This is a genomic window from Saccharomonospora sp. CUA-673 (assembly GCF_001942305.1).
Classification (GTDB): Bacteria; Actinomycetota; Actinomycetes; order Mycobacteriales; family Pseudonocardiaceae; genus Prauserella.
Window position 1 is genome coordinate 1 of sequence record NZ_MKKE01000011.1, and the last position, 55,636, is coordinate 55,636.

The 55,636-nt window shown below is 69.2% G+C and carries 56 protein-coding genes, 1 tRNA gene and 10 pseudogenes (1 of these 67 cut by a window edge); 38 read left to right on the top strand and 29 right to left on the bottom strand.

Annotated features, from left to right (window positions below):
- The first annotated feature begins 270 nt into the window (after positions 1–270).
- Positions 271–1,455 (top strand): HNH endonuclease signature motif containing protein, encoded by a 1,185-nt coding sequence (locus BJF85_RS06070; RefSeq protein ID WP_255375432.1) that lies wholly within the window; start codon positions 271–273, stop codon positions 1,453–1,455.
- A 7-nt stretch (positions 1,456–1,462) separates the two neighbouring features.
- Here the strand turns inward: BJF85_RS06070 and soxR are convergent, their stop codons facing one another.
- The 4 genes and pseudogenes from soxR to BJF85_RS06090 all read right to left on the bottom strand — a co-directional run bounded on the left by soxR (position 1,463) and on the right by BJF85_RS06090 (position 5,188).
- Positions 1,463–1,930 (bottom strand): redox-sensitive transcriptional activator SoxR, encoded by a 468-nt coding sequence (soxR, locus tag BJF85_RS06075; RefSeq protein ID WP_075846123.1) that lies wholly within the window; start codon positions 1,928–1,930, stop codon positions 1,463–1,465.
- Positions 1,931–2,010: 80 nt separating this feature from the next.
- Positions 2,011–2,825 (bottom strand): annotated as a pseudogene (locus tag BJF85_RS06080) (sugar phosphate isomerase/epimerase family protein).
- A pseudogene (locus BJF85_RS06085) lies at positions 2,822–3,981 on the bottom strand (DUF993 family protein). Before BJF85_RS06085 ends, BJF85_RS06080 begins: the two co-directional pseudogenes overlap by 4 nt.
- A 163-nt stretch (positions 3,982–4,144) precedes the next feature.
- Entirely contained in the window at positions 4,145–5,188 is a 1,044-nt protein-coding gene (locus BJF85_RS06090) for a LacI family DNA-binding transcriptional regulator (protein ID WP_075846124.1), read from the bottom strand.
- A gap of 193 nt (positions 5,189–5,381) precedes the next feature.
- Here BJF85_RS06090 and BJF85_RS06095 point away from each other — a divergent pair, with 193 nt between their 5' ends.
- The 5 genes and pseudogenes from BJF85_RS06095 to BJF85_RS06115 all read left to right on the top strand — a co-directional run bounded on the left by BJF85_RS06095 (position 5,382) and on the right by BJF85_RS06115 (position 10,492).
- Positions 5,382–6,263: an ABC transporter permease gene (locus BJF85_RS06095; RefSeq protein ID WP_075846125.1), complete on the top strand. Its 882-nt coding sequence runs from the start codon at positions 5,382–5,384 to the stop codon at positions 6,261–6,263.
- A gap of 60 nt (positions 6,264–6,323) precedes the next feature.
- On the top strand, positions 6,324–7,355 hold the full coding sequence (locus tag BJF85_RS06100; protein WP_075846126.1) for an ABC transporter substrate-binding protein: 1,032 nt from the start codon (positions 6,324–6,326) through the stop codon (positions 7,353–7,355).
- A 134-nt stretch (positions 7,356–7,489) separates the two neighbouring features.
- Positions 7,490–7,834: pseudogene (locus BJF85_RS29720) on the top strand (ATP-binding cassette domain-containing protein); the annotation flags it as partial.
- A gap of 438 nt (positions 7,835–8,272) precedes the next feature.
- Positions 8,273–9,425: pseudogene (locus BJF85_RS06110) on the top strand (Gfo/Idh/MocA family protein).
- A gap of 23 nt (positions 9,426–9,448) precedes the next feature.
- Positions 9,449–10,492: a threonine/serine dehydratase gene (locus BJF85_RS06115; protein ID WP_075846127.1), complete on the top strand. Its 1,044-nt coding sequence runs from the start codon at positions 9,449–9,451 to the stop codon at positions 10,490–10,492.
- On the opposite strand, the gene BJF85_RS06120 is transcribed toward BJF85_RS06115, so the two are convergent.
- Positions 10,489–11,313, bottom strand: coding sequence for an SAM-dependent methyltransferase (locus BJF85_RS06120; RefSeq protein WP_075846300.1), 825 nt, complete (start codon positions 11,311–11,313; stop codon positions 10,489–10,491). The two genes, BJF85_RS06115 and BJF85_RS06120, sit on opposite strands and share 4 nt — an antisense overlap.
- A 244-nt stretch (positions 11,314–11,557) precedes the next feature.
- On the opposite strand from BJF85_RS06120, the gene BJF85_RS28385 reads away from it, so the two are divergent.
- Both BJF85_RS28385 and lpdA read left to right on the top strand, forming a co-directional pair.
- Positions 11,558–11,962: a nitroreductase family deazaflavin-dependent oxidoreductase gene (locus tag BJF85_RS28385; protein ID WP_075846128.1), complete on the top strand. Its 405-nt coding sequence runs from the start codon at positions 11,558–11,560 to the stop codon at positions 11,960–11,962.
- 109 nt (positions 11,963–12,071) lie between these two features.
- Positions 12,072–13,472: a dihydrolipoyl dehydrogenase gene (gene lpdA / locus BJF85_RS06130; RefSeq protein WP_075846129.1), complete on the top strand. Its 1,401-nt coding sequence runs from the start codon at positions 12,072–12,074 to the stop codon at positions 13,470–13,472.
- A 109-nt stretch (positions 13,473–13,581) separates the two neighbouring features.
- Here the strand turns inward: lpdA and BJF85_RS06135 are convergent, their stop codons facing one another.
- Positions 13,582–14,031, bottom strand: a complete 450-nt coding sequence (locus tag BJF85_RS06135; RefSeq protein ID WP_075846130.1) for a pyridoxamine 5'-phosphate oxidase family protein — start codon at positions 14,029–14,031, stop codon at positions 13,582–13,584.
- A gap of 82 nt (positions 14,032–14,113) precedes the next feature.
- Here BJF85_RS06135 and BJF85_RS06140 point away from each other — a divergent pair, with 82 nt between their 5' ends.
- The 4 genes from BJF85_RS06140 (at position 14,114) to BJF85_RS06155 (ending at position 17,911) form a co-directional block, all read left to right on the top strand.
- The gene (locus BJF85_RS06140) at positions 14,114–15,052 is read left to right on the top strand and encodes an AraC family transcriptional regulator (RefSeq protein ID WP_075846131.1); all 939 of its coding nucleotides are present in this window, start codon (positions 14,114–14,116) and stop codon (positions 15,050–15,052) included.
- A 97-nt stretch (positions 15,053–15,149) separates the two neighbouring features.
- Positions 15,150–16,049, top strand: a complete 900-nt coding sequence (locus BJF85_RS06145) for an RNA polymerase sigma-70 factor (RefSeq protein ID WP_075846301.1) — start codon at positions 15,150–15,152, stop codon at positions 16,047–16,049.
- Between the two features lie 86 nt (positions 16,050–16,135).
- The gene (locus BJF85_RS06150) at positions 16,136–17,284 is read left to right on the top strand and encodes an NAD(P)/FAD-dependent oxidoreductase (protein WP_075846132.1); all 1,149 of its coding nucleotides are present in this window, start codon (positions 16,136–16,138) and stop codon (positions 17,282–17,284) included.
- Positions 17,285–17,500: 216 nt separating this feature from the next.
- Positions 17,501–17,911, top strand: a complete 411-nt coding sequence (locus BJF85_RS06155) for a hypothetical protein (protein WP_075846133.1) — start codon at positions 17,501–17,503, stop codon at positions 17,909–17,911.
- On the opposite strand, the gene BJF85_RS06160 is transcribed toward BJF85_RS06155, so the two are convergent.
- On the bottom strand, positions 17,898–18,062 hold the full coding sequence (locus BJF85_RS06160; RefSeq protein ID WP_139320487.1) for a Rho termination factor: 165 nt from the start codon (positions 18,060–18,062) through the stop codon (positions 17,898–17,900). The genes BJF85_RS06155 and BJF85_RS06160 overlap by 14 nt on opposite strands.
- A 222-nt stretch (positions 18,063–18,284) precedes the next feature.
- On the bottom strand, positions 18,285–18,734 hold the full coding sequence (locus BJF85_RS06165; RefSeq protein WP_075846135.1) for an Hsp20/alpha crystallin family protein: 450 nt from the start codon (positions 18,732–18,734) through the stop codon (positions 18,285–18,287).
- 194 nt (positions 18,735–18,928) lie between these two features.
- On the opposite strand from BJF85_RS06165, the gene BJF85_RS06170 reads away from it, so the two are divergent.
- Positions 18,929–19,135 (top strand): heavy-metal-associated domain-containing protein, encoded by a 207-nt coding sequence (locus BJF85_RS06170; RefSeq protein ID WP_075846302.1) that lies wholly within the window; start codon positions 18,929–18,931, stop codon positions 19,133–19,135.
- Between the two features lie 33 nt (positions 19,136–19,168).
- Here BJF85_RS06170 and BJF85_RS06175 read toward each other — a convergent pair whose 3' ends face one another.
- Positions 19,169–19,786: a TetR family transcriptional regulator gene (locus BJF85_RS06175; RefSeq protein WP_075846136.1), complete on the bottom strand. Its 618-nt coding sequence runs from the start codon at positions 19,784–19,786 to the stop codon at positions 19,169–19,171.
- 378 nt (positions 19,787–20,164) lie between these two features.
- Between BJF85_RS06175 and BJF85_RS06180 the strand changes: the two genes are divergently transcribed.
- The 6 genes and pseudogenes from BJF85_RS06180 (at position 20,165) to BJF85_RS06205 (ending at position 25,720) form a co-directional block, all read left to right on the top strand.
- A complete protein-coding gene (locus tag BJF85_RS06180; protein WP_255375435.1) occupies positions 20,165–20,986 on the top strand; it encodes a flavin reductase family protein in 822 nt (273 codons plus the stop codon).
- A gap of 8 nt (positions 20,987–20,994) precedes the next feature.
- Positions 20,995–22,113 (top strand): acyl-CoA desaturase, encoded by a 1,119-nt coding sequence (locus tag BJF85_RS06185; RefSeq protein ID WP_075846137.1) that lies wholly within the window; start codon positions 20,995–20,997, stop codon positions 22,111–22,113.
- A 38-nt stretch (positions 22,114–22,151) separates the two neighbouring features.
- Positions 22,152–22,334 (top strand): annotated as a pseudogene (locus BJF85_RS31165) (hypothetical protein); the annotation flags it as partial.
- Positions 22,335–22,511: 177 nt separating this feature from the next.
- The gene (gene rraA, locus BJF85_RS06195; protein WP_255375436.1) at positions 22,512–22,991 is read left to right on the top strand and encodes a ribonuclease E activity regulator RraA; all 480 of its coding nucleotides are present in this window, start codon (positions 22,512–22,514) and stop codon (positions 22,989–22,991) included.
- A gap of 7 nt (positions 22,992–22,998) precedes the next feature.
- Positions 22,999–24,042, top strand: a complete 1,044-nt coding sequence (locus BJF85_RS06200; RefSeq protein WP_075846139.1) for a zinc-dependent alcohol dehydrogenase family protein — start codon at positions 22,999–23,001, stop codon at positions 24,040–24,042.
- Between the two features lie 334 nt (positions 24,043–24,376).
- A complete protein-coding gene (locus tag BJF85_RS06205; RefSeq protein ID WP_083666003.1) occupies positions 24,377–25,720 on the top strand; it encodes an HNH endonuclease signature motif containing protein in 1,344 nt (447 codons plus the stop codon).
- Here BJF85_RS06205 and BJF85_RS06210 read toward each other — a convergent pair.
- The gene (locus BJF85_RS06210; RefSeq protein WP_075846141.1) at positions 25,717–27,390 is read right to left on the bottom strand and encodes a hypothetical protein; all 1,674 of its coding nucleotides are present in this window, start codon (positions 27,388–27,390) and stop codon (positions 25,717–25,719) included. The two genes, BJF85_RS06205 and BJF85_RS06210, sit on opposite strands and share 4 nt — an antisense overlap.
- 252 nt (positions 27,391–27,642) lie before the next feature.
- Between BJF85_RS06210 and BJF85_RS06215 the strand changes: the two genes are divergently transcribed.
- Together BJF85_RS06215 and BJF85_RS06220 are read left to right on the top strand one after the other, a co-directional pair.
- The gene (locus BJF85_RS06215) at positions 27,643–28,134 is read left to right on the top strand and encodes a DUF3145 domain-containing protein (RefSeq protein ID WP_075846142.1); all 492 of its coding nucleotides are present in this window, start codon (positions 27,643–27,645) and stop codon (positions 28,132–28,134) included.
- 46 nt (positions 28,135–28,180) lie between these two features.
- Complete coding sequence (locus BJF85_RS06220; protein ID WP_075846143.1) at positions 28,181–28,774, top strand: hypothetical protein; 594 nt, start codon at positions 28,181–28,183, stop codon at positions 28,772–28,774.
- A gap of 38 nt (positions 28,775–28,812) precedes the next feature.
- Here BJF85_RS06220 and BJF85_RS06225 read toward each other — a convergent pair.
- The 7 genes and pseudogenes from BJF85_RS06225 to aceE all read right to left on the bottom strand — a co-directional run bounded on the left by BJF85_RS06225 (position 28,813) and on the right by aceE (position 36,771).
- Positions 28,813–30,059, bottom strand: a pseudogene (locus BJF85_RS06225) (beta-ketoacyl synthase).
- Positions 30,060–30,096: 37 nt separating this feature from the next.
- Positions 30,097–30,342 (bottom strand): acyl carrier protein, encoded by a 246-nt coding sequence (locus BJF85_RS06230; protein WP_030533210.1) that lies wholly within the window; start codon positions 30,340–30,342, stop codon positions 30,097–30,099.
- Between the two features lie 82 nt (positions 30,343–30,424).
- Positions 30,425–31,397, bottom strand: a pseudogene (locus BJF85_RS06235) (beta-ketoacyl-ACP synthase III).
- On the bottom strand, positions 31,394–32,053 hold the full coding sequence (locus BJF85_RS06240) for an ACP S-malonyltransferase (RefSeq protein WP_369822098.1): 660 nt from the start codon (positions 32,051–32,053) through the stop codon (positions 31,394–31,396). The pseudogene BJF85_RS06235 and the gene BJF85_RS06240 overlap by 4 nt, the downstream one beginning before the upstream one ends.
- 59 nt (positions 32,054–32,112) lie before the next feature.
- Complete coding sequence (locus BJF85_RS31170; protein WP_369822100.1) at positions 32,113–32,253, bottom strand: hypothetical protein; 141 nt, start codon at positions 32,251–32,253, stop codon at positions 32,113–32,115.
- Between the two features lie 234 nt (positions 32,254–32,487).
- Positions 32,488–33,677, bottom strand: a pseudogene (locus BJF85_RS06245) (PucR family transcriptional regulator).
- Between the two features lie 286 nt (positions 33,678–33,963).
- Positions 33,964–36,771 (bottom strand): pyruvate dehydrogenase (acetyl-transferring), homodimeric type, encoded by a 2,808-nt coding sequence (aceE, locus tag BJF85_RS06250; RefSeq protein ID WP_075846144.1) that lies wholly within the window; start codon positions 36,769–36,771, stop codon positions 33,964–33,966.
- A gap of 527 nt (positions 36,772–37,298) precedes the next feature.
- On the opposite strand from aceE, the gene BJF85_RS06255 reads away from it, so the two are divergent.
- The 12 genes from BJF85_RS06255 (at position 37,299) to BJF85_RS06300 (ending at position 43,289) form a co-directional block, all read left to right on the top strand.
- Complete coding sequence (locus tag BJF85_RS06255; protein WP_075846145.1) at positions 37,299–37,724, top strand: DUF3052 domain-containing protein; 426 nt, start codon at positions 37,299–37,301, stop codon at positions 37,722–37,724.
- Positions 37,725–37,836: 112 nt separating this feature from the next.
- Entirely contained in the window at positions 37,837–38,298 is a 462-nt protein-coding gene (locus BJF85_RS06260; protein ID WP_075846146.1) for a peroxiredoxin, read from the top strand.
- A 50-nt stretch (positions 38,299–38,348) separates the two neighbouring features.
- A tRNA-Val gene (locus BJF85_RS06265) sits at positions 38,349–38,420 on the top strand.
- Between the two features lie 377 nt (positions 38,421–38,797).
- Positions 38,798–39,037, top strand: coding sequence for a helix-turn-helix domain-containing protein (locus BJF85_RS06270; RefSeq protein WP_075846147.1), 240 nt, complete (start codon positions 38,798–38,800; stop codon positions 39,035–39,037).
- Positions 39,038–39,045: 8 nt separating this feature from the next.
- Positions 39,046–39,273 carry a hypothetical protein gene (locus BJF85_RS27140; protein WP_158056799.1) on the top strand — a complete coding sequence of 76 codons (228 nt, stop codon included), beginning with the start codon at positions 39,046–39,048 and terminating at the stop codon, positions 39,271–39,273.
- Positions 39,270–39,662: a hypothetical protein gene (locus tag BJF85_RS27865; RefSeq protein WP_075846148.1), complete on the top strand. Its 393-nt coding sequence runs from the start codon at positions 39,270–39,272 to the stop codon at positions 39,660–39,662. The genes BJF85_RS27140 and BJF85_RS27865 overlap by 4 nt, the downstream gene beginning before the upstream one ends.
- Positions 39,659–40,969, top strand: a complete 1,311-nt coding sequence (locus tag BJF85_RS06280) for a DUF3987 domain-containing protein (RefSeq protein ID WP_158056801.1) — start codon at positions 39,659–39,661, stop codon at positions 40,967–40,969. The genes BJF85_RS27865 and BJF85_RS06280 overlap by 4 nt, the downstream gene beginning before the upstream one ends.
- Before the next feature lie 159 nt (positions 40,970–41,128).
- Positions 41,129–41,383 carry a hypothetical protein gene (locus BJF85_RS06285; RefSeq protein ID WP_075846150.1) on the top strand — a complete coding sequence of 85 codons (255 nt, stop codon included), beginning with the start codon at positions 41,129–41,131 and terminating at the stop codon, positions 41,381–41,383.
- 5 nt (positions 41,384–41,388) lie between these two features.
- Positions 41,389–41,553 (top strand): hypothetical protein, encoded by a 165-nt coding sequence (locus BJF85_RS28705; RefSeq protein WP_222844455.1) that lies wholly within the window; start codon positions 41,389–41,391, stop codon positions 41,551–41,553.
- Positions 41,546–41,833 carry a hypothetical protein gene (locus BJF85_RS06290; RefSeq protein ID WP_139320490.1) on the top strand — a complete coding sequence of 96 codons (288 nt, stop codon included), beginning with the start codon at positions 41,546–41,548 and terminating at the stop codon, positions 41,831–41,833. The genes BJF85_RS28705 and BJF85_RS06290 overlap by 8 nt, the downstream gene beginning before the upstream one ends.
- The gene (locus tag BJF85_RS06295; protein ID WP_075846152.1) at positions 41,830–42,324 is read left to right on the top strand and encodes a hypothetical protein; all 495 of its coding nucleotides are present in this window, start codon (positions 41,830–41,832) and stop codon (positions 42,322–42,324) included. The genes BJF85_RS06290 and BJF85_RS06295 overlap by 4 nt, the downstream gene beginning before the upstream one ends.
- A 125-nt stretch (positions 42,325–42,449) precedes the next feature.
- Positions 42,450–43,289, top strand: coding sequence for a phage major capsid protein (locus BJF85_RS06300; RefSeq protein WP_083666007.1), 840 nt, complete (start codon positions 42,450–42,452; stop codon positions 43,287–43,289).
- A 761-nt stretch (positions 43,290–44,050) separates the two neighbouring features.
- Here BJF85_RS06300 and BJF85_RS06305 read toward each other — a convergent pair.
- The 5 genes from BJF85_RS06305 to BJF85_RS06320 all read right to left on the bottom strand — a co-directional run bounded on the left by BJF85_RS06305 (position 44,051) and on the right by BJF85_RS06320 (position 47,373).
- Entirely contained in the window at positions 44,051–44,332 is a 282-nt protein-coding gene (locus BJF85_RS06305; protein WP_075846153.1) for a hypothetical protein, read from the bottom strand.
- Positions 44,333–44,409: 77 nt separating this feature from the next.
- Positions 44,410–44,553, bottom strand: coding sequence for a hypothetical protein (locus BJF85_RS29725; RefSeq protein WP_255375438.1), 144 nt, complete (start codon positions 44,551–44,553; stop codon positions 44,410–44,412).
- Between the two features lie 8 nt (positions 44,554–44,561).
- Positions 44,562–45,407, bottom strand: a complete 846-nt coding sequence (locus BJF85_RS06310) for a helix-turn-helix transcriptional regulator (protein ID WP_255375439.1) — start codon at positions 45,405–45,407, stop codon at positions 44,562–44,564.
- 193 nt (positions 45,408–45,600) lie between these two features.
- Positions 45,601–46,101, bottom strand: coding sequence for a hypothetical protein (locus BJF85_RS06315; RefSeq protein WP_075846154.1), 501 nt, complete (start codon positions 46,099–46,101; stop codon positions 45,601–45,603).
- 78 nt (positions 46,102–46,179) lie between these two features.
- Positions 46,180–47,373 (bottom strand): site-specific integrase, encoded by a 1,194-nt coding sequence (locus BJF85_RS06320; RefSeq protein WP_075846155.1) that lies wholly within the window; start codon positions 47,371–47,373, stop codon positions 46,180–46,182.
- A 319-nt stretch (positions 47,374–47,692) separates the two neighbouring features.
- Here BJF85_RS06320 and BJF85_RS06325 point away from each other — a divergent pair, with 319 nt between their 5' ends.
- A complete protein-coding gene (locus BJF85_RS06325) occupies positions 47,693–48,142 on the top strand; it encodes a hypothetical protein (RefSeq protein WP_139320491.1) in 450 nt (149 codons plus the stop codon).
- Positions 48,143–48,313: 171 nt separating this feature from the next.
- Here BJF85_RS06325 and BJF85_RS29730 read toward each other — a convergent pair whose 3' ends face one another.
- The 3 genes and pseudogenes from BJF85_RS29730 to BJF85_RS06335 form a co-directional block, all read right to left on the bottom strand.
- Positions 48,314–48,706: a DALR anticodon-binding domain-containing protein gene (locus tag BJF85_RS29730; protein WP_369822114.1), complete on the bottom strand. Its 393-nt coding sequence runs from the start codon at positions 48,704–48,706 to the stop codon at positions 48,314–48,316.
- A gap of 69 nt (positions 48,707–48,775) precedes the next feature.
- Positions 48,776–50,030: pseudogene (gene argS, locus BJF85_RS06330) on the bottom strand (arginine--tRNA ligase); the annotation flags it as partial.
- 169 nt (positions 50,031–50,199) lie between these two features.
- Positions 50,200–50,493 carry a hypothetical protein gene (locus BJF85_RS06335; RefSeq protein WP_139320492.1) on the bottom strand — a complete coding sequence of 98 codons (294 nt, stop codon included), beginning with the start codon at positions 50,491–50,493 and terminating at the stop codon, positions 50,200–50,202.
- Positions 50,494–50,686: 193 nt separating this feature from the next.
- Here BJF85_RS06335 and BJF85_RS06340 point away from each other — a divergent pair, with 193 nt between their 5' ends.
- The 3 genes and pseudogenes from BJF85_RS06340 to BJF85_RS06350 all read left to right on the top strand — a co-directional run bounded on the left by BJF85_RS06340 (position 50,687) and on the right by BJF85_RS06350 (position 52,235).
- Positions 50,687–50,893, top strand: coding sequence for a hypothetical protein (locus BJF85_RS06340; RefSeq protein WP_075846158.1), 207 nt, complete (start codon positions 50,687–50,689; stop codon positions 50,891–50,893).
- Positions 50,894–50,970: 77 nt separating this feature from the next.
- Positions 50,971–51,414 (top strand): annotated as a pseudogene (locus BJF85_RS26450) (DUF6879 family protein); the annotation flags it as partial.
- Positions 51,411–52,235, top strand: a complete 825-nt coding sequence (locus BJF85_RS06350; protein ID WP_075846159.1) for a helix-turn-helix transcriptional regulator — start codon at positions 51,411–51,413, stop codon at positions 52,233–52,235. The pseudogene BJF85_RS26450 and the gene BJF85_RS06350, both read left to right, overlap by 4 nt.
- A 53-nt stretch (positions 52,236–52,288) precedes the next feature.
- Here BJF85_RS06350 and BJF85_RS06355 read toward each other — a convergent pair whose 3' ends face one another.
- Positions 52,289–52,897, bottom strand: a complete 609-nt coding sequence (locus BJF85_RS06355; RefSeq protein ID WP_083666010.1) for an Ltp family lipoprotein — start codon at positions 52,895–52,897, stop codon at positions 52,289–52,291.
- 220 nt (positions 52,898–53,117) lie between these two features.
- Positions 53,118–53,753 carry an NAD(P)-dependent oxidoreductase gene (locus BJF85_RS06360; protein ID WP_075846161.1) on the bottom strand — a complete coding sequence of 212 codons (636 nt, stop codon included), beginning with the start codon at positions 53,751–53,753 and terminating at the stop codon, positions 53,118–53,120.
- Positions 53,754–53,848: 95 nt separating this feature from the next.
- Between BJF85_RS06360 and BJF85_RS06365 the strand changes: the two genes are divergently transcribed.
- Positions 53,849–54,445: a PadR family transcriptional regulator gene (locus BJF85_RS06365; RefSeq protein ID WP_075846162.1), complete on the top strand. Its 597-nt coding sequence runs from the start codon at positions 53,849–53,851 to the stop codon at positions 54,443–54,445.
- 117 nt (positions 54,446–54,562) lie between these two features.
- On the opposite strand, the gene BJF85_RS06370 is transcribed toward BJF85_RS06365, so the two are convergent.
- Both BJF85_RS06370 and BJF85_RS31175 read right to left on the bottom strand, forming a co-directional pair.
- Positions 54,563–55,438, bottom strand: a complete 876-nt coding sequence (locus BJF85_RS06370) for an ABC transporter permease (protein WP_139320493.1) — start codon at positions 55,436–55,438, stop codon at positions 54,563–54,565.
- Positions 55,435–55,636, bottom strand: partial view of a hypothetical protein gene (locus BJF85_RS31175; RefSeq protein WP_369822101.1) — the 3' portion only. Its footprint extends 179 nt past the window's final position; the window shows 202 of its 381 coding nt (coding positions 180–381); its start codon lies beyond the right edge, outside the window; the stop codon is at positions 55,435–55,437. The genes BJF85_RS06370 and BJF85_RS31175 overlap by 4 nt, the downstream gene beginning before the upstream one ends.

Sequence of the window (55,636 nt, forward strand, 5' to 3'; positions counted from 1 at the left end):
TCCAGCAGGCGCAAGGGTTCGTTGCTGTGTGGCGGTTGTGGGGTGGGTTGCGCCCTGCCTGGAGCGTGATGGTTGCTGTTTTAGGTCGACGGGATGACACTCCGGGTGCTGGGGTTTGTTTGGGTTGGGTGGGTGGTTTCGTTGGGGGCTTTGTGTGGGGGCCCTTGCTTCGCTCGGCCTCGGGTTCTGTCGGGTTGACTTTTGATTGTTCGTCGAACTGGTGTTTGGTATTATGGGCTGGTGACCGGTGGTGGATCTCTTGTTCAGTCTGTGCAGTCGCTTCGGGTGCGGCGGGCACGGATGGATGCTGAGGAGATGAGCCTGTTGGCCTCGCTGCGCCGTCGGACGAAGCTGAGCTGCCGTGGTTTGCCGAGTCGTTGGTGCCGGAGTATCGGGCCTCGCGGGAGTTGTTCTCGGGCGGGTGCATACGGCCGTGTCTTTGGTGTCGCGGATGCTCGGCTGTTATCGCTGATGGAGGACGGGAAAGTCGAGTATTACGCCGCCTCCCGCGTCGTTGATGTGACTGGTGTGTTGACCGACTCGCAGGCTCGTGAGGTCGACTCGTTGTTGGCCGACAAGCTCGCCTCGGCGGCCGAGACCATGTGGTTACCCCACAATCTGGTTCGCGCGGTACGTCGACTGGTCGACAAGGTCGACCCCGCCGGTCGGGTTGAGCGTGCTCGCAAGGCCGACGAGGGGCGGAAGGTCACGTTGGAGCACGGCGAAAACTGCCAGTCCCGTCTCGTGACCACCATGCGGTCCGAAGTTGCCGCGGCTTGCTACGCGCGGGTCGACTCGCTGGCTCGGCAACGCAAGTGTGATGGGCACGAGCGAACCTATGACCAGTTGCGTGCGGACGTGGTTGCTGACCTGCTGCTGGGCAACGACCCCGGAGCGAAGACGCCCGAGGTGTCTGCGGTGGTCTACGTGCACATACCCGTCGACACCGCCCTGTCCATCTCCGAAACCGGGGCCGAGCTCGACGGCTACGGACCCATCCCCGGCGCCATCGGCCGAGAAATCGCCACCAACCCCACATCGACCTGGCGCAAGGTCCTCTGCGACCCCGCCACCGGCGACCCCGTCGACCTGGGCCGGTCCCGCTACCGACCCACCGCCACACTCCGCGAAGCCATGCGGGTGCGCGACCGGGAATGCGTCATCCCCTGGTGCCACCGGCCAGCACGACATTGCGATACCGACCACGAACGCGAATGGGCCCGTGACAACGGACCCACCTCACTGACCAACCTCACCGCACGCTGCCGCCGACACCACCGCATGAAAAACACCCCCGGCTGGACCACCACCCACCACCCGGCCAGGCGGACCACCACCGTCACCACACCACTCGGCCGCGCACACACCGGACGGCGAACACCCGTCCTCACACCGAAACCGAAAGCGCCGCCGCCCGGCCAACCGCCGGACCCGGACGAACCACCGCCGTTCTGACGGTTTCCTACTCCAGGCCGCCCTCGGCTGCGGGCTTCAACAACGGGGCGCCGGGGCCGAGGCGGGACAGTCGGTCGTCCACGTTGTGCAGCCCGCACGCACGCAGCGACAGGCAACCGCAACCGACACAGCCCGTCAGCTGGTCCCGTAACCGCTGCAACGCATCGATCCGCGCGTCCAACTCGTCACGCCACCCACGCGACAGCCGCGCCCAATCGGCCTTCGTCGGCGCATGATCGTCCGGGAGCGTCGACAGTGCCTCGCCGACATCCTCCAGACTCAACCCCACCCGCTGCGCAGCACGGATGAAGGCGATCCGCCGCAACACCGACCGCGGATACCGCCGCTGATTCCCACTCGACCGCTCCGACGTGATCAACCCACGATCCTCGTAGAACCGCAGCGCCGTATGCGGCACGCCGCTGCGCTCCGCGACCTGCCCGATGGTCAGATGATCGGCCAATCTCCTCGACACAACACCCACGGTAACCGCACCGGACCACGACTTCCACCTAACTCGAAGTGGCAGCGTGTCCGTACGACCGGACGCCGGGGTCAGTGCGCGGCGACGTGCTTGCCGTAGGCTCGATCACCTGATCCAACACGGCCCCACCCGGCTGACGCCACAACTCGGCGTCGAACACCTCCACCTCGATCGGCCCGTCATACCCGGCCGCCTCGACGCACGCGCGCAACCGACGATGATCGATCGGACCCGCACCCGGCAACGAACGCGCCATCAGCCCGTCCGTGATCGGCACCTGCTGATCGCACACGTGGAAGCCCGCGATCCGGCCCGCCGCCCGCTCGATCGACTCCTCGACCCGCGGATCCCACCACACATGGAACTCGTCCACGACCACCCCGACCGCATCCGCCGGATGTTCCTCGGCAATCGCCAAGGCCTGCTCCACAGTGGACAACACCGATCGTTCCGCACACTGCATCGGATGCAACGGTTCCAAACCCAACCGCACCCCACGCTCACGCGCATACGGCGCCAACTCGCCCACCGCATCCGCCACCCGCTGCCGCGAGGCGCGCAGATCACCCTCGGCGACACCGCCGACCACCAACACCAGCACGTCGGCGCCGATCGTCACCGCCTCGTCGATCGCCTCACGCGTCTGCGCCACCCCGTCCACCGGCCGTCCCTCCGGCGTGACCCCCGTGAAGAAACCACCGCGGCACAACGACGACACCCGCACCCCGTGCTCGGCCAACAACCGCGCCGTCTCCGCCGCCCCCACCTCGGCCACCTTGTCCCGCCACAAACCGATCCACTCGACCCCACGGTCCGCGCACCCACGCACCGCCTCCGGCAACGACCAGCTCTTCGTGGTGATCTGATTCAGACTCAACCGGTTCATCGCCGCACCCCCGCCACATCCAGCAGCGCACCCATCCGCGCCACCGCCCGCTCCGGATCGACGATCAACCCCGCCGCATCGGCCAACCGCAACACCTCCGACAGGTGCACGATCGAGCGCGCCGACTCCAACCCGCCCACCATGCGGAAGTGCTCCTGATGACCGTTCAGGTACGCCAGGAACACCACCCCGACCTTGTAATGCTGCGTCGCGCCCGGAAGATCTGCCGCGACAACGGCACCGTCGGCCCGAACAACTCGTGGAACCGCGCGACATCACCCTCGTCGAGCGCAGCCAACGCCGCCCCCGCCACCGGCGCGATCGGATCGAAGATGCCCAACAGCGCCTCGCTGTGCCCCACCTCGTCACCCGCGATCAGATCCGGATAGTTGAAATCGTCGCCCGTGTAACAGGCGACCCCATCCGGCAGGGCCCGCCGGAACTCCGTCTCGACCTCCGCATCGAGCACCGACACCTTCACGCCCGCCACCGTCGACGCATGCTCCGTACACAACGCCGCCAGCTCACGCGCCGCCGCCCGCACGTCGGAATGCCCCCAGTAGCCCGCCAACGCGGCATCGAACGGCTCGCCCAGCCAGTGCAACAACACCGGACCATCCGATTCGGACAACAACTTCCCGTACGCATCGTGATACGCCTGTGGACCGTCCGCGGCCGCCGCCAACCCACGGCTGGCCATCACCACCGGAACCGCGCCCTCCCCGGACACCAACTCCAGCTGTTCGCGCCACGCGTCCACCACGGCGTCCACAGTGGCCGGCCCGGGCGGCAACTGATCCGTGCCGACACCCGCCACCCACGGCCTCCCGCCGGCCCGCGCCGCCGCACCCGTGCGCCGGATCAACTCCTGCGTCGCCGCCCAGTCCAGGCCCATGCCGCGCTGCGCCGTGTCCATCGCCTCGGCCACGCCCAACCCGCACGACCACAGGTGCTCCCGGAACGCCAACGTCGCGTCCCAGTCGAGATGCACCACATGCGTCGGATCGTCGGCCGACAACGGATCGGCCACGACATGCGCCGCCGCGTACGCCACGCGCGATGTCGGGGGAGTCGTGGGGGGCACCGGGGCGCTCGCCCCCGACGGACTCCACTGCCGCAGGGAACCGTCGGCGGACGGGAGTGGCAACGAGCTCATGATCACTCCTTCGTGGTCAGGACGCCGTACCTGAAGCGCAGTCCTCGATGGCAGCCGCGGACGGCCACCTTCGAGAACAATCGTAGAAGCGCTTGCAGAAAACGCTTTCATTCGACCATAGACGCCTCCGGCACGTGCGACAAGACGTGCGTCCCGGCCGGACTCAGCCGTCGACCGGGCGCGTGCTGTCGCGCACGACGACCTCGGCGGGCATCCGCAGGATGCGCCTGCGCTTGCCCTGCTGCTCCCGGACGGCCAACTCCATGGCCCGCTCGCCCAGCTCCTCGAGGGGGAGCGCGACGGTGGTCAGCGGCGGTGTGAGGTCGCGTACCACGGGGATGTCGTCGAACCCGGCCACCGAGACGTCGCCCGGCACCGAGAGGCCCGTCTCGCGCAACGCGGTCATGGCGCCGATGGCCATCACGTCCGTCACGGCGAACACGCAGGTCACGTCGGGTTCACCGCCGCTGCGCGTGAGGAGTTCCGACATCGCCGCATGGCCGCCGTCGCGGGTGAACGCGCCCTCGACGATCCGGTCGTCGGCGAGCTCGACGCCGGCCTCGGCCAGTCCCTCGCGGAAACCCTTCAGCCGGTCCACCACCGTCGTCAGCGCAGGCGGTCCGGTGAGCACGGCGAACCGGCGATGCCCCTGGGCCGTGAGCGTGCGCGCCAGCTTCGCCGCCCCCTCGCGGTTCTCGGGCTGGACGCTGTCGACCTTCAGGGTGCGGTGCCGGCTGACCACGGCCACCTGGCCGCCGCCGCGCTGGTACGGCTCGATCTCGGCGGCCAGGGCGCGTTCCCACTCGCGGTCCTCGAAACCGGACCCGACGAGCAGGATCGCCGAGGCCCGCTGGGCCCGCAGCATCGAGATGTAGGCGATCTCCTTCTGCGGGTCGCGGAACGTGCTCGCCAGCATCACGAGCAGGCCGGCCTCGTCGGCCGCGCGCATGACCCCCCGCGAGATGGCGGCGAAGTAAGGGTCGCTGACGTCGTGGCAGATCACGCCCACCGTGCGGTGCGCCCCGCCCGCGAGTGCCTGGGCGTGCGCGTTCGGCGTGTAGGCCAGGTGTTGGGCAGCCGCGACCACACGGTCACGCAGGTCGGGGCGCACTTTGGTGGTGCCGTTGAGCGCACGCGACGCGGTGGCGAGGGAGACCTGCGCCTCGCGCGCGACGTCCTCGAGCGTGACATGTGGCCGACCGTCCATTCGCGACCCTCCCGCTTCATCTCGTCGCCATCGCCTCAGCGTAAGCCACCAGGACCGGAGGTCCGGCGCTTGACCGCCTCAGTGCGGTCTGCCTACGCTGTGCCCACCATAGCGTGAAAGCGCATTCAGAAAGCGCATTCACGCACCTCTATCGGGTGCTGGTACTGACACGTTCGACGGTGAACGGAGGGTCATGGTCACGCACACACAGTCCGCGCGGGACGGGCGGCAGGAGTCGGGAGGCGAGTCCTCCGGCATCGCCGAACGCCGCCGACCCGGCATGGTGCAACGGCTCGGCGGATTCCTGGAGCGTTCGTGGCGGCCGTTCGCCCTGCTCGCCGGCCTGTTGGTCGCCTGGTGGGCGGTGACGGCGGCCGAGCTCGTGGAGCCCTACCTGATCCCCTCGCCCGGTGACACGTTCGACGCCATCGCCCAGCGGCCCGAGTACTTCTGGGAACACACCTGGACGACCTCGTACGAGACGCTGCTCGGGTTCGGCATCGCCATCGCGGTCGGGGTGATCTCGGCTGTGCTGATGGTGCAGTCGCAGACCCTCGAGAAGACGCTGTACCCGCTGCTGCTGTTCGCCCAGGTGATCCCGAAGATCGCGATCGCCCCGCTGTTCGTGGTGTGGCTCGGGTTCGGTATGGGCCCGAAGGTGCTCGTGGCGGTGCTGATGGCGTTCTTCCCCGTCGTCATCTCGATGGTGACCGGTCTGAAATCGGTCGATCCGGAGATGCTGCAGTTGTCCTCGACGATGGGCGCCAAGCCCTGGCAGACGTTCTGGAAGATCCGGTTCCCGGCGTCGTTGCCGCATCTGTTCGCAGGACTGAAGGTCGCGGCCACGATGGCCGTGACGGGCGCGGTCGTCGGCGAGTTCGTCGGCGCGGACGCCGGCCTCGGGTTCGTCATCCTGCAGGCCAACGGAAACCTCGATACGCCCATGCTGTTCGCGGGACTGCTGATCATGTCGCTGCTCGGCGTCCTGCTGTTCGTGCTCGTGGAATGGGCCGAGCAGCTGCTGCTGCCCTGGCACGCCAGCCGCCGCGACGAAGGCGCCACCACAACGCTGTGACGCCGTGACGGGTTTCGTCCTGTTCGAGTTAGCCCTGTGAGTCAAAGGAGAGCAATAGCAATGAAGCTACGCGCACTCACCGCAGGAACCGCCTCCGTGGCGTTGCTGCTGGCCGCCGGTTGCGGCGGCGGATCGGAAGGCGAGACCGTCACCGGCGCCGACGGGCAGGAGCTGGACCAGGTGACGCTCACCCTCAACTGGTATCCCTACGGCGAGCACGCGCCGTTCTACTACGGCGTGGAGCAGGGCATCTTCGAGGAGCACGGAATCTCCCTCGAGGTGCGGGCCGGTCAGGGTTCGCAGAAGACCGTCCAGGCGACCGCCGCCGGGCAGACCGACTTCGGCTGGGCCGACACGCCCGCGCTGCTGTCCGGCGTCTCGCAGGGACTCGACGTCAAGAGCATCGGCGTCTACCTGCAGACCACGCCGTCGTCGGTGCAGTTCTTCGCCGAGCAGGGCGTCGAGTCGCCGGACGACCTCAAGGGCAAGACCGTGGCCAGCACGGCCGGTGACGCGTTGACGGACGTGTTCCCGTTGTTCCTCGAGGCGAACGGACTGTCCGACGAGGACGTCAGGGTGCAGAACACCGACGCCGCGGGGAAGATGGCCGCCGTCATGTCCGGCCAGACCGACGCGCTGCTCGGCTACGCGACCGACCAGGGTCCGACGATGCAGGAGGAGTCGGGCAAGGAGGTCTCGTACCTGCGGTGGGCCGAGAACGGTCTGAACTTCTTCAGCAACGGCCTGCTCACCGCCCAGGACGTCCTCGACGACCGCGGTGACCTCGCCCAGCGCATGGTCGCCGCGACGACCGAGGCGTGGGAGCAGGCCGCCGAGGACCGCGAGGCCGCGGTCGAGGCGATGGAGGGTTCGTCGGAGCAGCTGCCGTCGAAGCAGGTCCTCACCGAGCAATTCGACGAGACGCTCGAACTGCTGCACACCGAGGCGACCGAGGGCGAGCGCCCCGGTGTGAACACCGCCGAGGACTGGGAGCAGACGATCGGCATCTTCGCCGACGCCGGGGTCATCGAGGAGGCGGGCGAACCGTCCGAGTACTGGGTCGACAACGTCGCGCCGGCCGCTCAGGAATAGCGCTGCTGCAACACAGTTCGGACAGCTCACGAGGAGTGGGGAAGCACATGGCTGGCTACGCGGTCGAGATCGAGGACGTCTCCGTGCGGTTCCGCAGCAAGAAGCGGGACGTGACGGCGCTGGCCGACGTGACGATGCGCGTCGAGCCCGGCGAGTTCGTGTCCATCGTCGGCCCGTCGGGCTGCGGAAAATCGACGTTGCTCAAGCTCTCGTCGGGATTGCTGAGTCCGTCGGCCGGCGGGGTGCGGCTGTTCGGCGAACGCGTCGACAGCCCGCGCAAGGACATCGGTTACGTGTTCCAGAAGGCCGCGCTGCTGGAGTGGCGGTCGGCGCGCAAGAACATCCTGCTGCAGGCGGAGATGCGGAACATGCCGGCCAAGGACGCGGCCGCGCGGGCCGACGAGCTCATCGAGATGACGGGGCTGTCCGGGTTCGAGGACGCCCTGCCGCACGAGCTGTCCGGTGGGATGCAGCAGCGCGTGGCGTTGTGCCGCGCGCTGCTGCACCGCCCTCCGGTGCTGCTCATGGACGAGCCCTTCGGCGCGCTCGACGCGTTGACCCGCGAGCAGATGAACGTCGAGCTGCGGCGGATCTGGCAGGAGACCGGCACGACGGTGCTGCTGGTGACGCATTCGATCGCCGAGGCCGTGTATCTGTCCGACCGCGTGGTGATGATCTCCGCGCGGCCGGGCACGGTCGCGGGCGTCATCGACGTGAACCTGCCCGTCGAACGCGACTACGGGCCGACGATGGCCGAACCGGAGTTCGCCAAGGCGACCCGGCACATCCGCGATCACCTCGCGCCGCCAGCGCCTCCGAATAGGCGAGCCGTCCACCCGGGCCCGGCTGCCGAATCTCCGGCTCCGGGGCGGGCCGAGCTGTCCACTTCGTACACCCACACCCAGAAAGGGCCTGTCATGGTCAACGAGCAGCGATCCATCGGGATCGTGATGAACGGTGTCACCGGCCGCATGGGATACCGCCAGCACCTGGTCCGGTCGATCCTGGCGATCCGGGAGCAGGGCGGGCTGCGGCTGCCCGACGGCACGGTGCTGTGGCCGGAGCCGATTCTGGTGGGGCGCAACGAATCCAAGCTCGCCGAGATCGCCAAGGAGCACCGTCTCGACCGGTGGACCACAGACCTGGACGAGGCGCTGCGGTCCGGCGCGGAGATCTACTTCGACGCCCAGGTGACGAGCCGCCGCGCCGAGGGGGTGCGCAAGGCGATCGACGCGGGGCTGCACGTCTACACCGAGAAGCCGATCGCCGAGGACACCGAGGGCGCGCTGGAACTCGGTCGCTGGCCAGGTCTGCGGGCGCAAGGCGGGCGTGGTGCAGGACAAGCTGTTCCTGCCGGGGCTGCGCAAGCTCAAGCGTCTCGTCGACGGCGGGTTCTTCGGCCGGATCCTGTCGGTGCGGGGCGAGTTCGGCTATTGGGTGTTCGAGGGCGACTGGCAGGAGGCGCAGCGTCCTTCGTGGAACTATCGCGCCGAGGACGGCGGCGGAATCATCGTCGACATGTTCTGCCACTGGCGGTACGTGCTCGAGGACATCCTCGCCCCGGTGCGCTCGGTGCAGGCCCTGGCCGCCACGCACATCCCCGAGCGGGTCGACGAGCAGGGTGCCACCTATCCGGCGACCGCCGACGACGCTGCGTACGGCATCTTCGAGCTCGACGGCGGCATCGTGGCGCAGCTGAACTCGTCGTGGACCACGCGAGTGTTCCGCGACGAGCTCGTCGAGTTCCAGGTCGACGGCACGGAGGGCAGTGCTGTGGCCGGTCTGCGGCGGTGCCGCGTGCAGCACCGGGCGATGACGCCGAAGCCGGTGTGGAACCCGGACCTGCCCGCCACGGAGGACTTCCGCGGCCAGTGGCAGGAGGTGCCGGACAACGCCGAGTTCGACAACGGTTTCAAGGTGCAGTGGGAGATGTTCCTGCGGCACGTCGCGTCCGACGAGCCGTTCCCGTGGGACTTCCTCGCGGGCGCGCGTGGGGTGCAGCTGGCCGAGCTCGGCCTGGAATCGGCGAAGGAGGGCCGGCGCGTCGACGTCCCGACGTTGTCGCTCTGACCGGCTGCGGCAGACTGCGGGGTATGCAGCTCGTTTCCCTCGACGACATCCGGCTCGCCGCCGACCGTGTGCGCGGCCGGGTGTTGCGTACCCCGCTGCTGCCCGCGCCGTGGGCGGCCGATGCCTCCGACGACCGCCCGCTGTGGGTCAAACCCGAGAGCCTGCAGGCGATCGGCGCGTTCAAACTGCGCGGTGCGATCAACGCGCTCGCCGCGCTGGACGAGCCGAGCCGGGCGCGCGGGGTGGTGGCGTACTCGAGCGGCAACCACGCCCAGGCGGTGGCGTACGCGGCGCGGCAGTTCGGCGTCACCGCCCACATCGTGATGCCCGAGGACACGCCGCGGGTGAAGGTCGACGGCACGCGCCGGCACGGCGCCGAGGTCGTCCTCGTGCCGCTGGCCGAACGGGAGTCGACCGCCTACCGCCTGGTCGACGAACTGGGTGCGGTGTTGGTGCCGCCGTTCGACCATCCGGACATCATCGCCGGTCAGGGCACCGCGGGCCTCGAGATCGCCGAGGACCTGCCGGACGTCGAGCTCGTGCTCGTGCCCGTCAGCGGCGGGGGACTGGCCTCGGGGATCGGCACGGCGGTCAAGGCGCTGTGCCCGAACGCGGCCGTGTTCGGGGTCGAACCGGACCTCGCTGCCGACGCCGCCGACAGCCTGCGCGCCGGCCACATCGTCGAGTGGCCCGCCCAGGACCGGGCTCGGACGATCGCCGACGGTCTGCGCGCGCAGCCGTCGGAGCTGACGTTCGCGCACCTGCAGGCCGTGCTCGACGGCATCGTCACCGTCACCGACGGCGAAATCCGCGCGGCCATGCGGATGCTCGCGACCGGAAGCAGGCTGATCGCCGAACCCTCCGGCGCCGTGCCGCTCGCCGCATACCTGCACCGTGCCGACCAGCTGCCGCGCGGACGCACGGTCGTGGTCGTCTCCGGCGGCAACGTGGACCGCGAGGTGCTCGCCGACGCCTGGTGGGGTGATTCGGAGGGGTGGGTGCCGCGGTGGGCTGGGTCGGGCGATTCAGCCGGACCCAACCCGCCATGCGCGCGGCGCGCGCACTAGTGCTTGAGCGCCACGCCGCCGGTCATGAACCGGACGCCGACGGTCGTCGCGTCGGTGACGAGTTCCTCGGGACGCCACAGGGGCAGCGGCACGATGCCCGGGGGCAGGATCTCGATGCCGTCGAAGAACTCCATCAGCTCTTCCGGGGTGCGGACCCGACCCGTGCCGAGCTGCTCCAGCAGCTGCTCCTCGAGCGCGGCGCTTTCCGGCGAGTCGCTGAGCCGCGTGAAGTTGGTGATGAAGAAGTACGAGCCGGCGGGCGCGGCGTCACGGAGCGTCCTGACGATGCCGTTCGGATCCTCCTCGTCGAGGATGTGGTGCAGAATGCCGACCAGCATCACACAGACCGGCTTGCTGAAGTCGAGCAGCTCCTGCACGTCCGGGTGCGCGAGGATCTTCTGCGGCTCGCGGATGTCGGCGGTGACGACCCGGGTGTTCGGGTTGTCCTCGAGGATGGCCCGCCCGGTGGCGAGCACGATCGGGTCGATGTCGACGTACACGACCTTCGCGTCGGGGTTGACCTCCTGCGCGACCTCGTGGGTGTTACGCACAGTAGGCAGACCCGACCCCAGGTCGAGGAACTGCGTGATCCCCTTGTCGCGGGCCAGGTGTCGGATGACCCGATGGAGGATCGCTCTGTTGTGCAGTGCGATCTCCTTGAGTTCCGGCATGATCGCGAGGCTGCCCTGGGCCACTCGGCGGTCGATCGCGAAATTGTCGCTGCCGTCGAGCATCACGTCGTACACGCGAGCTGCGGTGGGCAGGCCGTCGTCGAGTGTGACGATGTCGGGCGTGTCCTGGGCTGAGTCTTCGGAGGACATCGAAGCGTCCTTCTCCTCGTCGATAGGGGAAATCGCCGTCATCGTAGCGAGTCCTGCACGAACCGTCACTGATCGAGTGGATTTCGTTGCGGTGACGGTGCCAGGAGCGCGGCCGGGCGAATGTGCGGCGGTCGATCTTCCGAAACAGCGGAGCCGGAGCGAAGCGCGGCACGGGGTCGGGTGTGCCAGGGTGAGAGGCGGAGAGAGCCTGCAGGCGAGGCGAAGGGGGCCGACGATGAGTGACGTGCTGTTCGGCGACGACCATGTCCGCAAGTACGAGGAGACCGACGGCGAGGTCGGCCACATCTGGCAGAACGACGCGCCGACGCTGGTCCTGACCACGAAGGGCCGCAAGACCGGTGAGCCGCGCAAGTTCGCCCTGATCTACCAGCAGTACGAGGGGTCCTACGTCGTCGTCGCCTCCAAGGGCGGCGCTCCGGAACACCCGGGCTGGTACAAGAATCTCGTCGCGAACCCGGACGTCGAGGTCCAGGTCGGGGCCGAGAAGTTCGCCGCGGTGGCCCGCACCGGGAGCGCCGAGGAGAAGGCCGCGGTCTGGGCCAGGATGACCGCGGTGTGGCCCGCGTTCGACGAGTACCAGGCCAAGACCGCCCGGGACATCCCGGTGGTCCTGCTCGACCCGGCCTGACCTGCCCGTTCGCTCTGCCGGACGCGGGTTTCGCCCGGCAGAGCGACCCATGTCACGCCCACGCCCCGGGTGGCGGCGGTGCGGTGTGGCGCGGGGCATAATCGCGACCATGAGCGAACACTTCGACGTTGTGGTCCTGGGCGCCGGTCCCGGCGGGTACACCGCCGCCGTCCGCGCGGCCCAGCTCGGGTACGACACCGCGATCATCGAGGAGCGTTACTGGGGCGGTGTCTGCCTGAACGTGGGCTGCATCCCGTCGAAGGCGCTCCTGCGGAACGCGGAACTGGCGCACCTGTTCCACACCGAGGCCAAAACCTTCGGCATCCAGACGACCGGTGAGGTCACGTTCGACTACGGCGCGGCGTACACGCGCAGCCGCAAGGTCGCCGACGGCCGCGTCAAGGGCATTCACTATCTGATGAAGAAGAATGCCGTCACCCAGTTCACCGGCCGCGGCTCGTTCACCGGCGCCAACGCGATCGAGGTGCGCCGTGAGGACGGTACGACCGAGACGGTCACCTTCGACCATTGCATCATCGCCGCGGGTGCGAGCCCGAAGCTGCTGCCCGGCACGCAGCGCAGCGAGAACGTCGTGACCTACGAGGAGCAGATCCTCGCCGACGAGCTGCCCGGCAGCGTCGTCATCGCCGGCGCGGGCGCCATCGGCGTCGAGTTCGCCTACGTGCTGCACAACTACGGCGTCAAGGTCACGATCGTCGAGTTCGCCGACCGCATGGTGCCCGGCGAGGACGAGGAGGTGTCGGCGGAACTGGCGCGCCGGTACCGCCGGCTCGGCGTCGACGTCCTCACCTCCACCAAGGTCGAGTCCATTGAGGACAACGGTGACGGCGTGCGCGTCACCGTCTCGGCCGACGGTGAGCAGAAGGTGCTCGAGGCCGACAAGGTGTTGCAGGCCATGGGTTTCGCGCCCAACGTCGAGGGCTACGGGCTCGAGAACGCGGGTGTGCGCCTGACCGACCGCGGCGCGATCGAGGTCGACGGTCGCGGTCGTACCAACGTGCCGAGCATCTTCGCTATCGGTGACGTGACGGCCAAGTTGATGCTCGCGCACGCGGCCGAGTCCATGGCGATGATCGCCGCCGAGACCATCGCGAACGTCGAGACGATGGAACTCGACTTCCGGATGATCCCGCGCGCGACGTACTGCCAGCCGCAGATCGCCTCGTTCGGACTCACCGAGCAGCAGGCCCGCGACGCCGGCCACGACATCCAGGTGCAGAAGTTCCCGTTCACCGCCAACGGCAAGGCGCACGGCCTGGCCGACCCGGTCGGGTTCGTCAAGATCGTCGCCGACTCCGAGCACGGCGAGTTCCTCGGCGCGCACCTGATCGGCCCGGAGGTCACCGAGCTGCTGCCCGAGCTCACGCTCGCCCAGCAGTGGGACCTGACGATCCACGAGGTCGGCCGCAACGTGCACGCCCACCCGACCCTCGGCGAGGCCGTCAAGGAAGCCGTCCACGGCCTCGCCGGCCACATGATCAACATGTGACAACCGCCGTGTCAGCACCCCACGTCGCCGTGTCAGCACCTGGCGTCGCCGTGTCAGCGGTTCGCGTGGGCGTGTTGGCAATCCGCGTCGTCGTGTTGCGCGCTACGGGTCAGAACCCGTAGCGCGCAACTGCGTTCGGGCGCAACACGATGCGTGCGAGGTCGAGTGCCAGTACGCCGTCGAGGTCGGCGGTGCGGGCGGCGTCGCCCAGATCCCAGTACTGCGCGGCGAGGCGGCGCGCCAGGTCGTAGGTCTCGGCGGATCCGCCGGTGTCGATCGTGGTGGTGCCGGAGACCGACACCCAACGTTCGCGTTCGTCGACCGGGGTGGTGACGACGAGCGACGCGCGCGGATCCTGCCGCAGTTGGCGCACCTTGCGTGCGCCCGCGTCGGTGAACAGGTGGATCGTGCCGTCGTCGGCCGGTTCGAACCACACGGGCCGGGGCTGCGGCGGCACCGGCCCTGCGGCCACGGTGAAGAAGCCCAGCAGCGGTCGGCGGAGGAACGCGAGGTCGTCGGTGGTCAGAAGCGTGTCCGCGGTGGTATCGGTCGTCGTCATGTCGACGAGTCAACCCGATCGACGCGGACGATCACATGGGTAGAGCTCCGGATTTCCTGGCTGTTCGTCTACGCTCGCGAATGTGGACGTCTTCGACGATCTGATCCGTGGCATCCGCGCGCACGGGTCGCTGTTCGGCAGCTCGATGCTGACGCCGCCCTGGTCGCTGCGGTTCGACGACGCCGCCCCACTGACCCTGTGCACGGTGCTCGGCGGGTCGGGGTGGATCGTGCCCTCCCAAGGCGAACCCGAGCCGTTGCGTGACGGCGACACGGTGGTGGTCCGCGCGCCGGTGACGTTCGGCTTCGTCGACGAGCTCGGCACGCGCGCCGAACCCGTCCACTGTGGTGCGCACTGCACGGTCCCGGAGGACGGCGGAACGCGGCACCGGCGCGGTTGGTACGACGCGGGCGGTGGCGGCAGGGGCGACGTGGCGACGTTGATCGTCGGCGCCTATCCGGCACGCAGCGAGGTCAACGCCCAGCTGCTGGAGGCGCTGCCGTATGTGTTGCGTGTGGACGGTGGAGGGACCGGGGACGCTGTGCTCGAGCACCTTGCCGAGGAGGTCGCGATCGACAAGCCGGGACAGCAGGTGGTGCTCGACCGGCTGCTGGACTGGATGTTGGTGTGCACGTTGCGCGCGTGGTTCGACCGGCCGGGCGGCGCAGCGCCGGGCTGGTGGACCGCGCAACACGATCCGGTCGTCGGCGACGCGTTGCGGCGGATGCACGCCGAACCCGAGGCGCCGTGGACGGTCGCCGCCCTGGCCGCCCGCGTCGGCGTCGCGCGTTCGACGCTGGCGAAGCGGTTCGCCGACGTGCTGGGTGAACCGCCGCTGGCCTACCTCACCCGCTGGCGCATGACGCTCGCCGCGGAACTGCTGGCCGAACGCTCGTCGGTCACGGTCGCCGACGTCGCGCGGACGGTCGGCTATGCCGATCCGTTCGCGTTCAGTGCCGCGTTCAAACGCGTCCGAGGCGTCACCCCGAGCCGGTTCCGCACCTCTGCCCGCGCGGAATGACCGGCGCGGGCCGTCCACGAATCCACAACACGGCGACGCCAGGTGCTGACACGGCGACGTGGGGTGCTGACACGGCGGTTAGCGTTGGTGGGTGGTCATGGGTGACGAGCAGGTGCGCGTCTTCGAGGACGCGCGTGCCCGGCTGCAGGCGATCGCCTACCGGATGCTGGGTACGGTCGCCGACGCCGAGGACGCCGTGCAGGACACGTTCGTGCGCTGGTCCGGCGCCGATCACGCCGGGGTGCGCGAGCCGGCCGCCTGGTTGACCCGGGTGCTGACCAACGTGTGCCTGAACCGGTTGACGTCGGCGCGGGCGCGCCGTGAGGAGTACGTCGGCCCGTGGCTCCCGGAACCCATCCTGACCGGTAGCGAGGCCAACGGACACACCGGCCGGACCGACTCCGCGCTGACCACGGTCGCCGAGCGGGAATCGGTGTCGATGGCGATGCTCGTGGTGCTCGAACGGCTGACCCCACCCGAACGTGCGGTGTTCGTGCTCCGCGAGGCGTTCGGCTACCCGCACGTCGAGATCGCCGCCATGCTCGGCGTGACCGAGGCGTACAGCCAGCAGCTCCACAGCCGCGCCCGCAGGCACGTCGCCGACGGCAGGGCACGGTTCACGACCTCGCCGCAACAGGCGCGGCGCATCACCGAACGGTTCCTCGCCGCCGCGCGCGGCGGCGACCAGGACGCGTTGCGCAGCCTGTTCGTCGACGACGTCGTGGCGTGGGCCGACGGCGGCGGCAGGACGACCGCCGCGCGCAAGCCGATCCGCGGTGCCGACCGCGTCGCGCGCTACCTGGGCTGGATGAGCAGGGACATCCCCGGTGTCGGGGTGCACGTGGTCGAACTCAACGGTGGGCCCGGGCTCGTGGCCACGCTCGACGACGTGCCCGCGCTGGCCGTGTCGCTGCACCTGGTCGAGGGTGCGATCGCCGACATCTATCTGATCGCGAACCCGGACAAGCTCACGCGACTCGCCCTGCCCGCCATGTGACACAGAACACTGGACGCTGCTGTCAGTTCCGGTGCCGCTGCCCGGTTCAGGAGGTGACACGGCGGCAGCGGGGAAGGAGCGGGCACATGGGTCGGCGGATCGTGGTGATCGGCGGGGGCTACGCGGGTGCGACGGCGGCGAATCGGATCGCGCGCCGGGTCGACGGCGCCGAGGTGGTGTTGGTGAACGAGCGGGACACGTTCGTCGAACGAGTACGGCTGCACCAGGTCGCAGCGGGGGAGGACGTCGCCGCGATGTCGCTGCGCGAACGCTTGCGCCCCGGGGTGTCGGTGGTCGTCGCGCGGGTGCGGGCCATCGACCTCGACCGCAGGGAACTCGACCTCGAACCGACCCAGGGCACGGCGACCCAGGGCACGGGGCCGGACGTGCTGCGTTACGACACGCTCGTCTGCGCGGTCGGCAGCACGGCCGCGCCGGCACCCGACGCCGCGATCCCGCTCGCCTCGGCCGAGGACGCGGGGCAGGCCCGGGGCCGGATCGCCGAGCTCGCCGGGGAACGCGGCACGGTCGCGGTGGTCGGCGGGGGACTGACGGGAATCGAGGCGGCGACCGAGATCGCCGAACGGTGGCCGTCGCTGTCGGTCCGCATGGTGTCGGACACCGAGCCGGGGCCGGGGCTGTCGACACGGGCGCGCACGCACGTCCGCGCGGTGTTCGACCGGCTCGGGATCCACGTCGTCCGCGGTGCCGTCGTGGACGTCGACGACGGCCGGGTGCGTCTGGCCGGCGGCGGGACGGTCGGTGCGGGCCTGACGCTGACGTGCACGGGTTTCGCCGTACCCCCGCTCGCGGAGGCCGCGGGCCTGGCCGTCGACGAGGTGGGGCGGGTCCGGGTCGACGAGACGTTGCGGTCGGTCTCGCACCCCGACGTCTACGCGGTGGGCGACGCCGCGGCGCCGGAACTGCCGAGCGGGCGGATGTTGCGGATGGCGTGCGCGACGGCGCTGCCGATGGGTGGTGCCGCGGGCACGGCGATCGCGGCGGCACTGGCCGGCCGCGACCCGGGCGGGCTGCGGTTCCGCTACGTCAACCAGTGCGTGAGTCTCGGCAGGCGGGACGGAGTCATCCAGCTCGTCGACGCCGACGACCGGTCGCGGCGCGCGGCGCTCACGGGCCGGGTCGCCGCCCGGTACAAGGAGGCCGTCGTACGCGGTGCGACGTGGTTCTCGGCTCACCCCGGCCCGTACCGCCCGATCCGCACGGTCACCGGGTGACCACATTCCGATTCGATTCCCGGCCGGCGTATTTGGTGAATTCGATCTTTCCGGGAGTTGTTCACGCGGGTGTTACGTCCGGTGGGCGAACTTGAGCTTCGCCACATCGCGGCAGGAAATCGGCTACCTCGGCGTTAACGTGAGGGAAGGTTCGATTCGCCGGAGAATGGTTCTCCGGCCTCCATTCTTTTTCCGCCGTCCGTAGAGGGATCCGCCATGACCGCATCCGGCAACGCCGAGCAGAGCAACCTGAGTGCCGCGGCAGACCCCGGCGTGCTGGCCGCCCGCGCCGAGGATGCGACGCGCGCCCTCCAGCAGTGGGCCGCACGGCGCACCGCGGGCAGTGGCGCCGTCGACCGCGCCGAGCAGGAGGCGGAGCTGCACGAGGTGCTCGCCTCGTTGCGCCAGCTCTCGGAGAACCTCGCCCGGTTCCTGCCGGAGGCCGGTTCCTGGCTGGAACAGCAGCTGTGGTCGGGAAACCTCGGTGACGACGCCGACTACTCCGAGCTGACCCAGTCGACGTTCGAGGCCGCGGCCGCGCTCTCGCGCGCCCAGCGGATGGCCTCACAGCTGGGCCGCGAACTCCACGCCGCCGAGCTCGCGAGCCGTTCGCTCATCCGCCAGTGACCTGAGGCGGAACCGGCACCGATTCGCCTTCCGCGCGCAGCACGGCGTTCGTCTCGCGCTGTTGCTCGATCGCCTCGATCAATTCTGCGTCGCTCATGTGCGCCGTCGACGTGATTCCGAGGCTGCGGGCCGACGCAGCGAGTTCGGCCATGCTCGTCTCGTGATGTCCACGATTGTCGCTCGTCGTCTGCCACGGGATTTTCGCCATGCCAGGCGCATACCCGGTGGAGCCATCGACAAACCCCGGGCGTGACGCCGTCCACAGCGTCCACGGGCTACGTGGTGCGGCGTCCCCGCTGTCCACACTGTCCATATCGGACTCGGGGCGGGGGCCGATGATCGGTCCCCGCCCCGTTGTCGTGCGCGCGCCTGCTTACTTGATCTCGATGCGGCGCGTTCCCTCGTCGGGCCGCTTCGGAACGGTGACCGTCAGGACACCGTCGGCGAGCTCGGCGCCGATCTGCTCGGCGTCGACACCCTCGGGCAGCGTCACGCCGTAGCGAAACTGTCCGGTGCGGCGCGTCCGGCGACGGAACGTCCCCTCGCGCTCGGCGATCTCGCCGCTGATCGACAGGACGTTGTCGGCCAGGTCGACGGTGATGTCGTCGCGTTGCACGCCGGGCAGCTCGACCTCGACGACGTACGCCTCGTCGGTCTCGCGGACGTCGGCGGCCGGGGCCCACGTCTGCGAGGAGGTGCCGGCGTTCAGCGCCCGCGCGAGCTCGTCGAACTCGCGGAACGGATTCCACGGCTGACCCCAGCTCGGGCTCGAGACTCCGAGCGGACGCGGGGTGCGGTTGGTACGCAGCACCGGGAATGCCATTGCTCATCCCTCCTGGGGTTCACGGCCCGCGACTCGGGCCTGTCACCGGGTGCAACGGAGTTGATGCCTCAATTGTTCCCAAAGTTGAGCACTTGCCACTCAAGTCTGCCTTACAGCAGGTCACGACATGGCTAGTTGCTGCATAGGGGTAGGGGGTATATTGTCTCGACGGATACTCCGGAAGGGTGGAAGCGATGTTCGAGAAGGCCTACACCGTTGTCGGCATGACGTGCCAGCACTGCGTGGCGTCGGTGACCGAGGAGGTCGGCGAGATCGACGGTGTCCGGAGCGTCGACGTCGATCTCGAGACCGGTGCCGTCACCGTCACCAGTGATGCCGAACTCCCGGCCGACGCCGTCCGCTCGGCCGTCGAGGAGGCCGGCTACACGCTCACGGCGTGACCGCCTCGGGCTCCTCGGAGGGGCCCGCCTCGTTCAGGAGCTGCGCCAGTGGCCGGCGCCGACGAAGATCAGTCGCAGCGCGCGCTGCGCGGTTTCGACGATCTCGGCGTCGGCCCCCGGTCTGGCTTCGAGCAGCTCGAGCACGGTGCTGAACATGGCCGACACGACCAGGTCGGCGAGCATGCGGAGGTCGCCTGTGGGCCACGTGCGCAGTCCGTCGAAGCGGGCCAGGTCGACCGCGAGTTCGCCGGTGAGCAGTTTGAGTTCCACGCCGATCGTCTGCCGTACCGCACCCGTCCCGCCGTACCGCTCGCGCACGAGGAACCAGTAGTGATCCTCGTGTGAACGCACGTGCTCCGAGAGGGTGAGCACCGAGGCGCGGATGAGATCGTCCGAGCCACCGGGCACGGCACGGGCCTCGCGGATCATCGTCCGCAGCGTGCGCATCGACTCCTCGACGAGCGTGACGCCCAGCTCGTCCATCGACGCGAAATGCCGATAGACCGCTGTCGGTACGACGCCCGCCTGTTTCGCGATCTCCCGCAGGCTGACCCCGGCAAAACCGCGTTCCGACGCCTGCCGCAGCGCGGCGTCGAGCAGCGCGCGGCGGGTGCGTTCCTTGCGTTCGTTACGGGTTTCCGGGGCGGTCATGGTTGCCAAGCCTACGTCGGCCCGGATCGCCACCGCGGTTGTAACCCGCTTCACATCACTCTCGTCCACCTTGCGCCTCCAGCTCCGCGTCCCCATAGTTGAGTGTACAGACGTTCACTGAATTGGAGAGGCGGTGACGAGGATGGCCGCACTGCCGGCCTCACTCACCTCGTTGGCGGAGCGACTGCTGACTCCGCACGGGTTCGACCGCTACGTCGAGCTGATCGATCCGATGCTGGTGCGACGCGAGATCCGCGGCGAGGTCGTGGCGGTCCGCAGACAGCCGGCCGACTCGGTGACGCTGACCGTCCGCCCGAGCGCGCGTGGCGCGGATTCGACGCAGGCCAGTTCGTCCGCGTCACCGTCGACATCGACGGCGTGCGCCGCACCCGGTGCTACTCGCCCGCGGGCAGCGCGCGCCGGGGCGGCGACCTCGAGTTCACGATCAAGGCGCACGAGGGCGGCCTCGTGTCGCGCCACCTGTACGAGCACGCGCGGGCCGGCACCGTGCTCGGCCTGTCCGCCGCCGAGGGGACGTTCACCCTGCCGTCGCCGCGACCGGACGGCGTGGTGCTCATCGCGGCGGGCAGCGGCATCACCCCGGTGCTGTCGATGCTGCGCACGCTCGTCGACGAGCAGTACCCGGGCGCGGTGTCGCTGCTGTACTACGCGCGTACACCGGCCGACGTGCCCTACGCCGACGAGCTGGCGCGGCTGGCGACCCGGCGCGGGGTCCGCGTGCAGGTGCGCCACACCGCCACCGACGGGCATTTCACCGCCGCACACCTGAAGGACGTCGCGCCCACGTTCGCGCAGCTGCCGGCGTACCTGTGCGGTCCGCCCGCGCTGATGGACGCCGTGCGCGAGCTGTACGACGCCGAAGGCATCGGTGAACAACTGCACACCGAGGCGTTCACGCCTCCCGCGCTGACGGTTCCCGCCGAGGGCGTCGGCGGCCGCATCCGCTTCGTGCGCAGCGGCGTCGAGGTCACCGGCGACGGCCGCACCCTGCTCGAACAGGCCGAGTCCGCCGGCCTGACCCCGGAGTACGGCTGTCGCATGGGCATCTGCTTCTCGTGCACCCAGCGCAAGGTCTCCGGCGTCGTGCGCACCTCCGCAGGTGAGCAGTCCGCCGAGGACGACGAAGAGATCCAACTGTGCGTCACCGCCGCGGCCGGCGACGTCGACATCGACTGCTAGGAGAGAACATGACGGGCTTGCAGGACCGGCTCACCCCGGAACAGGTGGAGGCGTTCGGCCGCGAGATGGACGAACTGCGGCAGCGGATCGTCGCCGACCTCGGCGCCGACGACGTCGAGTACATCCACAACGTCATCAAGGCCCAGCGGGGCCTCGAGGTCACGGGCCGGGCGCTGATGTACGTCGGGTTCTTCCCGCCGGCATGGCTCGCCGGGGTCGGTGCGCTGTCGCTGGCGAAGATCCTCGACAACATGGAGATCGGCCACAACGTCATGCACGGCCAGTACGACTGGACGCGCGACCCGGCGCTGAGCTCGCAGCGGTTCGAATGGGACAACGTGGCGCCCGCCGAGAACTGGCGGCACTCGCACAACTACATCCACCACACCTACACCAACATCGTCGACAAGGACCGCGACGTCGGCTACGGCATCCTGCGCATCGACCCCGCGCAGAAGTGGCATCCGTACTACCTGGGCAACCCGGTGTACGCGACGCTGCTGGCGATCTTCTTCCAGTGGGGCGTCATGCTGCACGACCTCGAGGTCGACCGGGTGATCAAGGGCGAGCGCAAGTGGTCCGAGTTCGCCGAGGAGCGGCGCCGCATCGGGCAGAAGCTGCGGCAGCAGATCGGCAAGGACTACGTGCTGTTCCCGCTGCTCACCGGCCCGCTCGCGCCGCTGACGTTCGCGGGCAACGCGACCGCCAACCTCGCGCGCAACCTGTGGGCGTTCGGCATCATCTTCTGCGGGCACTTCCCCTCCGACGTCGAGAGCTTCAGCGAGGAGGAGACCCGCAACGAGACGCGCGGGCAGTGGTACCTGCGCCAGATCCTCGGGTCGGCGAACATCACCGGCGGCAAGCTGTTCCACGTCCTGTCCGGCAACCTCTCGCACCAGATCGAGCACCACCTCTTCCCGGACATCCCCGCGCGGCGCTACCCGCAGATCGCCGGTGAGGTGCGCGCCATCTGCGAGAAGTACGGCTTGCCGTACAACACGGGCCCGCTGCACAAGCAGCTGTGGCAGGTGGCGAAGAAGATCGTCAAGTTCGCGCTGCCCGGCACTGGGGACGAGGCCCAGCAACCGGCTACGCTCGAACGCGACCGGAAACCCGTCGCCGCCTGAGGCAGGCGGGAACGGCAACCGAGGCAGGGAGCGGCGACATGGTCGGGCGGTTCGAAGCGGGCAAGGACACCGTGCAGGTGCTCACGGAGCAGGCGGCCACGCACGTCGGCAACATCACCGGGATCATCACCGGCGCCGTCCGCGACGTCGCGCGCGAGACCGGTGAGTGGGTGACCGAGGTGATCGAGATGCGGGAGGCGTCCGAGCGCGCCGTCGCCGACCACCGGGCCGACCAGGACGCCGGTGTCGAGGATGCTGATGTCGAGGTCGACGCCGAGGTCGTGGACGTCGACCCCGACGACGGGGCCGACACAGCCGGGCGATGAGCGTCCCGCGGTGGTGTGGTGTGCGCCTCCCCGTCGGGACCGGGCACGGCCGGGGTGGTCATGATGTCCGGCGTGAGTGACGTGAGGAATACGGCAGACCTCGTCGACGAGCACGGCGACGCGCTGCGCGTGTGCGATACGCAGTTCCGGCAGTTCGGTTCGCACCGGGAGTTCTTCGGCCGGGTGCGCACGGTGTCCTGCTACCAGGACAACGGCCTGGTCAAGCAGCTGCTGAACTCGCCGGGCGAGGGCTGCGTGCTCGTCGTCGACGGACGCGGCTCGCTGCACACGGCGCTGACCGGCGACCTCATCGCCGGCGCCGCGGTGCGCAACGGCTGGGCCGGGCTGATCATCAACGGCGCGGTGCGCGACTCGTCGGTGCTGGCCGGACTGCCGCTGGGCGTCAAGGCGCTCGGCACCAACCCGCGCAAGAGCAGCAAGGACGGTGTCGGCGAGGTCGACATCCCGGTCGGCTTCGGCGGTATCACGTTCCACCCCGGTGACCAGCTGTACGCCGACGACGACGGCGTGGTGCTCCTCCCGCGGATCTGAGGCGCCGGTGCGAGCCGTCGTCTACGCGGGCTACACGCAGCCGCTCGAACTGCGTGAGGTGCCGGAACCGGAGTGTCCCGCCGACGGCGTGGTGCTCGACGTGCGCGCCACCGGCGTGTGCCGGTCGGACTGGCACGCCTGGAAAGGGCACGAACAGGTTCCGCTGCCGCAGATCCCCGGACACGAACTGTCCGGAGTGATCGCCCACATCGGACCCGAGGTGACCCGGTGGCGCGCCGGCGCGCGTGTGACCGTGCCGTTCGTGTGCGGCTGCGGCCGGTGCGAACACTGCGCGGCAGGCGAGGCCCAGGTGTGTCCACAGCAGACACAGCCCGGGTTCACCGGCCCCGGATCCTTCGCCGACCGGGTCGCGATCCACGCGGCCGACCTGAACCTCGTCGCACTGCCCGACGACGTCGGCTTCGTCGCCGCCGCCTCCCTCGGGTGCCGATTCGCCACGGCCTACCGCGCGTTGACCGCCCACGGCCGCGTCGGCACCGGCGACCAGCTCGTCGTCCACGGCTGCGGGGGAGTGGGCCTGTCCGCCGTGCAGATCGGAGTCGCACTCGGCGCGCGCGTCGTCGCGGTCGATGTCGCCGAGGCGTCGCTGGCGCGCGCCCGTGCGCTCGGCGCGGACGTCGGCATCCACTCCGCGGGCATGTCCGTGGCCGACGTCGCGGCTGCCGTGCACGACGCCACCGGAGGCGGGGCGCACGTGTCCGTCGACGCCTACGGCTCCGCCGACACCTGCGCCGCATCCGTACGATCCCTGCGGCGCCGCGGCCGGCACGTCCAGATCGGACTCCTCTTCGGACCCGCCGCCACCCCGCCGATTCCGATGGACGTCGTCACCGCCTTCGAGCTCGAGATCTACGGATCTCACGGCATGCCCGCGCGCGACTACCCGGGGATGTTGCAGCTCGTCGCCGATGGGGTGCTGCGGCCGCAGGCATTGGTCTCGGAGGTTATCGGGCTCGAGGATGCCGCTCGGGCATTGGCTGCCATGGACGACGTAGTCGGCGCCGGAGGAATGACCGTCATCGAGCTCTGACCCTGTCGCCGTGTTGGCACCCCACGTCGCCGTGTTGGCACCTCACGTCGTTGTGTTGGCGTCCTGCGTCGCCGTGTTGGCACCTCACGTCGCCGTGTTGGCAGCTCACGTCGTTGTGTTGGCGTTTCGGGGCGTGGGGTTAGACGTGCCTCGCCGGCGGGCAGGTCTCCGGGATGTTGGGCGGCTTTGCCGCCGGGGGAAGTGTCATCCCGTCGACCTCTCGTTTGGGGTATCACACTGCAGCCAGGGCGCAAGGTTTTCGTTTCTTGGTTCCTGTTTGGGGGTTGGTTGCGCCCTGACTGCAGTGTGATGGTTCCGGTTTTAGGTCGACGGGATGACACTTCGGTGGTCGGTGTTTGGGGTGGGGTGGTGGGGTTACTTTGCGTGGGGTTCTTCGTCATGCTTGTGGGTGGTGTTTGTCGATCAATTGTTCGGTATAGTTGGTTGCGTGACAGGTGTTGAGGAGATTGTTTCGTCGGCTCGGTCGGTACTTGACCTGCGGGCCCGGGCTGATGCTGCTGAGGTGTCGTTTCTTGCTTCGCTGGACTCTGGGGCGTCGTCGGATTCGTTGGAGCGGCGGTCGTTGGCCGAGGCGTTGGCGCCTGAGCTTCGACTATCTCCGCAGGGTGTTCTTGATCGGATTCATACCGCGCTTGCTCTGACCTATCGGATGCCTCGATTGTTGCAGGCTATGCGAGAGGGGCAGGTGGATCGGTATTGCGCTGAGCGGGTGCTCAACGTGGTCGCGCCGATTTCCGATTCCGATGCACTTGAGGTTGACCGGCTGCTTGAGGAGAAGCTTTCTCGGCTTTCGTTGACGGCTTGGCAGCCTCGGAATATGGCGTGGCATGCTTCGCAGATCGTCAAGCAGGTCGACCCCGACGCCGAATCCGCCGCTGCTCGCACGGCTCATGAGGGGCGGAAGGTCACGCTCGATCACGGGGTCTACGCGCAGTCGCGCCTGTCGGCCGACCTGCCCTCCGACGTTGCCTCCGCCGCCTACGCGCGAGTCGATGCCATGGCGCGCAAGCTCCGACTGAACGACTCATCGCGGAATCTCGACCAGTTGCGCGCCAACGTGTTCGCCGACCTGCTCCTGGGCAACGATCCCGGCGTCCAGGTGCCGCAGTCGGCTGCGATGGTCTATCTCCACATGCCCATCGACACCGCACTGTCGATGTCCGAAACCGGGGCGTCCATCGACGGCATCGGACCAGTTCCCGCTCCTTACGCACGCGAGATCATGACCAACCCCAAGTCCGTCTGGCGGAAGGTGCTCTGCGATCCCGCCACCGGAAACCCCGTTGACCTCGGCCGATCCAGCTATCGTCCGAATTCGACGATCCGCAAGCTCGTCCAGGTGCGCGACCGGATGTGTGTCGTGCCCTGGTGCCGGCGGCCCGCTCGGCACTGCGACTTCGACCACCAACAGGAATGGTCCAAGGACGGCGGATCAACCTCCACCGACAATGCCGCACCCCGCTGCCGCCGACACCACCGGCTCAAGAACGCGCCCGGCTGGATCCACTCGTACGACCCACTCCACGGCACCTCATCGATCACCACGCCCCTCGGAGTCACCTACGACGCCAAACGCGAACCCGTCCTCGACCCACGATCGTCGAATCCCGACAAGCCCGCCGACAGCACCTCCGACTACGACCCGCCGCCGTTCTAATCGTTGAGCTTGACCAGGTCCAGGGCTGCTTCGGCCGCCCTGGTCACCTCGGGGGACTCCGCGCTTCCCTGGCCGCGCGGGGTCGCGAGCACCAGGCGCACCGTCGTGCCCTCCAGGTCGCTGACGTAGGCCGCGCCGGACCAGCCGGGTGCGGGTGGCGACCACCGGTTCGTCTCCGTCGCCAGATCGCCGACCGTGCCCGTGCCCGGCGTGTCGGCGACCTCCAGGAAGCGCTGCGCCGCCTGTCGATCCGTGAACGTCAACGCCGACACCGACACAGCGACGTTCGTACCGTCCACAGTGGTGTCGAAACTGCCGCGACGTAGACCCGTGCAACCACCGTCGGCCAACACCACACGCAGATCACCGACCGCATGCGTCGCACAGTCGTCCGTCAACTGCGCCGCGCGCTGCGTGAACTCCAACCCACCCGCACGCGTACGGATCGGCTCGTCCTCGTCGTCACCACCCAACAGCGAGAACGTGACGATCACGACCACGCCCACCACGAACGCACCGGCCGCCGACAGCCAACCCCACCACTGCCTCGGCAACCGCCGCCACCACGGCGGACGCTGCGGCGACGCCGTCGGGGTCGGAGCGGGCTGCGGGGGAGTGGCTTGACCGGCCTGCGGGGGCTGCGGTGCCGGAGAGGGAGCCGGCGCGGGGTGGGGCGGAGCCGACGCCGCAGCCGGCTGGGCAACCGGTGGCTGGGCTGGGGTCGGTTGCGCAGCGGTCGACGGGGCCGGGGAGGGCTGCGTCGGTGCCGCGGGTGCCGCCGCGGTCGGTGGCGTAGCTGGAGCTGGGGCGGGGGAGCGCGGTGCGGCTTGCGGCATGGGCGTCGACGGTGCGAGGGCCGGGGTCGCTACCTGTGACGCCGAGGGCGTCAACGGGGTCGTGGCCGGGGCGTCGTCGCTCGTCAGGCTGTCCAGCGCCTCGGTATCGGCGTCGTCCGTGAGCGGGTTGTCGGTACTCGTGTCCGCCTCGGGCTGGGGCGAGGGCTGAGGCTTGGGTGTCGGCTCCGGCTGGGGCGCGGGCTTTGGTGCCGGAGTCGAGGCCGGCGTCGTCGCATCGGTGCCGAAGCCTTCGGCGGTCAGTGCGTCGTCGTCGAGGTCGGTGTCGGGGGACAGGTCGGCGAGTACGGCGCGCGCCTGGGCGACGGTGCAGGGCTGCTGCGCGGTCGCCAACGACACCAGGGCCGCGAGCAGGCTGGTCGACGTCGGATAGACGATGCGCACGGTGCCGCCCAGTTCCTCGGGCGGCTGCTCGACGTGCTCCACGAACGGTCCGACGGCGATCACCGTGCCGACCGGCGTTCCGGGCGCGACAGTCCGGATGCGGGCGGCGACGCGATCGGCCAGGGCCACGGCTTCGTCCGACGGATTCGTCGAGTCGTCGCCGCGCACCAGCGGCCAGCCGTCGGCCTTCCACACGTCGCCGAGCGGCGCCTCGAGCCGGATGGCCGGATCGGGCAGGTCGACGCCCACCACGACGACGGCACCGTGGGGGGTCACGACGACGGCGTCGACCGCGACGTCCGAGTCCGGGGGCTGCACGCCGACCAGGCCGACCCCGTCGACCGACTGCTCGCCGCGGCTGAGGGCCGTCAACGCCGCACGGATGTCCGGCGAAATCTGCGCGGGCCGGGTCGAGAACCGCACAAGTCGCACCCCGCACACCTCCCCTGCGCCACCTCGCCGGTACCGGGCACCGGGAATCTACCGCGTGCCCCTCGGCGCCGGGTGCAGATGGCCCCGATTCGGCCCCGGGAACGCTGTGAAGTCTGGGGTGTGTGTGGCGCAGCGGGCGTATGCAGTGCAAAATGTGCAGGAGATAACTGATGCGGTGCTCATGTACCGGCCTGACGTGGTTCGCGAGGTCGTAGGGGAAGACGCCCCTCGTCGAACAAGCGGAGGTCAGCAGTGAGCACTCGTGGCGTTGTGTACGTCCACTCGTCGCCGTCTGCGGTGTGTCCGCACGTCGAGTGGGCGATGTCAGGCACGCTCGGAACGCGTGTCGAGTTGCGCTGGACAGCGCAGCCGGCCGCGCCCGGGCAATTGCGCGCGGAATGCGAATGGCGAGGTTCGGCCGGCACCGCGAGCAAGCTCGCAAGCGCGCTCAAGGCATGGCCGATGATCCGCTTCGAGATCACCGAGGAACCCAGCCCCGGCATCGACGGGCAACGGTTCTGCTACGCACCCGGCCTGGGCCTGTGGCACGCCCGGACCAGCGCCAACGGCGACATCGTGGTGCCCGAGGACCAACTGCGCACCCTCGTGGCCAAGAGCCGCGCCTCCGAACAGCTCGCCCACCGCATCGACGAACTGCTGGGCGCGGGCTGGGACGAGGCACTCGAACCGTTCCGGCACGCCGGCGACGGCGCACCGGTCACCTGGTTGCACCAGGTCGGCTGACCTCGACAGATCCACCGGAACGCCGCCGGCGCAGTATTCTGGACCGGTGCCGTCCACGACTCATCCGACCCGGCGCTGGCTGGTTCCGGTGCTGGTCGCGGTCGTGGCATTCACCCTCGGCGGCGGTCTCGTGGCCCGCGAGCTCTACCAGGAGCCGCAGTCGGCGTCCGATGCCGCGGCCGCGCAGACCTCCACCGCGCCGGCCTCACCGCAGCCCGAGGAGCAGCCGGGATCCTCGCGGGTGCAGATGGCCCCCGACGCCGCTGCCCACCCGGAGGCCGGTCCGGTGCGAGGAGTGCTGCAGAACTACTTCGACGCGATCAACGAACGCGACTACGACCGATGGGTCACGACGGTCGTCAGCGACCGCGCCGCCGTCCAACCCGAGGACGTGTGGCGCGCCAACTACCGCAGCACCCGCGACGGCAGCATCCGCGTCTACCGGATCGACCCCGCCCCCGAGGGCCAACTGACCGCCCTGGTCGGGTTCACCAGCGTCCAGAGCGCCGCGGACGCACCCGACGACCTGGCGTCCGACTGCATCCGCTGGCGACTTGCGTTCCCTCTCACCGACGAGGAGGGCGAATGGCGGATCGGGACGGTGCCACCCGGCACCGTCCCGGAACAGTCCCGCTGCTGAAACCGCGCTGCTGAAACCTTGCTGCCGAGACCTGCCGGTCAGGCCTGGGCGAACAGCAGGGCGGTGTTGTGCCCGCCGAATCCGAACGAGTTGCTGATCGCGGCGGAGAGCTCCATCTTGCGGGGCTCGCCTGCCACGACGTCCAGTTCGACCTTCGGGTCGAGCTCGCCGAGGTTGAGGGTGTGCGGCACGACGCCGTGGTGGATCGCCAGCAGCGTCGCGATGCCCTCGACCGCGCCGGCACCGCCGACGAGGTGGCCGAGCGCGCCCTTCGGGGCGGTCACGGCCGGGTGGTCACCGAGGGCCTTGCGGATGGCGGCGGCCTCGCCGACGTCGCCGACGACCGTCGAGGTGGCGTGGGCGTTGACGTGCCCCACGTCCTGCGGCGTCAGCCCGGCCTGGTCGATGGCCTCCCGCATGGCGGCGATCTGGCCGATTCCCTCGGGGTGGTTGCCCGTGATGTGGTAGCGTCCGAGGTGATGCCCGTGCCGGCCAGCCGGCCGTAGATGCGGGCGCCGCGCGCCCGCGCGTGGTCGGCGCGTTCCAGCACGAGCACGCCCGCGCCCTCGCCCAGCACGAAACCGTCCCGGTCGACGTCGAACGGCCGCGACGCGGCGGCCGGGTCGTCGTTGCGGGTCGACACGGTGCGCGCCTGCGCGAAGCCGGCGATCGTGATCGGCGCGATGCACGCCTCGGCGCCACCGGCCACCACGACGTCGGCCTTGCCGGAGCGGATCATGTCGAAGCCCTTGGCGATGCCCTCGGCGCCGGAGGCACAGGCCGACGCGGGCGAGTGCACTCCGGCGCGCGCCCGCAGCTCGATGCCGACGTGGGCGGCCGGGCCGTTGGGCATGAGCATCGGCACCGTCAGCGGGGACACCTTGCGCATCCCGTGCTGTTCCAGGTTGTCGTCCTGGTCGAGCAGGGTCACCGGGCCGCCGATACCGGTGCCGATCGACACCCCGAGGCGTTCGGGCTCGATGTCCTCACGCTCGTCGGTGGGAAGTTCGAACCCCGCGTCGGCCCACGCCTGCCAGGCCGCGATCAACGCGACCTGCTCGCAGCGGTCGAGCCGCCGCGCCTGGACCCGCGGGATCCGCTCGGTCGGCTCCTCGGCGAGGGACGCGCCGATCCGGACGGGGAGGTCGAAAGTGTCCACCCAGTCCGCCTCGATGGCGCGGATGCCGCTCCGCCCGGCAAGAAGTCCATCCCATGTGGACGTCACGTCCGGGCCGAGCGGCGTGGTCGCACCGATCCCGGTGATCACGACGTCGGTGTTGCTCATGTGGAGTCTCTCTCCCCGAGGTAGCCGGCCGAATGCGTTACTTGGAGTTCGCGGCGACGTAGTCCACGGCGTCGCCGACGGTCTTCAGGTTCGCGAGCTCGTCGTCCGGGATCTTGACGCCGAACTTGTCCTCGGCCTGGACGGCGATCTCGACCATGGACAGCGAGTCGATGTCCAGGTCGTCCACGAACGACTTCTCGCTGGTGACGTCGTCCTTCGCCACGCCGGCGACCTCTTCGACGATCTCGGCGAGACCGGTCAGCAGCTCCGCTTTGTCGGCCACTTCGATGTTCCTTTCGGTTGTGCGGATGGTTGGTTGCGACGAACTCTAACGACCCGGTGTCAACCGGCCGTCTTCGCCGACGTTAAGGACAGATGATGACTTGTCCCGCGTACGAGAGGCCGGCACCGAAGCCGACCGCCAGCACGACATCGCCCGTCGACACGGTTCCCGCTGCACGCATGTGATCGAGTGCGATCGGGATGGATGCCGAGGACGTGTTGCCCGAGTAGCGGATGTCGTCGGCGACCACCATGTCGTCGCGGGCGCCCTGGGCCCGCAGCCGTTTGGCGATCGCCTCGACGATCCGCAGATTCGCCTGATGCGGAATCAGGACATCCACATCGGACAGTTCCAGGCCCGCGCGGCGACGGCGTCGGCCGCGATCGGGGCGATCTGCGTCGTGGCCCAGCGGAACACCGACTGTCCCTCCTGGAACAGGTACTTGTGCTCGCGCATGTAGATCGTGTCGACGAGGTCGCCGGCGCTGCCCCAGGACACCGGTCCGATGCCGGGTTCGTCGGCAGCGCGACCAGCGCGGCGCCGGCGCCGTCGGCGAAGATGATCGCCGTCGACCGGTCGGTCGGGTCGACCACGTCGGTCAGCTTCTCGGCGCCGATCACCAGCACCTTGTCGGCCGACCCGCCGCGGATCAGGTCGGAGGCCAGCGCGAGGCCGTAGCAGAACCCGGCGCAGGCGGCGTTGATGTCGAACGCGCCCGCGGCCTGGACGCCGATGCGGTCGGCGACCTGTGCGGCGGCGTTCGGGATGGGGTCGAGCATCGTGCAGTTCGGCACGATCACCGTGTCCACCTCGGACGGGTCGACGCCCGCGTCGGCCAGTGCCTTCGAACCGGCGGTGACGGCCATGTCGACCAGTCGCTCGTCCTCGCCGGCGAACCGGCGCTCGATGATGCCGACGCGGTCGCGGATCCACTGGTCGTCGGTGTCCATGTGCTGGGCCAGCTCGTCGTTGGTGACGATCCGGTCCGGCTGCGTGCTGCCGACGCCCAGCACGCGCGTGGCGGCCGGTCCCTGGCGCAGGCTCAGGCGGGTCATGCGGCCGGGTCCACGTCGCCGAGGGTCTCCGGGGTCTTCACGGCCAGCGTCGAGGTGACGGTGCCCTTGAGCTCGCGCTTGACGAGGCCGGTGAGCGTGCCCGCCGGGGGCAGTTCGACGGTGGCCGTGACGCCGAGGTCGGCGAGGCCGCGCATGGTCAGGTCCCAGCGCACGGGCCGGGTGACCTGGCCGAGCAGCCGCTGGAGGTAGTCGGCGCCGCTCGTGACGACCGCACCGTCGGCGTTCGACAGCAGCGGCCGCACCGGGTCGGCGGGCGTGATGCCCGCGACGTGTGTGCGCAGCGCCTCCTCGGCGGGCGCCATGTAGCGGGTGTGGAACGCACCGGCGACCTGCAGCGGCCGCACCTTCGTGCCCTCCATCGGTTCGTTGACGATGTTCTCGACGGCCTGGGCCGAACCGGACGCGACGATCTGGCCGGCCCCGTTGCGGTTGGCGGCGTCGAGGCCGTGATCGGCGAGCCAGGCGACGACCTCCTCGGGGTCGCCGAGCATCACGGCGGCCATGCTGGAGGGCTCCAGCGCGCAGGCCTTCGCCATCTCGGCGCCGCGCACGGCAGCCAGGGAGACGGCGTCCTCGGGCGTGAGCACCCCGGCGATCGCGGCGGCGGCGAGTTCACCGACGGAGTGGCCGGCCACGGGCGCGTCGCTCGGCAGCTCGGGCAGGTACTCGGCGGCCAGCAGGGACGCGGCGACCGTCAGCGGCTGCGTGATCGCGGTGTCCCGGATCTCCTCGCGCCCGCCTCGGTGCCGAGGGCGACGAGGTCGAGACCGGTGGCCTCCGACCAGCGGTCCAGACGCGCGCGGGCGCCGTCGAGTTCGAGCCAGGGGGAGAGCATGCCAGGGCTCTGCGCGCCTGGCCGGGGCATAGAAGCGCGATCACGCCACCAGACAACATGGCCCGGCTCCGTGCCGGGATGCTGACGGGTCACGAAGTCGGGCCGCTGCGGTTGTGGGAATCCTACAAACCAGGTGCCCCCGTGCGCGATGTCCTGCGAGATCGGCTTGTCGGGTCCGCGCAGTGTCCGCCGCGAGGTGATCGTTGTCACCGCCGGCCGGGTGGGCGGCCGGGCTCACCACTGGCCGCGCGCGCGGGCGAGCCGGCCCGCCGCGAGCGCGATGCGCAGGACCAGTGCATCCCGGGGATCGGCGGCGTTGCGGCCGGTGAGCTCGGCGGCCTTCTTCAGGCGGTAGCGGACCGTGTTGGGGTGCACGAACAGCTGGCGCGCGCACATCTCCAGCACGCCGCCCACCTCGAGGTAGACCTCGACGGTCTCCAGCAGCGCGGCGCCGGCCCCGGTGAGCGGCCGGGCGATCTCCTCGATCAGCTGCCGTTCGGCCGCCGGGTCGCCGGCGAGGGCACGTTCGGGCAGCAGGTCGACCGAACGCACGGGGCGCGGGGCGTTCGGCCAGGCCACGACCGCGCGCATCGCCGAGAGCGCCTCGGCTGCGCTGAGGTGGGCCTCGGCGAGGCTGCCGACGGTGGGCCCGGCGACGATCGGCCCGTCCCCGAACGCCGTCGCCAGGGTGTCCAGCAGCGATCCGTCGCGGGCCTGGTCGTCGTCCGCGCCGCCGGCGACGACGACGAGCCGGGTGCCCTGCACGCCGAGCAGCACCGGACAGCGGCCCGCGCGGCGCGACTGCGCACCTCGAACACGACCGTCGGCGGGTCGTCGGACGGGGAGGTGCCGACGAGGACCGTCGCGCTGGCGGCCGGGTCCCAGCCGAGCGCGGCGGCGCGGGACAGCACGGATTCCTCGGCGTCGCCGCGGACGATGCCGTCGACGACGAGCGCCTCCAGGCGGGCGTCCCACGCGCCGCGGGCCTCGGCGGCCGCCGCGTACGAGCTGGCGGCCGCGAAGGCCACCTCCCGGCCGTAGCGCAGGATGCCTTCGACGAGCGCGGCGCGTTCGTCGTCGTCGGCCGCGAACGCGGGCAGCTGCTGTTCGAACACCTCGATGGCGAGTCGGACGAGGCTGACGGTCTGTCGGAGGCTGATCCACCGGGACAGGTCACGCGGCGCGCCGCGGAACGCCTCGGTGGTGAGTTCGAGCGCGTGCTCCGGGTTCCGCAGCCACCGGACGAAACCCGCGGCCCCGGTCTGGGCGATGAGCAGCACGCTGGCCCGCTGGTCGGCGGGCATCCGGCCGAACCACGAGAGCTCGTCCTCCATCGCGGCCACGCTCGCGGTCGCGAGGCGTCCGGAGGCACGCTCGAGGTCACGCAGCGTCTTCGCGGAGACGGATGTGGTGGATCTGGTCATTTGTCGGCGATCCTACGTCGCCCGCCCTGTGACCGGGGCCGGAAACCGCCCGCGACCCGACGGGGACGTGGTGCGGGGGCGGGTCCGCACACGAAAGCGCCCGGCGCTGCGAGTGATCGCTGCGCCGGGCGTTTTCGTTCTCCCCGGTCCCCACCGGTGATTCCACTATGGACCCCGTAGATCATGTCTGACCAGGGGTTTCACCCGTTCGTGGACAATGCTCACGCGAACGGAAAACAACCCCCGTCCGCCGTGCACGCTGCGTGTCCGGCGGACGGGATGCGGGTCAGGCGACGCCCGAGTCGGACGTCTGCGGACCGGCGGCCCCGACGTCGTCGATCCGGTACTGCTGCGCCGCACGGGCGACGGTCTCCTGGTCGACCTTGCCCTGCCTGGCCAGCGCCGTGAGGACACCCACCGTGATCGACTCGGCGTCGACCAGGAAGTGCCGCCGCGCCGCGGGACGCGTGTCGGAGAACCCGAAACCGTCGGTGCCGAGCGTGAGCATGTCGCCGGGAACCCACGGGCGGACGAGGTCCGGAACGGCGCGCATCCAGTCCGACACGGCCACGAACGGACCGTCGGCCCCCTGCAGCGCCTGCGTCACGTACGGCACGCGCGGCTCGTCGGCCGGGTACAGGAAGTTGTCCCGGTCGACCTCGACGGCCTCGCGGCGCAGCTCCGTCCACGACGTCGCCGACCACACGGCCGCGCGCACGCCCCACTCGTCGAGCAGCATCTGCTGGGCCCGCAGCGAGTCCGGCATGGTCACGCCGGACACCAGGATCTGCGCCTCCGGACCGTCGCCCGCGGGCGCTTCGGCGTAGCGGTACAGACCCTTCAGCAGGCCGTCGACGTCGAGGTTCTCCGGCTCGGCCGGCTGCTGGTACGGCTCGTTGTAGACCGTCATGTAGTAGAAGACGTTCTCGCCGTTGCCGTCCGGCCCGGTCTCGCCGTACATGCGTCGCAGGCCGTCCCGGACGATGTGGGCGATCTCGAACGACCACGCCGGGTCGTAGGTCACGGCCGACGGGTTCGTGGCCGCGAGCAGGATCGAGTGCCCGTCCGCGTGCTGCAGGCCCTCACCGGTGAGCGTCGTGCGCCCGGCGGTGGCGCCGAGCACGAAGCCGCGGGCCATCTGGTCGGCCGCGGCGTAGAGCCCGTCGCCGGTGCGCTGGAACCCGAACATCGAGTAGAAGATGTAGATCGGGATCATCGGCTCGCCGTGCGTGGCGTACGACGTGCCGACGGCGGTGAACGACGCCGTCGAACCGGCCTCGTTGATGCCCTCGTGCAGCAGCTGGCCCTGTTCGGACTCCTTGTAGGCCAGCATCAGCTGCGCGTCGACCGACGTGTAGGTCTGCCCGTGCGGGTTGTAGATCTTGTTCGTCGGGAACATCGAGTCGAGCCCGAAGGTGCGCGCCTCGTCGGGGATGATCGGCACGATCCGCTGGCCGAGCTCGGCGTCCTTGGCCAGCTCGCGCACGAGCCGCACGAACGCCATCGTCGTGGCGACCTCCTGCTTGCCCGAGCCCTTGCGGATCGTGTCGTAGACCTTGTCGCCGGGCAGCACGAGCGGCTTGGCGCGCGTCGGGCGGCGTTCGGGCACGTATCCGCCGAGCGTCTTGCGGCGCCCCTGCATGTACTCGATCTCGGGGGAGTTCTCGCCCGGGTGGTAGTACGGGGGGAGCGTCGGGTCGCGCTCGAGTTCCTCGTCGCTGATCGGGATGCGCTGGGAGTCGCGGAACAGCTTGAGGTCCTCGAGGGTCAGCTTCTTCATCTGGTGCGTGGCGTTGCGACCCTCGAACGCCGGGCCCAGGCCGTAACCCTTGATCGTGTGCGCCAGGATCACGGTCGGCTGACCGTGGTGCTCCATCGCAGCCTTGTAGGCCGCGTACACCTTGCGGTAGTCGTGCCCGCCCCGCTTGAGGTTCCAGATGTCGGTGTCGGACAGGTCCTTGACCAGTTCCTTCGTGCGCGGGTCACGTCCGAAGAAGTGCTCGCGGACGTAGGCGCCGTCGTTGGCCTTGTACGTCTGGAAGTCCCCGTCCGGGGTGACGTTCATGAGGTTGACCAGGGCGCCGTCGCGGTCGCCGTGCAGGAGGCTGTCCCACTCCCGGCCCCAGACAACCTTGACGACGTTCCAGCCTGCGCCGCGGAAGTAGGCCTCGAGCTCCTGGATGATCTTGCCGTTGCCGCGGACCGGTCCGTCGAGGCGCTGCAGGTTGCAGTTGATGACGAACGTGAGGTTGTCGAGTCCCTCGCCCGCCGCGACGTGGATGAGCCCACGCGATTCCGGCTCGTCCATCTCGCCGTCGCCGAGGAAGGCCCACACGTGCTGGTCGCTGGTGTCCTTGATGCCGCGGGCCTGCAGGTAGCGGTTGAACCGCGCCTGGTAGACGGCGTTCATCGGGCCCAGGCCCATCGACACCGTCGGGTACTCCCAGAACTCGGGCATCAGCCGCGGGTGCGGGTACGACGGCAGGCCGCCGCCCTCACCGGCGTGCGAGTACTCCTGGCGGAAGCCGTCCATCTGGTCGGCCGACAGACGGCCTTCGAGGAACGCGCGGGCGTAGATGCCGGGGGAGGCGTGACCCTGGATGAAGACGTGGTCGCCGCCGCCGGAGTGGTCCTTGCCGCGGAAGAAGTGGTTGAAGCCCACCTCGTACAACGCCGACGCCGAGGCGTAGGTGGAGATGTGCCCGCCGACGCCGACGCCGGGGCGCTGCGCACGGTGCACCATGACCGCGGCGTTCCACCGGATGTAGGCGCGGTAGCGGCGTTCGATCTCCTCGTCGCCGGGGAACCACGGTTCGTTCTCCGTGGGGATCGAGTTGACGTAGTCGGTCGTCGTCAGCGGCGCGACGCCGACGTTGCGCTCACGTGCGCGCTCCAGGACCCGCAGCAGCAGGTACCGGGCGCGCTGCTGGCCGCCGGTGGCGAGTGCTGCGTCGAAGGAGTCGAGCCATTCGGCCGTCTCCTCCGGGTCGATGTCGGGCAGGTGGGCCGCCAGGCCGTTGCGGATCACGTGTACGCGAGCCGGGGCTCCCTGGCCGGTGCTGTCGCTGCCGGCCTTGTCGTTCTGCGGGGCCAAGGGATCTCCTCGCCGAGTCGTCGCTGTCTGTCGGAAGGGCTGGTCTGTCGCTCTGGTCTGTTCGGCTGGTGTGTCAGCCGGTTGCTGCGGTCGTGCCGCCGCACCCGGCCTTTCCGCGCGGTTGTGGCGCGGCCGCCTGCCGAGTGGGTGGTGACCTTCTCGTGAGCCCATCGTCGTCGCATCGACGGTGCGGTGTCATCGCTACTCGGCGGTAACGTGCCATCGGTGTCGTGCGCGGCGAACGGCCCAGGTCAGCCCGGGGTTCCGGGTGCCTGCTCCCACCCTAGACCCGATCGTCGCGGATGCGACGTTCGATCCGGTTCTATACCTGTCTAACGCGCGCGCGTGCGCGCGCGACGCGGCTGTGACCGGGGCATTCGCTGTGCGATGCTGGGCACAAGCGAACGGGTGTTCCGGTGTGGACGGTTGCGTACGGGCCGTCATCAGTGTTCGCTGAACGCATCCGTGTAAGCAGTGCGAGTACCGAACACGGCTCGCACACCGTTGTTCGTTGGAGGAGTGAAGTCGTGGTCGCCGCGGGAGACGCTGATCAGCACGGCGTCGCCGAGAGGCTTGGCATCAAGCCGGACATGGTGGTCCAGGAGATCGGCTGGGACGAGGACGTCGACGACGACCTGCGCGCGGCCATCGAGTCGCATACCGGCACGGAGCTGCTCGACGAGGACGCGGACGAGGTGATCGACGTGGTTCTGCTGTGGTGGCGGGACGGCGACGGGGACCTCGGGGACGCGCTCGTCGACGCGCGAAGTCCGCTCGACGAGGAAGGCGTCGTGTGGGTGCTCACCCCGAAGACCGGGCAGCCTGGACACGTCGAACCGAGCGAGATCGCCGAGGCCGTGCCGACCGTCGGACTGTCGCAGACCTCCAACCTGTCGGTGGGTGACGACTGGACGGCCACCCGGCTGGTTCCGCGGTCGACGTCGCGTCGCTGAGATCACCGCCGGGCCGACCGCCGGTCGCGTGCGTGCGCGCTAGGGTGGACGGGCACACGCGGTTCCGCCGGTGTTCGGCGGGCCGGAAAGAGCACGCGAGAGGGAGCTCTGTATGGCGGTCGAGGTCGGTTCCGAAGCCCCGGACTTCACGCTGAATGACTACAACAAGCAGGAAGTCACCCTGTCGTCGTACCGCGGGGACAAGCCGGTGCTGCTCGTGTTCTACCCGTTCGCGTTCAGCGGCATCTGCCAGGGCGAGCTCTGCCAGCTGCGCGACGAGTTCGCAGACTACGAGGGCGAGGGCGTCCAGATCCTCGGCGTCTCGGTGGACACGCCGTTCTCGCTGAAGGCGTGGGCCGAGCAGCAGGGTTACCAGTTCCCGCTGCTGTCGGACTTCTGGCCGCACGGCGAGGTCGCGAAGAAGTACGGCGTCTTCAACGACCAGGCGGGCCTGGCCGTGCGCGGCACCTTCCTGATCGACAAGGAAGGCGTCGTCAAGTACGCCGAGGTCAACCAGCCCGGCGAGGCGCGCGACCAGGAAGCCTGGAAGAAGGCTGTCGCACAGCTCGGCTGAGGCCGAGGCACCACCCGGACCCGCCACCGACGCGTGGCGAGTCCGGTCCAGGGCGCATAGCTCAGCGGAAGAGCACTTGCCTTACAAGCAAGGGGTCGCTGGTTCGAACCCAGCTGCGCCCACCCCTATTCACGCAGTTCAGAGGATGTTTTCTCCGAGCCCTGGATGGCCTGTGCCAGATCCGTGCCAGATAGCAAGCGCGCGACACGCCGTAAGTGCGCACGTTGGGGTGAGGTTCCCGAACAACGTGTAACCTCTGTGCCACAACGGAACACCGAGCACGCTAGCCCCCAGGGTTATCCGCCCAGCCGACACGGCAGGGCGCCGACACGGCTTACGGATAGATGCGAGGGCGAACGGGAACCCGCCGTCGGACGCGCAACAGGCTTGCGTAGGACGACTAGCGGAAGGCGACACGCCGAACCGAGCAGAGCTGGCCAGACAGGACGGTCATCTCTCCTTGGCTCGGCGTTCGTGGTCTTCCGAAGGAGTTCCTGCGATGGCCACTCGCGTCGCTATCCCGAACCGTCAAGATCGCCGGAGTGCTACCTACAGCCCCAAGCGCTACGCATCACTCCAGGCAGGGTCTGACTATCTCGACGTCACCGTCAAGTCCCTGCGGAACTGGATCGCACAGGGCCGGATCACCGGATACCGCGTCGGTCGGCATATCAAGGTCGACCTGAACGAGCTCGACGCGTTCGCGGAGCCAATCCCCACGGCCGGTGATGCCGCGTGAGGCAGGCTATGAAGCGCCCCGGCGTCGTGGACGTCGACGCCGGGGCGGGAAAGAGCGACCAGCATGGCAACCGGATCGCCGACAGCGTAGCGCGTCCTGCTGACATCGCGATGTACCGCCGGCGCCGCGCCCTACGACGTAGCTGCCGACGAGCCGAGCAACACCTACGCGCCGCCGGACTGTGGGGCGTCCTGTCCGCACGAGTACTCGACGACCTCGAGGCGGACGCGTCATGAGCGACGTGGTGACCCTCGACAGGGCCGAGTACACGCAGCTCGTCGCCGACGCGGAAGCGTGGCGCGCGGTGACCCGCTCGCCGCACGTGATGGACCTGCTCGGCGAGTGGCGCGAATGGCGCCTCCGCCGCGACATGTCCGCCTCGACCGCGTGCATGGCCTCGCTCGAGAACTGGCGCGCGGTCGCATCCGCGCCCACCTATGCCGAGCTCGAACGCCGCCGACGCGGCCGTCCACGGCCGTCGCTGCGGTGCGACCACAAGCTGTGCACCGCAGACGGCAACCCCCATCGTTCCCCGCAAACTGGAGCGCAGATCGTGCTGTGTGCCGAGCACTCCCACCTCGCCGTGCCCGAGTCCGTCCCGGCCGGCCTGGCGGTGGTCGCGTGAGCATTACTGACGTGCGGACACCGCCGCCCGAGATCGCCGTCGACGAGCACGACGTCGACGAGGCCCCGGTCGACCGGGTCGTGCCGTTCCCGACGCTGACGTCGGAGGCGTTGCACGGCACGGCCGGGCAGATCGTGGAGTCGGTCGTGCCGCACTCCGAAGCGCACCCCGCGGCCGTGCTGGCCACGCTGCTCGCCCGGTTCGGGGCCGTCGTGGGCCGGGAGCCGCACGTACGGGCCGACAACCGTACCCACCCGGCGCGGGTGTGCCCGCTGATCGTGGGCAAGACCAGCACCGGCGCGAAGGGCACGTCGGCCGGCGTTGTCGATGCCCTGTTCGACGCCGCCAAGTTCGCCGACCCTGGCGGCGTGCCGAAGGTCGGCGGCCTGTCATCCGGGGAAGGCCTAATCGACCTGGTACGCGACGGCACCGGCGACGGACCCGACGGCGACGAGGGCGTCGCCGACAAGCGGGTATACATCGAAGAACCGGAGTTCGCCGGCACGTTGTCAGTTATGGAACGGAACGGGTCGATCCTGCCCCGCGTGCTGCGCGAGGCATGGGACGGCGGAGTGCTGCGCACCCTGACCCGAAGCTCGCCGCTGGCCGCGACCGGCGCACATATCGTCATCGTCGGGCACGCCACCCCGGGCGAGCTGAAATCGCGTCTCACTGAGGCCCAACTCGCCGGCGGCACCATGAACCGGTTCCTACCGATCGCCTCCCGCCGCACGAAGCTGTGCCCCGACGGCGGAAACATCCCCGAGCCGGTCGTCGGCGAGGTCGCCGACATCCTGGCCGACCGGGCGGCCCTCGGCCGGAAGATTGGCGAGGTCAAGCGGACCGCGGCCGCCGATGAGCTGTGGCGCGACCAGTACGGGCACGTCCGCCGCGAACGGCCCGACGGTGCGGTCGCGAAGTTCCTGTCGCGCGCGGTGCCGCAGGTTCTGCGACTCTCGCTCGCCTACGCCCTCCTCGACGGGCACCACGAGGTCGACGAGCAGCACCTGCGCGCCGCGCTCGCACTCTGGGACTACGCCAGCGCCTCGGCCGAGTGGCTATTCGGCACCGAACCCGACAACAGAGTGCAGGACGGGCTCGTCGAGTTCATCGCCGCCGCCGGCGCCGCCGGCCGATCCAAGACCGACATTGCAAACGGGCACTTCGGCAAGAACCGGAAGGGGCACGAGATCGACGCCGTACTACGGCCCCTCCTCGCCGACGGCCGCGTGCGCCAAGAGGAGCGGAAACCACAGCGCGGCCGACCGTCCACCCGCTACTACTCCACAACGGACCCACGGAATTAACGGACTTACGGACAAACGCCATGACCAGCGAAAACGCCACGGACTTAATCCGAAGGTCCGTACACCCACGGAGAAAACAACCCAGCAAAACACCAGGTCACAGGCTTAATCCGTAAATCCGTTAAATCCGTAGAACCCCAACGAGAGGACCGAACCGACATGGTGATGCACCACCCCGAGCACGGGCCGTTACTCGACGCCGACGATATGGCCGCCCTACTCGGCGTCCCCGCCAAGTGGATCCGCGAACACACTCGAACGAGCGGGCCCAGCGTCCAGCTCCCGCGGGAATGGGTCGAACGTGGACAGTCACGCGCCGACATCTACCGCCAGGCCACCGGCCGCGACGACATGGCCGGCGCGCTCGAGTTCTGGCGTAGGCAGTCGGACAAGCGCGACACCGCGGAGACGTGAACCCCGTGGACCTTGTTACCGCCATCAACCTGGCCGCGCTCGCTCTCGTGGCCGTGAACGTCGGGCTCGCCGTCAGCGGCGTCCGGCGGCACTACGCCGACCGCGCCAACAGCTCCCGCCGTAGATCATCCGCAACTACTCCACAGACGGGAGGACCGAACCGTGCTTGAAGCCTCACCCGAAGCCGCGCACCGCGCCGCCGGCCTACTCGCCGCAGTGCGCGACGACGACCCCGAACAGTGGCAGGCGATTCTCACGAGCGACGTCGACGGCCACGGACGGCCGTCCGCGTACGCGACGCTCTGCGCCATGACGGCGCTCGCCTACGCCGCCACGACATCCGTCGCCGACCTCCTCGACCTCGAACACGAGGAGGTCGTGCGGCGGCATGCGAACCACCTCGCCCGCGCAGCCATGGACGACAACGAAACCGGAGGAGACGGATCATGAGCACCACCGGCGAGAACACCGCCGCCGAGACGGTCGACGCGGCCACGAACGCCGACGCTGGGGCCGAGGACACCGACGGGGCACCGTCGGGCGCACAGAGCGGCGCTGACACCCCCAATCGTGAGGCTGCGAAGTATAGGAAACAACTGCGCGAGGTTGAGGCCGAGCGCGACCGGCTCGCCGGCAAGCTCGAGCAGATGCACCGCGCGGAGATCCGCCGAGCGGCCGAGGGCGCCCGGATGCACGATCCCGACGACTTCACCGTCGACGACGTCGCCGAGCTGCTCAACGACGACGGCGACGTCGACGGCGACAAGGTCGCGCAGCGCCTCGATGCGCTGCGGGAGTCCAAGCAGCACCTGTTCCAGCCGCCTCCGTCCCCGAAGGACTTTGGGGGCGGCGAGCGCGGCGCGGACATCACCGGAGGCGACGGCAACACCACATGGGACAAGGCGTTGAAACCACCGGAAGGGTTCAGAGTGACGCCGTGACCAGGTAGAATGAACGTAGCGCCGGGTTGAGGCCAGCGGCCCGCCCGGCGCTACGAACGCTCCAGGGGAGCCACCCGTCCGGCCAGGGGCCGGCGGGAACACCTGCCTTCACCCCTGGAGTCATCTTGTTCCGTTCTGACGCCAACCCTGCGTTCCTGCCCGAAGAGATCGGGAACCTCGTCGTTCAGCCGGTCGAACGCGAATCGGTCGCCGCCCAAGCCGGCACCGTCGTACCGACCGCCTCGTCCACCTTCCGCGTCCCCGTCGTCGCAGCCGACCCGACCGCCTCATGGACGGCCGAAGGCGCCGAAATCGACGTCTCCTCGGCCACGCTCGACGAAGTCGTGGTCACCCCGCCCAAGGTCGCCGGTCTGACCATCATCTCCGCCGAACTGGCAGACGATTCCGACCCGGCCGCCTCACAGATCGTCGGCGACGGCCTCGCACGCGACATCGCTCGCCAGGTCGACGCGGCGTTCTTCGGCAGCAGCGACGACGACGAGCAGCCGTCCGGACTCGAGGATCTGGCCGGCGTGAACACCGTCGACGCCGGTGGTGAGTGGGCCAACATCGACCCGTTCACGTTGGCGATCTTCTCCGCCGAGAACGTCGGCGCCACCCTCACCTCATGGGTGGCCTCGCCCGACGACGCCGTCCAGCTCGCCCAGCTCAAGGAAGAGGAGGGCAGCAACAAGCCGTTGCTGCAGCCGGATCCGACGATGCCCACGCGGCGCATGATCGGCGGCGTGCCGATGCTCGTCTCACCGGCCGTGACCCCGGGCGTCGTGTGGGGAATCCCCGCTGACCGGGCGCTCGTCGTCCGCCGCACCGACACCACGCTCGATGTCGACCGGAGCGCCTACTTCTCCAGCCACAGAGTTGGCATCAGGGCGACCATGCGCGTCGGGTTCGCGTTCCCCCACCCCGCCGCAATCCAGCGGGTGGCACTCGACATGAACAGCTAACCCCACCGCACACGGCCCCGCCGTCCACACCGGACAGCGGGGCCGTGTCGTTCCCACAGGCGCCCACACTGTCGACCCCCTCATGCAGCCGGCCCCCTCAAAGTCCCACCCCACAAACAAGGACCGGGGTAGCGTCCGCCCCCTTCCCCCTCGGCCCCGCCCTCCCCGGCGGATGACTACTACTCACCTCGCCGAGCACCCGGGCAGCACCACACTCGGACACTGGCCGACGAGCCGCACCCGCCGGGGACACGCAGCCACCAGCGGACAACAACGACACGAGCGACGACAGCGCCCGCACAACGTCAGGGCAGGGTGTATCGGCAGCTCAAACGCGAACGACAACGAACAACGAAAACAACAACGACGACGAGAACCGCGACACTCGTGGCCTCGCCGCTGCAGAGGTCGGCAGACCAGGGGGACCACCCCCACCCCGCCCAGCGAGCCTTGGGAAGGTGCTGTGGCTAGCAACGGCGGCGGGTCTGGGGTTTTCAGACTCGAACACGGCAGGAGTGGCAATGTCAGGACTGGTCCCGGTTTTCATCGGCGGAATCCGCACGATGGGTTGGCGCTCGAGGCGCGGCACGTGCGCCGCATGTGGCGACCCGCTTCCGGTGCAGCGTCATCAGGGCGGCCGCGCAGGTGGTGCTCGGAATCCTGTCGCGTCTGGGCGGCTCGGCATCCGGGGCAACAGCGTCCGCCCGCCCGGCCGGCTCACACGGAACGTTCATGACGCACCGGTCGCTGACCGGTGCGTCCTACTCGTCGACGCCGAGCCACTCGTGCCAGCAGGCCGAGCAGTCGAACAGGGCCGGCTGCTCGCGGCGACGTCGCCGGGGCACGTCGACCAGCCAGCCGCACAGCATCTCGGCCGCAGTCCCGACGGCCGGCTCGTCGACGGTGCCGCCGATGTGGCGCACGCCGCCGGACACCGGGCGCCATCCGGGCACGGTGTCGAGATCGGGCGTGTCGGGGTCGGCCTCGATCGGCCATCCGTCGGGGCCGACGGTGACCAGGCCGTCGGCGTATTGCGTCCACATGCCCAGAGCATCGGACGGCCGCGACCAGCGGCAATAGGGGTTGCGCTATGCGCATAGGTAGGCGCATAGCCGGGTCGCTACTGAGCGTCGCGGGCCGCGTCCCACGCCTGCCGATACTCGACCGTCCACTCGGCGCCCTGCTGATCGTCTGGCAGGCCGCCGAAGCCGGCCGCGAAGTGGTCCGCGGCGGTCGCGTGGTCGGCGAGGGCAAGGTGCGTCAACCCGAAGTTCAGCCGGTGGAACGTGGGCGTGAGCCAATACGCGGTGCGGGGCGGCTGCTCGCGTGCGGCCTCGTCGAGCAGCGCCCGGCGGTGTCCATGAGGCGCAGCGCCTCGTCACGCTCGCCGAGCTGGGCGTGGCCGTGCGCGGCCTGAGCCGCCGCGCCGACCCGCTGGGCGATATGCGCGCCGGGGGTGTGGTGCTCGGCCAGGAACCAGCGCACCACCCCGCGCGGGTTGCCGCGCTGCCGAGCGACGTAGCCGCGGAAGTTCGCCGCCTGCGCCGCCAGCACGCCGCTGCCGGCCTCGTCGGCGAGTTCCTCGGCCTGCCCGAGCAGCACGACGGCGCGTTCGTCGGCGCGTGTCTCGGCGTGCAGCCACCCGGCGAACTGCACATACTCGGCCGCGACCTCGGCCAGCGCTTCCCGATGCGGGCCGCGCGCCGACGGCAGCAGCGCGCGCACGGTCTCCATCTGCGACATGGACGCCGGGAGGATGATCTCCGGCCCGAGCGTGTCGTCGAGCCGGCGTTGCGCGGCCAGCAGGTCCGCAAGTGCCGACACGGTGCCACCGTCGATGCGGGAGGGGTTTTCGAGGTGCCGGGCGATCCGGTCGCGGTCGTCGTCGGTGAGGACCAGCTCGGACGCGCTCGGGTGCGCTAGCGCGCGCAACGTCCCGTCGCCGCCTACGAGCTCGTCGAGGCGGGCGGCTACCTGCGCATCGTCGATCGCCTGCGACCCGGACTCGTAACGCGACAGGCTCGATTGCGAGATCGGCACCAGGCGCGCCAACTGGGACTGTGACAGGCCGGCGGCGGCGCGGAGCCGGCGCAGGCGCTGCCCGAACGTCTCGGACATCGCTCTACCTCCTTCGCGGAGTCGATGCCCTTCGCGGACGCCCCCGGTGGCCAAACCGGGGGCTTCACCTCCGCGAAGAGGACGCGGCCAGGGTATCGCGATCACGGGCCGGGCGGGACCGTCCAGGCCGATCACCGGAGCAGGCTCGGACTCATCCTCATCGTCAGGTGATCCATCTGGACCACCTGACGTGTCACGCAGGCCGGGCTGACGTGGCATCACCCTCGACGCCAGACTGTGCGACCGCGTCCAACAGGGCACGGCCCAGCGCTGCGGCCTCGGCGAGCGTGAGCTGCAGCTGCGGCAGGTCCGCGCGGGTGATGTCCGGCTCGACTTGAACGCGCGGCTCTACCTCCCGCACATGCTGGGCCGTGCTCACCTGAAGCACCGGCTGCTCGACAACGGTGCCGTCATCGAAGCGCCACACGTTCGCGTCGGGCAGCATCAACGGCACCTCGGCAGGGAAGTTGTAATGCACGCGGTCGGGGCCCCCGTCGCTGGCCCTGTGCGTGACGCTGCACCACGACGGGCACACCAGACCGTCAGTCCATACGGACGCGGGTTTGTCGCACGCACCAGCGGTGGAAACGTCGCTGTCGGCGGCCAGTTGCCCGAGCTGGTCGAGGGAGTCTTCGACGACGGCGCGGGTGGACTCAAGCCGCTGCCGCAGCTCGGTGTAAGTAGCGTTGTGCATGGGTCGGAACCTCTGTTTCCGATCAAGGCCCTCGGTCGGTCTCCTACCACCGACCGAGGGCCGCCTTGATTACGTGGGTTACGCGGACTGATCTCCCTTCCGCTTCCGCGTGCGAGCGTCCTTGTCCATCGGGACTACTTTCTCGCCGTCGACGAGCTTGGACAGCAGTCCCGCGATTTCCTTGTCTCGGCCCTTGGCCGCGTGCTGATAGCGCATCGCCGCGCCGGGGGTCGAGTGCCCGAGTCGGGCCATGAGTTCGGCCAGCGTCGCGCCGGTCGACGCGGCCAACACCGCGCCGGTGTGGCGCAGGTCGTGAAAGCGCAGATCCTCCCGGCTGGCTGCCTTACGGGCGCGAGACCACACCTTGTAGAGCGCTGAACCCTGCATGTGTTTGGCGGGGTCGCCAGCTGACGGAAAGAGGAGATCGCTGCGGCCGGCGACGTTGTCACGCAGGTGATCCTTGACCATCGGCAGTAGGTGCGGCGGGATGTTCACCGGCCGCTTGCCCGCATCGGACTTCGGGTCCTTGACCTTCATGCCCGTTTTCGTCGAGACGACGCCGCGTCGGACGTACAGCACGCCGTTGGTGACATCGACGTCCGACCGTCGCAGCTCCGACAGTTCGCCGAAGCGCAGGGCACACCATGCCGCGAGCATGACCATCACCTTGTATCGGGCGGGAATCGCCGTGACGATCGTTTCTAGCTCAGCCAGCGACGCCGGCCGAATGTGTTTCACGCGCTTGGCCTGCCCAGCTCCACGTACGCGGCACGGGTTGGCGTCCACGACCTCTTCACTGATCGCCGTGTTGAAGATCGTCCGCAGTAAGCCGTAGGTGTGGGCGCGAGTGGTCGGCCGGTCTGGGTCCCGGAGTAGTTTCGTGTGCCACTCGCGGACCGCGGCGGGCTTGATCGAGGTTACGGGGGAGTCCCCGAAGGTGGGGAGAATGTAGTCGGTGAGCAGTTGCTCGTAGTGCTCGCGCGTGGTGTCGGCGAGGTCGCGATCCTCTAGCCAGGCTGTCGCGTACTGGCGCAGTGTCAGCGGGTTCTGTTCCGTCTCCTTCGGCGGTAGCCACGCGCCCCGCAGGATCTCCGACCGCCGCAGCGAGAGCCATGCATCCGCGTCGCCGTAGGTGTCGAACGTCAGCGGACGTCCCTCCGGCGTGCGCGCGTTGTAGGTACGTCCGTCCGGACCCTGGTAGCGGGCTTGGAACCGTCCTGATGGCAGCTCGCGGACGCTGCCGAAGTACCGCTTAGGTCGTTTGCGTGCCATCCCCGCTGCTCCGTCTCGTGCCAGTAACGTGCCAGATTGACAGTACTCTGAAGGGTACTTCGTTCCACGTTGTTCCGGCGTTACTGTTTCGAGAAATAGCAGGTCAGAACGGCATTCCTGCTGGTCTACTCAGATGCGCTCAACGTATGGCGTATCTGGTTCGAACCCAGCTGCGCCCACCCTTTTGACTTGAACTGCGGAAACGCGGGTCCGTGCACGGCGCGGCGCGGGTTTGAACGCACCGCTCATGATCCCGTGGCAGTTCAGGTAGGCGGCGGTCGGCGCGAGGCCGAGCGGCGAGCAGGGCGAGGGACGGCCGGTGAACGTACGCGCGACCAGGAGTGGCGTTCGTCGTCCGTGGCACCTGTGGCTCGTGGCCATCGCGGTGTTCGCGCTGTACGTCGGCGGTGCTCGTGACTATCTGCTCATCCTGGCCCAGTCCTCCGACTACATCCGGGGACAGTTCGGCCCGGACGGCCTCACGTATTTCGCCGACTATCCGTTCGTGCTGCGGATCGTCTGGACGATCAACATCCTCGGCGGGCTGATCGCCCCGGTGCTCCTCGTGCTGCGCCATCGTTGGGCACTTGCCGCAGCGCTGGTCGCGACGGCGGCACAGGTGGTGCTCCTCGTGACGACGTTCGCCTTCCTCGACCGGTGGGCGATGCTCGGTTCGGCGACGTCCTGGTTCGACATCGGCGTCGGAGTCGCGACGGCGCTGTTCGCTGCGTACTGCTGGGCGGTCCGGCGCCGCGGATGCCCGCGATGAGCAGGCGGTCGTCGGCGTAGAGGTCGAACAGCACGCCTGCGCGGTCGGGCCGGTCGATGCCACGATCCGGTCAGCACCGCCCGTCGGGTGTTGATCACGCCGGCGATGATGTCGTCGACGGCGTCGGCTGGCGATGCCGAAGGCGTGGCCACGGGCGTCATGCCGAGTCGATTACATCCGCTCGGGGGCCGTGATGCCGAGAAGTCCGAGGCCTTGTTCCAGCGTGCGTGCGGTCAGTTGGCACAGTGCGAGCCGGTTTTCCCTCAGCTCGTCGCTGTCGGCCTTGAGCACGGGGCAGGCTTCGTAGAACTCGGAGAACGCGCGGGCAAGTGTGTAGAGGTAGCCCGCGAGGCGGTGCGGTTCGAGCGATTCGGCGACCGCGTCGAGCGTGGCATCCAATTCGTCGAGCAGGAGCGACAACGCGCGTTCCTGCGGTTCGAGTGACAGGGACGGCTGGAAGCGGGCTTCGCCATTGCCGGCCTCGGCGGCCTTGCGCTGGATCGACTTGATCCGGGTGTGCATGTATTGCAGGTAGACGCCGGTTGCGCCGGTGAAGGAGACCATGCGGTCGACATCGAACGCGTAGTCCTTGGTGCGCACCGTGGACAGCTCGGCGTACTTGACCGCGCCGACACTTGCGGTGTCGGCGATCTCGTGGAGGTCGGCCTTGTCGAGGTCGGGCTCCTTCGCCGTGACGATCTCCTGAGCCCTGCGGAGGGCGTCGTCGAGGAGGTCGGCGAGCTTGACCGTGCCGCCCGAGCGGGTCTTGAACGGCTTGCCGTCGCTGCCCAGCACCGTGCCGAACTGGACGTGCACCACGTCCTGGTCGGTCAGCCAGCCGGCCCTGCGGGCGACGCGGAAGATCATGTCGAAGTGCTGCGCCTGTCGGGCGTCCACCACGTACAGCGCACGGGTGCCTTGAGCTCCTGCAGCCGGTAGCGAATCGTCGCCAGGTCGGTCGCGCCGTAGCCGTAGCCGCCGTCGCGCTTGCGGACGAGCAGCGGCACCCGGTCGCCGCTGGGGCCGAGGATGTCGTCGAAGAAGACGACCAGCGCTCCTTGGCTCTCCTCGACGATGCCCTTGCGCTGGAGCTCGTCGACGACGTCGTCGAGCAGCGGGTTGTAGCGGGACTCGCCGGCCAGGTCGTCGTGGTTGAGCAGAACCCCGAGTCGGTCGTAGATCCGCTGGAACGCGATCTCCGATTCCTTGACGATCTCGCGCCACGCTTCGACCGTCTCGTCGTCGCCGGCCTGCAGCGCCACGACACGGTGCTGCGCGCGCTCCTTGAACGCCTCGTCCGCGCCGAACTCGGCGCGGGCCGCGCGGTAGAGCGCATCCAATGCCGACGTCGCGTCCTCACGCTCGTCCTGGTCGACCTCGGTGTTGCGCCACGTCGCCTCGGGGTGCTCGAAGATGTACTGGATCAGCATCCCGAACTGCGTGCCCCAGTCGCCGACATGGTTCTGGCGGATGACCTCGCGCCGAGGAAGCCCAGCACGCGGACGAGCGCGTCCCCGACGAGCGTCGACCGAAGGTGCCCGACGTGCATCTCCTTGGCGATGTTGGGCGCCGAGTAGTCGACCGTCACGACCTGACCGGCTTGACTCTGGGGCACCCGTAGACGCTCATGGCTTGAGCGCCGCCCGAGCTGTTCCACGATCGCCGAATCGGTCACGTTGATGTTCAGGAACCCGGGGCCCGACAGCTCGACCTCGGTGATCCAGGGCACGCTCTCGAGATGAGGACGGAGGCTCTCGGCGAGGTCGCGCGAGTTCTGGCCCGCCTTCTTTGCGAGGGACAGCGCGACGTTGGACTGAAAATCAGCGTGGTCGGATCGGCGCACCAACGGGTCCTGACCGGCGAGTTCGGCAGGCAACTCGGCGGCCATCGCCGCGGACACCGCCTGCTCCACCTCGGACACCAATGAGCGCACCTGCTCCACCACGTCCCAACCCTTCACGTCAACTCGAAGAGGACACCGGTCCTGCTCAGTGTGCCGGGCCGCCCAGGGATTCGGCCCGTGGTTTTCAGTCGACGCCGAGCCGCTTGCTACCCAGTCAGTCGAACCCCAGCCAGACGTGCCAGCAGGCGTGGCAGTCGAACACCGCCGGCTGTTCGCGTCGACGTCGGCGGGGTGCCGTCAGCGGCCGTCCGCACAGCGCCTCGATCGTCGTGTCGGCCGGCGGTTGGTCGGCCGTGCCGCCGATGTGTCGCACGCCGGAGACGACCGGCCGCCACCCCGGCACCGTGTCGAGGTCCGGCGCATCCGGGTCGGCCTCGATCGGCCATCCGTCCGGGCCGATCGTGACAAGGGTGCCGTCGTAACGGCAGTGCTTGGCCATGGCGTTCACGGACCCGATGCTTCGCCACGACACCTCACGTTGCAATAGAATCTGTAGAATCGTGTTGCAAGTTCACCCGTAAAGCGCCCAGCTGTGACACTGTGTGGTTCGCGGCGTGGGGTCGTGTGGCCCGTATGGGCGATGGTCAGGAGTTGTGATTCCATGGATTCTGTGGATTCCACAAGGATGCGGAGGGTATCCCATGAAGCTGACGCACCTCGGCACGACATCGAAGAACGGCGGATGTCCGGAGCTGTACGCCACCGACCGCGGTACCTACATCGTGCAAGGCGCACGGGTGACCGACCCGGAGGCACTGGCGACACTGCGGGAGCGTGGCCTGCCGGAGCACGAGACCGCCGTCGAGATTCCGCAGGCTCTGCTGCGGTTCGCGCCGGAGAGCGCATGACGGTGCGCCGTCACGGCCCCGACGAGCTGGGCGCGGTGTTGGCGGGCGTGCGCCGCTCGTCGTGACGCTGGGAATGTCAGGGCTACTACGCGGTCGATGTTGCCGAGCTCGACGCGTGGCGCGCCGGACGCATTGTCGAGACCGATGACGACCGTGCCTGGCTGGCCTTCATCGGGCGCCTTCGCGACGCCGGTATCCCGTTCGAACGCGTCCGGATGCTCACCGAGCCGCTCACCGACTACCTGCGGTGGATGCTCGACACCACCCACCGCAATGTCGCCGCAGGGGAAGACATCCGCTGGATCGAGCAGAAGCCGGCACGCCGACTCGGCATGCCCGACTACGACTTCTACATCCTCGACGACGACCGCGTCGCGTTCCTGCGATTCGACGAGGCCACCGACCTGGTCGGCGTCGACGTCGACGACGATGCCGATATCGTGCGCACGCACCAACACTGGCGCGAGCAGGTGTGGCCGTTGGCCACACGGCACGCCGATTACATCGCAGGGATCCGGTGAGTATCGACAAGCGACAACTCGCGCTCGCGGACACACTGCGCAGCATCCGCGAACGCGCCGGTTACCGCACCGGCAAGGACTTCGCCGAACGCATCGGCTGGCAGACCTCGAAGGTCTCCCGCATCGAGAACGGCCGGACACTGCCCAGTGATGCGGACATCGCAGCATGGACCGACGCGGCCGGTGTCGACGACGACGTGCTCACGGCGCTCCGCGACGAGGTTCGCGAACTGCGCCTCGAGCGTGATCGTTGGAAGGCGCGTCTGCGACGCGGCCACGCGGACGTGCAGCGCGACACCGCCGAGACCGAGCGCACCGCGACGACAATCACGATGGTCGAACTCCTCCTCGTCCCCGGTCTCGTCCAGACGCCCGACTACGCCCGGCGCGTGTTCGAGCTCGCCGCCGAGATGCACGGCACCCGACGCGACACCGATGCGGCCGTCCGCGAACGCATCCGCCGTCAGGACGTGCTCTACGACCCGGCGAAGCGGGTCGAACTGCTCATCGGGGAAGCAGCGCTACGTCACCCCGTCGGCAGTCCGGCCACGATGCGCGCCCAGTGCGACCGCATCGCCAACCTCGCCGGCCTCGCTCATGTCCGCCTCGGCATCATCCCGATCGATGCCGAGCTACCCACGATCACCCTGCACGGCTACACGATCCTCGACGATCTCGTGCAGATCGAGATCAACCACACCGACGTCGTGGCAACCACAACCGACGACGTCGACCTCTACCGTCGTATCACCACCGAGCTGTGGTCCGTCGCCGTCGAAGGTGACGATGCGCGGTCGATCCTCTCGCGCGCCGCGGCGTGAACTTCGTCGTAGAACGTGACTCGCGGCAGCCCTTGCACTGCCCGGGTCGGTGCTCAGGCGCAGGCGTCTGTCTGGTGCGCGCCGTAAGTTGCCTGTTCCTCAGTGAACTGTTCTCCAGCGGAGCTGGACAGCTGCTGGATCAGACCCGTGCACGAGAAGGCTGAGTACTCCAAGTAGTTCTGAGCGGATTCAGCTGCTTGCTCGTTCCAGTCCACGTCGAGGGTGTCGACAGCCTGAATCGCGACATCCTTCGGGTACCCCTCACCGGCCGGGCTGGACAATTGCTGGATCAGCCCTTCCTTCGAGAAGGCCGAGAATTCTAGGTAGCTTTCGGCCGACCGGACCGCTTGCTGTACCTGCGGGGGTAGTTGAGGTTCGGCAGGCTGCTCCACAGTCGTCGGTTCCGCTTCGACAAGCTGCTCCGAAGTCTCCGGTTCCGTGGCCGAGGTCTCCTGGACAACTACTTCCTGCTCACTCGTGCCGCTATCGGCCGACACGTTCGGTCCCGAGTCTTCGTCCTCTCCGGTGGCCACTCCGATGACGATGAACAATCCGACAAGACCACCGAGAACCCACGGCCACTTGCGGCGCCGTTTTTGATGTTGCTGCGGTGGCTGATCGATCGACTGTTGTGGGTAGGGGGATTCGTTCGGAGCAGACATCAGTGAGTCCCTTCGCGAGTTGCCACGTACGACGTCGCTCCGTGTGTGGAACTTGTGAGCTGCGGTTATCGGAATACGTACCGGATCGTGTTGCTGCCGTGACCGTAGTACCGGCTTTCTGGCCGGCATTTTCACGCTCTAACGGCAGATGATCGTGTACGGCGCCACGAGCGCGTCGGGGCGCTGGCCGGCGGCATCGTCATCCTTGTGTCGCCGGCGGTTATCGGCTGGCGATGCCGAAGGCGTGGCCGATGGTCGAGGGGTCCTGCGCCAGTCGCAGCAACGCTGCCGCCAGGTCCGGACGGCGGGTGCTGCAGTCGCGGGCGTTGTCCTCGAGGACGAGTTCGAATTCGCCCGGGTGGTCGGCGTCGCTGAGCGGGCCCGGGCGCACGATCGTCCACTCGCACCAGTGCCGAGCCCGGCGGAGCGTGGCCTCCATCGCCGCCAGGTCGGCGAACACGCGCCGGCCAGCCCATCGCACGTAGCCCATGAACACGCGCCGGGGTAGCGGTTCGGCCGTGCTGGACCACAACAACGGTGCCGCCGACGTGACCAGCAACCGCCGGATGTCATTGCGTCGCATCGCCGCCAGCAGGTGCTCGGTGCCGCGCCGACACACGGGCAGCGGCTTGTCGAACGACGTGTTGCCCAGCGCCGAGATCACCACGTCGGTGTCGCCGGGCAGGTCGAACTCGCGCTCGCGGAAGATGTCGACCTGGCGCACCTGCACGCCGTCGGGCGCGGAATACCGGCCGGCATCGCGCACCAACGCCGTGACCCGGTGTCCGGCGTCGATCGCCTGCGCCACGACCTGCCGGCCGGTTCCACCCGAGGCTCCCGCGACGACGACATGCATGGCGCACCCTCCGGACTAGTACGGCTTGACTATTCCACGGTAGGGCGATCCGGACCCGCTAGTCAACATGGACTAGAACGTCGTAGGCTGCGCCCATGACGGCCACCAAGCTCCTGATCCTCGCCTCGCTGCGCGAACTCGGCAGCGCGCACGGCTACCAGATCCGGCGCGATCTGCAGCACCGCGGAGTCGACGTGTGGGCCAACATCCAGCAGGGCTCGATCTACCACGCGCTGGGCAAGCTCCACCGCGACGGCCTCGTGCGCGAGGCGCCCACCACCAAGGGGCCCTCGCGCGGCCCCGCCAGGACCGAGTACGCGATCACCGCCGCCGGCCGGACGGCGTTCGTCGATTACCTCGAACAGGCGCTGAGCTCCTACGGCGGCGACATCTCCGAGACCATCGCCGGCGTCGGCCTGATGACCGAACTGCCCCGCCGGCGCGTGATCGAACTGCTCTCACAACGGGTCGACGGGCTGACCACGTGGCGATCCCAGGTGGTCGACGTCTACGAGGCCAGCGACGAGGACTGGCTCCACCACGTCGAAGCCATCCGCCTGTGGGCACGCACCGCCGACAGCGCCATCGACTGGACCACCGACCTCATCCACCGCCTCGAACAAGGCGACTACGTCATGGCCGGCGAGGAAGCCGAGGAAGCTGACGGAGGGGAACGCACCGACGATCGTTGATCGTCGGTGCGGTCCTGTCCGCATTCGGGGCGGTGCGCGGGTACGGTGGTTGCTGCGGGTCCCGCCCACCTCCCCCTCGTGGCGGGACCCGCCCTCACGTCAACGGCCGGCACCTGCTCAGCGGGCGACCTTCTTCGGGAAGATGATCGCCGCCAGCCACACGGCCACGGCGATGAAACCGCCGCACCACAGGACGCCGATCCACCATTCGTCGCCCGGCGTCGCGCCGCTGAACAGGGCCCGCGAGGCGTCGATGATCGGCGTCATCGGCTGGTGGCCAGCGAAACCCTGCAGCCAGTCCGGCATCGTCGCCACCGGGGCGTAACCCGACGAGACGTACGGCAGGAACAACAGGATGAAGCCGTAGCCGCTCGCCGCCTCCGCCGATCCGGCGACCATGCCGAGCACGGCGAACACCACCGTGATCACCAGGATCCACAGGGCGATCATGCCGACCGCGCCGAGCAGCTCCAGCACGCCGGCGTCGGTGCGGAAGCCGACCGCCACCGCGACGGCGAGAACCACCGCCGTGGCCAGCATGTTGCGGACCATCGACGACACCGTGTGTCCCAACAGGACGGTCACGGCCGGAAACGGCATGGTGCGCAACCGATTCATGAAACCGGTCGTCATGTCGTTCGACACCACGATCGCCGTGTACGAGGCACCGAAGCCGGCCGTCGTCAACGCGATCGCCGGGAGCACGTACGCCAGGTAGTCGCCGCGGTCGCCGCCCTGTCCCGCCGCGATCGACTCGCCGAAGATGAACACGAAGATCAGCATCAGCATCAGCGGCAACAGGACCGCCATCAGCAACGATTCGCCGTCACGGAACGACTGCTTCAGGCTGCGCGTGCTGAACACCTTCAGTGCCGTGAACCACCCCGCCCCGCGCATGGGCGGCGTGGCCGGCGCGGTCCCGACGTCGGTCGGACCCGGAGATCTCGGAGATCTCGGCGATGTCGGTGATGTCTTCGATGTGGTCGTGGTCATGCGGCAGCCTCCTGTCGGTCGGCCCCGTCCTGCGCGGCCGGTTTTCCGGTGAGTTCGAGGAACACCTCGTCGAGCGTCGGCCTGCGCACCGTGACGTCGAGGTCGGGATGCGTCTCGGCGACCGACGTCAGGTGTCGGGCGACGTCGGCGGCCGAACCCTGCGTCGGGATCTCTCCCACCACGTGCCCGGCGGTGTCG

Coding starts and splice junctions, on each gene's coding strand:
- BJF85_RS06155 (WP_075846133.1), top strand. CDS start 17,501: ATGACCGCATCCGGCAACGCCGAGCAGAGCAACCTGAGTGCCGCGGCA.
- BJF85_RS06305 (WP_075846153.1), bottom strand. CDS start 44,332: ATGTGGACGCAATACGCCGACGGCCTGGTCACCGTCGGCCCCGACGGA.
- BJF85_RS06285 (WP_075846150.1), top strand. CDS start 41,129: ATGGTGATGCACCACCCCGAGCACGGGCCGTTACTCGACGCCGACGAT.
- BJF85_RS27865 (WP_075846148.1), top strand. CDS start 39,270: ATGAGCGACGTGGTGACCCTCGACAGGGCCGAGTACACGCAGCTCGTC.
- BJF85_RS06165 (WP_075846135.1), bottom strand. CDS start 18,734: ATGGCATTCCCGGTGCTGCGTACCAACCGCACCCCGCGTCCGCTCGGA.
- BJF85_RS06150 (WP_075846132.1), top strand. CDS start 16,136: ATGGGTCGGCGGATCGTGGTGATCGGCGGGGGCTACGCGGGTGCGACG.
- BJF85_RS29730 (WP_369822114.1), bottom strand. CDS start 48,706: ATGGTCTCCTTCACCGGCGCAACCGGCGTCTACCTGCAATACATGCAC.
- BJF85_RS06115 (WP_075846127.1), top strand. CDS start 9,449: ATGCAGCTCGTTTCCCTCGACGACATCCGGCTCGCCGCCGACCGTGTG.
- BJF85_RS06315 (WP_075846154.1), bottom strand. CDS start 46,101: ATGCACAACGCTACTTACACCGAGCTGCGGCAGCGGCTTGAGTCCACC.
- BJF85_RS06100 (WP_075846126.1), top strand. CDS start 6,324: ATGAAGCTACGCGCACTCACCGCAGGAACCGCCTCCGTGGCGTTGCTG.
- BJF85_RS06145 (WP_075846301.1), top strand. CDS start 15,150: ATGGGTGACGAGCAGGTGCGCGTCTTCGAGGACGCGCGTGCCCGGCTG.
- BJF85_RS06310 (WP_255375439.1), bottom strand. CDS start 45,407: ATGTCCGAGACGTTCGGGCAGCGCCTGCGCCGGCTCCGCGCCGCCGCC.
- BJF85_RS06095 (WP_075846125.1), top strand. CDS start 5,382: ATGGTCACGCACACACAGTCCGCGCGGGACGGGCGGCAGGAGTCGGGA.
- BJF85_RS06340 (WP_075846158.1), top strand. CDS start 50,687: ATGAAGCTGACGCACCTCGGCACGACATCGAAGAACGGCGGATGTCCG.
- BJF85_RS06135 (WP_075846130.1), bottom strand. CDS start 14,031: ATGACGACGACCGATACCACCGCGGACACGCTTCTGACCACCGACGAC.
- BJF85_RS06320 (WP_075846155.1), bottom strand. CDS start 47,373: ATGGCACGCAAACGACCTAAGCGGTACTTCGGCAGCGTCCGCGAGCTG.
- BJF85_RS06205 (WP_083666003.1), top strand. CDS start 24,377: ATGACACTTCGGTGGTCGGTGTTTGGGGTGGGGTGGTGGGGTTACTTT.
- BJF85_RS31170 (WP_369822100.1), bottom strand. CDS start 32,253: ATGCTCTCCCCCTGGCTCGAACTCGACGGCGCCCGCGCGCGTCTGGAC.
- BJF85_RS06270 (WP_075846147.1), top strand. CDS start 38,798: ATGGCCACTCGCGTCGCTATCCCGAACCGTCAAGATCGCCGGAGTGCT.
- BJF85_RS06260 (WP_075846146.1), top strand. CDS start 37,837: ATGGCGGTCGAGGTCGGTTCCGAAGCCCCGGACTTCACGCTGAATGAC.
- BJF85_RS06295 (WP_075846152.1), top strand. CDS start 41,830: ATGAGCACCACCGGCGAGAACACCGCCGCCGAGACGGTCGACGCGGCC.
- BJF85_RS06370 (WP_139320493.1), bottom strand. CDS start 55,438: ATGACCACGACCACATCGAAGACATCACCGACATCGCCGAGATCTCCG.
- BJF85_RS06090 (WP_075846124.1), bottom strand. CDS start 5,188: ATGGACGGTCGGCCACATGTCACGCTCGAGGACGTCGCGCGCGAGGCG.
- BJF85_RS06120 (WP_075846300.1), bottom strand. CDS start 11,313: ATGTCCTCCGAAGACTCAGCCCAGGACACGCCCGACATCGTCACACTC.
- BJF85_RS06355 (WP_083666010.1), bottom strand. CDS start 52,897: ATGTCTGCTCCGAACGAATCCCCCTACCCACAACAGTCGATCGATCAG.
- lpdA (WP_075846129.1), top strand. CDS start 12,072: ATGAGCGAACACTTCGACGTTGTGGTCCTGGGCGCCGGTCCCGGCGGG.
- BJF85_RS06360 (WP_075846161.1), bottom strand. CDS start 53,753: ATGCATGTCGTCGTCGCGGGAGCCTCGGGTGGAACCGGCCGGCAGGTC.
- BJF85_RS06160 (WP_139320487.1), bottom strand. CDS start 18,062: ATGGCCGAACTCGCTGCGTCGGCCCGCAGCCTCGGAATCACGTCGACG.
- BJF85_RS06365 (WP_075846162.1), top strand. CDS start 53,849: ATGACGGCCACCAAGCTCCTGATCCTCGCCTCGCTGCGCGAACTCGGC.
- BJF85_RS06185 (WP_075846137.1), top strand. CDS start 20,995: ATGACGGGCTTGCAGGACCGGCTCACCCCGGAACAGGTGGAGGCGTTC.
- BJF85_RS06175 (WP_075846136.1), bottom strand. CDS start 19,786: ATGACCGCCCCGGAAACCCGTAACGAACGCAAGGAACGCACCCGCCGC.
- BJF85_RS27140 (WP_158056799.1), top strand. CDS start 39,046: ATGAAGCGCCCCGGCGTCGTGGACGTCGACGCCGGGGCGGGAAAGAGC.
- BJF85_RS06170 (WP_075846302.1), top strand. CDS start 18,929: ATGTTCGAGAAGGCCTACACCGTTGTCGGCATGACGTGCCAGCACTGC.